At 65.3% G+C, this 57,402-nt stretch carries 47 protein-coding genes and 1 pseudogene (1 of these 48 only partly in view); 24 read left to right on the top strand and 24 right to left on the bottom strand.

Annotated elements, in window-relative coordinates; all coding sequences use genetic code 11:
- On the bottom strand, window positions 1–218 hold the beginning of the coding sequence (locus tag HYH07_RS31995) for a hypothetical protein (protein ID WP_220006205.1). 313 nt of this gene lie to the left of the window's left edge; only the first 218 of its 531 coding nucleotides appear in the window; it begins with the start codon at window positions 216–218; the stop codon falls past the left edge of the window.
- A gap of 211 nt (window positions 219–429) precedes the next feature.
- On the bottom strand, window positions 430–1,977 hold the full coding sequence (locus HYH07_RS31990; protein ID WP_220006204.1) for an acetolactate synthase large subunit: 1,548 nt from the start codon (window positions 1,975–1,977) through the stop codon (window positions 430–432).
- 329 nt (window positions 1,978–2,306) lie between these two features.
- Between HYH07_RS31990 and HYH07_RS31985 the strand changes: the two genes are divergently transcribed.
- Window positions 2,307–2,810 (top strand): L,D-transpeptidase, encoded by a 504-nt coding sequence (locus HYH07_RS31985; protein WP_409363925.1) that lies wholly within the window; start codon window positions 2,307–2,309, stop codon window positions 2,808–2,810.
- Window positions 2,811–3,005: 195 nt separating this feature from the next.
- Complete coding sequence (locus HYH07_RS31980; protein WP_220006202.1) at window positions 3,006–3,815, top strand: DUF2927 domain-containing protein; 810 nt, start codon at window positions 3,006–3,008, stop codon at window positions 3,813–3,815.
- A gap of 165 nt (window positions 3,816–3,980) precedes the next feature.
- On the opposite strand, the gene HYH07_RS31975 is transcribed toward HYH07_RS31980, so the two are convergent.
- Window positions 3,981–5,108, bottom strand: coding sequence for a threonine synthase (locus HYH07_RS31975; protein ID WP_220006201.1), 1,128 nt, complete (start codon window positions 5,106–5,108; stop codon window positions 3,981–3,983).
- A 285-nt stretch (window positions 5,109–5,393) separates the two neighbouring features.
- Here HYH07_RS31975 and HYH07_RS31970 point away from each other — a divergent pair, with 285 nt between their 5' ends.
- The 3 genes from HYH07_RS31970 (at window position 5,394) to upp (ending at window position 8,660) form a co-directional block, all read left to right on the top strand.
- On the top strand, window positions 5,394–6,650 hold the full coding sequence (locus HYH07_RS31970; protein ID WP_057744712.1) for a GTP cyclohydrolase II: 1,257 nt from the start codon (window positions 5,394–5,396) through the stop codon (window positions 6,648–6,650).
- Window positions 6,651–6,657: 7 nt separating this feature from the next.
- A complete protein-coding gene (locus HYH07_RS31965) occupies window positions 6,658–7,896 on the top strand; it encodes a URC4/urg3 family protein (protein ID WP_220006200.1) in 1,239 nt (412 codons plus the stop codon).
- A 134-nt stretch (window positions 7,897–8,030) separates the two neighbouring features.
- Entirely contained in the window at window positions 8,031–8,660 is a 630-nt protein-coding gene (gene upp / locus HYH07_RS31960) for a uracil phosphoribosyltransferase (RefSeq protein WP_057744709.1), read from the top strand.
- A 90-nt stretch (window positions 8,661–8,750) separates the two neighbouring features.
- Here the strand turns inward: upp and HYH07_RS31955 are convergent, their stop codons facing one another.
- On the bottom strand, window positions 8,751–9,884 hold the full coding sequence (locus tag HYH07_RS31955; protein WP_220006199.1) for a M48 family metallopeptidase: 1,134 nt from the start codon (window positions 9,882–9,884) through the stop codon (window positions 8,751–8,753).
- Between the two features lie 3 nt (window positions 9,885–9,887).
- Entirely contained in the window at window positions 9,888–11,036 is a 1,149-nt protein-coding gene (locus HYH07_RS31950; protein ID WP_220006216.1) for a YjgN family protein, read from the bottom strand.
- Window positions 11,037–11,419: 383 nt separating this feature from the next.
- Here HYH07_RS31950 and HYH07_RS31945 point away from each other — a divergent pair, with 383 nt between their 5' ends.
- Window positions 11,420–12,685 (top strand): cytochrome P450, encoded by a 1,266-nt coding sequence (locus HYH07_RS31945; RefSeq protein ID WP_220006198.1) that lies wholly within the window; start codon window positions 11,420–11,422, stop codon window positions 12,683–12,685.
- A gap of 69 nt (window positions 12,686–12,754) precedes the next feature.
- Complete coding sequence (locus HYH07_RS31940) at window positions 12,755–14,029, top strand: cytochrome P450 (RefSeq protein WP_220006197.1); 1,275 nt, start codon at window positions 12,755–12,757, stop codon at window positions 14,027–14,029.
- 291 nt (window positions 14,030–14,320) lie between these two features.
- Here HYH07_RS31940 and HYH07_RS31935 read toward each other — a convergent pair whose 3' ends face one another.
- Complete coding sequence (locus HYH07_RS31935) at window positions 14,321–15,241, bottom strand: LysR substrate-binding domain-containing protein (RefSeq protein ID WP_220006196.1); 921 nt, start codon at window positions 15,239–15,241, stop codon at window positions 14,321–14,323.
- 125 nt (window positions 15,242–15,366) lie between these two features.
- On the opposite strand from HYH07_RS31935, the gene HYH07_RS31930 reads away from it, so the two are divergent.
- From HYH07_RS31930 to mdlC, 4 genes are all read left to right on the top strand, one after another.
- The gene (locus HYH07_RS31930) at window positions 15,367–16,536 is read left to right on the top strand and encodes an acyl-CoA dehydrogenase family protein (protein WP_220006195.1); all 1,170 of its coding nucleotides are present in this window, start codon (window positions 15,367–15,369) and stop codon (window positions 16,534–16,536) included.
- A gap of 9 nt (window positions 16,537–16,545) precedes the next feature.
- Window positions 16,546–17,643, top strand: coding sequence for a CaiB/BaiF CoA-transferase family protein (locus tag HYH07_RS31925; protein WP_220006194.1), 1,098 nt, complete (start codon window positions 16,546–16,548; stop codon window positions 17,641–17,643).
- A gap of 15 nt (window positions 17,644–17,658) precedes the next feature.
- Window positions 17,659–18,510: a MaoC family dehydratase N-terminal domain-containing protein gene (locus HYH07_RS31920; protein WP_220006193.1), complete on the top strand. Its 852-nt coding sequence runs from the start codon at window positions 17,659–17,661 to the stop codon at window positions 18,508–18,510.
- Between the two features lie 139 nt (window positions 18,511–18,649).
- Window positions 18,650–20,272: a benzoylformate decarboxylase gene (gene mdlC, locus HYH07_RS31915; RefSeq protein ID WP_220006192.1), complete on the top strand. Its 1,623-nt coding sequence runs from the start codon at window positions 18,650–18,652 to the stop codon at window positions 20,270–20,272.
- 148 nt (window positions 20,273–20,420) lie between these two features.
- Here the strand turns inward: mdlC and HYH07_RS31910 are convergent, their stop codons facing one another.
- Both HYH07_RS31910 and trhA read right to left on the bottom strand, forming a co-directional pair.
- Window positions 20,421–21,218: an SDR family oxidoreductase gene (locus tag HYH07_RS31910; protein ID WP_220006191.1), complete on the bottom strand. Its 798-nt coding sequence runs from the start codon at window positions 21,216–21,218 to the stop codon at window positions 20,421–20,423.
- Between the two features lie 51 nt (window positions 21,219–21,269).
- The gene (gene trhA, locus HYH07_RS31905; protein ID WP_220006190.1) at window positions 21,270–21,965 is read right to left on the bottom strand and encodes a PAQR family membrane homeostasis protein TrhA; all 696 of its coding nucleotides are present in this window, start codon (window positions 21,963–21,965) and stop codon (window positions 21,270–21,272) included.
- A gap of 197 nt (window positions 21,966–22,162) precedes the next feature.
- On the opposite strand from trhA, the gene HYH07_RS31900 reads away from it, so the two are divergent.
- The gene (locus HYH07_RS31900; RefSeq protein WP_220006189.1) at window positions 22,163–23,632 is read left to right on the top strand and encodes a YcjX family protein; all 1,470 of its coding nucleotides are present in this window, start codon (window positions 22,163–22,165) and stop codon (window positions 23,630–23,632) included.
- On the top strand, window positions 23,629–24,657 hold the full coding sequence (locus HYH07_RS31895; RefSeq protein WP_220006188.1) for a YcjF family protein: 1,029 nt from the start codon (window positions 23,629–23,631) through the stop codon (window positions 24,655–24,657). Before HYH07_RS31900 ends, HYH07_RS31895 begins: the two co-directional genes overlap by 4 nt.
- On the opposite strand, the gene HYH07_RS31890 is transcribed toward HYH07_RS31895, so the two are convergent.
- Window positions 24,566–26,140, bottom strand: a complete 1,575-nt coding sequence (locus HYH07_RS31890; protein WP_228749889.1) for a glycosyltransferase family 39 protein — start codon at window positions 26,138–26,140, stop codon at window positions 24,566–24,568. The two genes, HYH07_RS31895 and HYH07_RS31890, sit on opposite strands and share 92 nt — an antisense overlap.
- A 434-nt stretch (window positions 26,141–26,574) precedes the next feature.
- Here HYH07_RS31890 and HYH07_RS31885 point away from each other — a divergent pair, with 434 nt between their 5' ends.
- From HYH07_RS31885 to HYH07_RS31870, 4 genes are all read left to right on the top strand, one after another.
- Window positions 26,575–28,311, top strand: a complete 1,737-nt coding sequence (locus HYH07_RS31885; RefSeq protein WP_220006186.1) for an adenylate/guanylate cyclase domain-containing protein — start codon at window positions 26,575–26,577, stop codon at window positions 28,309–28,311.
- A 280-nt stretch (window positions 28,312–28,591) separates the two neighbouring features.
- Complete coding sequence (locus tag HYH07_RS31880) at window positions 28,592–29,791, top strand: molybdopterin-dependent oxidoreductase (RefSeq protein ID WP_220006185.1); 1,200 nt, start codon at window positions 28,592–28,594, stop codon at window positions 29,789–29,791.
- A 12-nt stretch (window positions 29,792–29,803) separates the two neighbouring features.
- Window positions 29,804–30,103, top strand: coding sequence for a cytochrome c (locus HYH07_RS31875; protein WP_220006184.1), 300 nt, complete (start codon window positions 29,804–29,806; stop codon window positions 30,101–30,103).
- Window positions 30,104–30,298: 195 nt separating this feature from the next.
- Window positions 30,299–30,499 (top strand): cold-shock protein, encoded by a 201-nt coding sequence (locus HYH07_RS31870; RefSeq protein WP_008134691.1) that lies wholly within the window; start codon window positions 30,299–30,301, stop codon window positions 30,497–30,499.
- Window positions 30,500–30,667: 168 nt separating this feature from the next.
- On the opposite strand, the gene HYH07_RS31865 is transcribed toward HYH07_RS31870, so the two are convergent.
- Complete coding sequence (locus HYH07_RS31865) at window positions 30,668–31,129, bottom strand: Lrp/AsnC ligand binding domain-containing protein (protein WP_057744667.1); 462 nt, start codon at window positions 31,127–31,129, stop codon at window positions 30,668–30,670.
- 113 nt (window positions 31,130–31,242) lie between these two features.
- Here HYH07_RS31865 and putA point away from each other — a divergent pair, with 113 nt between their 5' ends.
- On the top strand, window positions 31,243–34,242 hold the full coding sequence (gene putA / locus HYH07_RS31860; RefSeq protein WP_220006183.1) for a bifunctional proline dehydrogenase/L-glutamate gamma-semialdehyde dehydrogenase PutA: 3,000 nt from the start codon (window positions 31,243–31,245) through the stop codon (window positions 34,240–34,242).
- Between the two features lie 330 nt (window positions 34,243–34,572).
- The gene (locus HYH07_RS31855) at window positions 34,573–35,778 is read left to right on the top strand and encodes a CaiB/BaiF CoA-transferase family protein (protein WP_220006182.1); all 1,206 of its coding nucleotides are present in this window, start codon (window positions 34,573–34,575) and stop codon (window positions 35,776–35,778) included.
- 210 nt (window positions 35,779–35,988) lie between these two features.
- Here the strand turns inward: HYH07_RS31855 and HYH07_RS31850 are convergent, their stop codons facing one another.
- The 6 genes from HYH07_RS31850 to HYH07_RS31825 all read right to left on the bottom strand — a co-directional run bounded on the left by HYH07_RS31850 (window position 35,989) and on the right by HYH07_RS31825 (window position 41,381).
- Complete coding sequence (locus tag HYH07_RS31850) at window positions 35,989–36,147, bottom strand: hypothetical protein (protein WP_220006181.1); 159 nt, start codon at window positions 36,145–36,147, stop codon at window positions 35,989–35,991.
- A gap of 25 nt (window positions 36,148–36,172) precedes the next feature.
- Entirely contained in the window at window positions 36,173–37,711 is a 1,539-nt protein-coding gene (locus HYH07_RS31845) for a hypothetical protein (protein WP_220006180.1), read from the bottom strand.
- A 93-nt stretch (window positions 37,712–37,804) separates the two neighbouring features.
- Entirely contained in the window at window positions 37,805–38,842 is a 1,038-nt protein-coding gene (locus tag HYH07_RS31840) for a hypothetical protein (RefSeq protein ID WP_220006215.1), read from the bottom strand.
- A gap of 410 nt (window positions 38,843–39,252) precedes the next feature.
- Complete coding sequence (locus HYH07_RS31835) at window positions 39,253–39,750, bottom strand: TPM domain-containing protein (RefSeq protein WP_220006179.1); 498 nt, start codon at window positions 39,748–39,750, stop codon at window positions 39,253–39,255.
- 2 nt (window positions 39,751–39,752) lie between these two features.
- The gene (locus HYH07_RS31830) at window positions 39,753–40,640 is read right to left on the bottom strand and encodes a YgcG family protein (RefSeq protein ID WP_220006178.1); all 888 of its coding nucleotides are present in this window, start codon (window positions 40,638–40,640) and stop codon (window positions 39,753–39,755) included.
- A 132-nt stretch (window positions 40,641–40,772) separates the two neighbouring features.
- Window positions 40,773–41,381 (bottom strand): LemA family protein, encoded by a 609-nt coding sequence (locus HYH07_RS31825; protein WP_220006177.1) that lies wholly within the window; start codon window positions 41,379–41,381, stop codon window positions 40,773–40,775.
- A 173-nt stretch (window positions 41,382–41,554) separates the two neighbouring features.
- Between HYH07_RS31825 and HYH07_RS31820 the strand changes: the two genes are divergently transcribed.
- The 3 genes and pseudogenes from HYH07_RS31820 to HYH07_RS31810 all read left to right on the top strand — a co-directional run bounded on the left by HYH07_RS31820 (window position 41,555) and on the right by HYH07_RS31810 (window position 44,769).
- Window positions 41,555–42,406: an enoyl-CoA hydratase gene (locus tag HYH07_RS31820; RefSeq protein ID WP_220006176.1), complete on the top strand. Its 852-nt coding sequence runs from the start codon at window positions 41,555–41,557 to the stop codon at window positions 42,404–42,406.
- A gap of 5 nt (window positions 42,407–42,411) precedes the next feature.
- Window positions 42,412–43,560, top strand: coding sequence for an acyl-CoA dehydrogenase family protein (locus HYH07_RS31815; RefSeq protein ID WP_220006175.1), 1,149 nt, complete (start codon window positions 42,412–42,414; stop codon window positions 43,558–43,560).
- 13 nt (window positions 43,561–43,573) lie between these two features.
- Window positions 43,574–44,769 (top strand): annotated as a pseudogene (locus tag HYH07_RS31810) (acyl-CoA dehydrogenase family protein).
- Window positions 44,770–44,880: 111 nt separating this feature from the next.
- Here HYH07_RS31810 and HYH07_RS31805 read toward each other — a convergent pair.
- The 3 genes from HYH07_RS31805 to HYH07_RS31795 all read right to left on the bottom strand — a co-directional run bounded on the left by HYH07_RS31805 (window position 44,881) and on the right by HYH07_RS31795 (window position 49,391).
- Entirely contained in the window at window positions 44,881–47,211 is a 2,331-nt protein-coding gene (locus tag HYH07_RS31805) for a xanthine dehydrogenase family protein molybdopterin-binding subunit (RefSeq protein ID WP_220006174.1), read from the bottom strand.
- Between the two features lie 240 nt (window positions 47,212–47,451).
- Window positions 47,452–48,327, bottom strand: a complete 876-nt coding sequence (locus tag HYH07_RS31800) for a dihydrodipicolinate synthase family protein (RefSeq protein ID WP_220006173.1) — start codon at window positions 48,325–48,327, stop codon at window positions 47,452–47,454.
- Window positions 48,328–48,425: 98 nt separating this feature from the next.
- Complete coding sequence (locus HYH07_RS31795; protein ID WP_220006172.1) at window positions 48,426–49,391, bottom strand: VOC family protein; 966 nt, start codon at window positions 49,389–49,391, stop codon at window positions 48,426–48,428.
- A 180-nt stretch (window positions 49,392–49,571) separates the two neighbouring features.
- Between HYH07_RS31795 and HYH07_RS31790 the strand changes: the two genes are divergently transcribed.
- Window positions 49,572–50,438 (top strand): S1C family serine protease, encoded by an 867-nt coding sequence (locus HYH07_RS31790; RefSeq protein WP_220006171.1) that lies wholly within the window; start codon window positions 49,572–49,574, stop codon window positions 50,436–50,438.
- Window positions 50,435–50,806: a response regulator transcription factor gene (locus HYH07_RS31785; RefSeq protein ID WP_220006170.1), complete on the top strand. Its 372-nt coding sequence runs from the start codon at window positions 50,435–50,437 to the stop codon at window positions 50,804–50,806. Before HYH07_RS31790 ends, HYH07_RS31785 begins: the two co-directional genes overlap by 4 nt.
- Window positions 50,807–50,816: 10 nt before the next feature.
- Here the strand turns inward: HYH07_RS31785 and HYH07_RS31780 are convergent, their stop codons facing one another.
- From HYH07_RS31780 to HYH07_RS31760, 5 genes are all read right to left on the bottom strand, one after another.
- A complete protein-coding gene (locus HYH07_RS31780; protein ID WP_228749886.1) occupies window positions 50,817–52,058 on the bottom strand; it encodes an amidohydrolase family protein in 1,242 nt (413 codons plus the stop codon).
- Window positions 52,059–52,087: 29 nt separating this feature from the next.
- The gene (locus HYH07_RS31775; protein WP_220006168.1) at window positions 52,088–53,176 is read right to left on the bottom strand and encodes a HAMP domain-containing sensor histidine kinase; all 1,089 of its coding nucleotides are present in this window, start codon (window positions 53,174–53,176) and stop codon (window positions 52,088–52,090) included.
- On the bottom strand, window positions 53,163–53,855 hold the full coding sequence (locus HYH07_RS31770; protein ID WP_220006167.1) for a response regulator transcription factor: 693 nt from the start codon (window positions 53,853–53,855) through the stop codon (window positions 53,163–53,165). Before HYH07_RS31770 ends, HYH07_RS31775 begins: the two co-directional genes overlap by 14 nt.
- Before the next feature lie 97 nt (window positions 53,856–53,952).
- Window positions 53,953–54,453, bottom strand: a complete 501-nt coding sequence (locus HYH07_RS31765) for a hypothetical protein (RefSeq protein WP_220006166.1) — start codon at window positions 54,451–54,453, stop codon at window positions 53,953–53,955.
- Window positions 54,454–54,726: 273 nt separating this feature from the next.
- Window positions 54,727–57,060: a Tex family protein gene (locus HYH07_RS31760; protein WP_220006165.1), complete on the bottom strand. Its 2,334-nt coding sequence runs from the start codon at window positions 57,058–57,060 to the stop codon at window positions 54,727–54,729.
- Between the last annotated feature and the right edge of the window lie 342 nt (window positions 57,061–57,402).

The following is a 57,402-nucleotide window of genomic DNA, read 5'->3' as shown; positions in this document are numbered from 1 at the left end:
TCGTCGGTCGAGATGATGCTGCCGCGCGGCAGATGCAGCGTGCGCTCGCCGAGGCGGTCGTAGTTGCAGTCGACGGCCCAGCCCGAAAATTGCTGCTCGAGATAGACGGCAAAGCGGTGCGTGATGGCGCGTTCGCCGACGTCCTTCTCGAACAGGAATGATTCGTGGACATAGAGCTCCCTGAGCGCCGCGATCACCTTGTTCAGCTCGGTCTGCATCGTGCCTCCGGGCCCATTATGGTGAGGAGCGCGCCACACCATCAGTGTCGTCCCGGCGAAAGCCGGGACCCATACCGCGAGGTCCATCGAACGCGCGCGGTGCGCGTACCGGACCCCTAGTCTTCGCCAAATTTCTCCCTGGGGTTATGGGTCCCGGCTCCCCGTGCGCAATTGCGCACTAGGCCGGGACGACGTGGGGAGAGACCTTGGCCTACATCTGCACCTCAATCAGCCGCGGGCCCGGCTCGGCGACGGCTTCGGCCAGCGCCTTGTTGAACTCGTCGGCATTTGTCACCGCGCGGCCGGGCACGCCCATGCCCTTGGCCAGCGCGACGAAATCGAGCGTCGGGCGGTCGAGACGGAGCATGTCGTTGGCGCGCTGGCCGGGCTCGCCGGCGCCGACATTGTCGAACTCGCCGCGCAGGATCTGGTAGATGCGGTTGGCGAACACGATGGTGACGATGTTGAGGTTCTCGCGGGCCTGCGTCCACAGCGACTGGATCGTGTACATCGCGCTGCCGTCGCCGACCATGGTGATGACCTTGCGATCCGGACAGGCGATCGCCGCGCCGATCGACAGCGGCGTCGAGAAGCCGATCGAGCCGCCCATGTTCTGCAGCCAGTCATGCGGTGCGGCAGCGGCCGTCGGCGGGAAGAAGCCGCGGCCGGTGGTGAGGGACTCGTCGACCATGATGGCGTTCTCGGGGATCGCACAGGCGATCGCCTGCGCGATCGAGGCGAAGCTGAGCGCACCGGTCGGCTTGACCAACTCCTGCAAAGCCTGCGGCTTGACGTCCCTGGCGCTGGCCTTCACGGCGCCGGCGAGCGCTTCCAGCGCCGCCACCGAATTCTCGCCCCACGAGGTCATGCGATGGACCTCGCAGCCCTCGGGCTTGAGCATGCTCGGCTTGTTCGGATAGGCGAAGAACGCCACGGGATCATCGGACTCGACCAGCACGATGTGACGAAATTTTGCCAGCATCGGCAGTGCGTTCTCGATCACATAATGGATACGGTCGATCGAGTAACGGCCACGGCCGCGCGCCATCTTCGGGCGGAAGGTCGGGCCCATCACGGTGCAGCCGGTCTTGCCGGCGATGCGCTCGGCCAGCGCCAGGCCGTGCTCGCTCAAGGCGCTGCCGGTCATCAGCAACAATGTCCCCTCGCCGTTCCCGTGCAGGATCCTTGCGGCCTTCTCGACCGCCTGTGGCGAATAGCTGGCGCGCTGCTGCTCGGCCGGGACCTCGGCGATGCCGTCGGCCTCGTTCCAGGCGGTGTCTGCGGGGAGGATCAGGGTCGCGATCTGCGGCGGGGCGCTTTTGGCGGCGGCGATCGCGGCGGCGCCGTCGGCGGCGACCGCCTTGGAATTCGGCGAGGTGCGGACCCAGGACGACATCGGCCGGGCCAGGCCCTCGATGTCGGAGGTCAGCGGCGCGTTGTAGTCGATGTGGTAGACGGCATGCTGGCCGACGATGTTAACGATGCCGGAATTGGCCTTCTTGGCGTTGTGCAGATTGGCAAGGCCGTTGGCGAGGCCGGGGCCGAGATGCAGCAGGGTGGAGGCAGGCGTGCCTTTCATGCGGAAATAGCCGTCGGCCGCGCCCGTCACCACGCCTTCGAACAGGCCGAGCACGCAGCGCATGCCGGGCACGCGGTCGAGCGCCGCGACAAAATGCATCTCTGATGTGCCCGGGTTGGTGAAGCAGACGTCCACCCCGCCCTTGACCATCGTCCGCACCAGGCTTTCCGCACCGTTCATCCCAACACTCCCGCAAGGCCGTTTCCGACGTTCCATCGGATCAATCATTGTTCGCGCGGCCCGTCAAAGCAAGTGCGGGCATTGCGGCCCTGTCCCGCGCCGCGATGCGCTTGTTTGGCTAATAGTGTTTTGAGGCGGTTTCCGATTTGGTAACGGCAACCACCACGCCTCACGCGGCCGTGGCTTGCGAAACGCCGGCAAATATGGCCTGTGTTTTGCCATTGCATCGATTTTTTTGCTGGGGGGAATGAATGATCCGGTTTCTTGCCGCAACTGTCGCCGCCATGGTGGCTGTGACCATCGGAGCGAGCAGCGCATCTGCCGCCGGGATGGGGATGATCGACTTCACGGGCACCAGTTCCACCGGCTATCTCGGTGGCGGCGCGAGCCCGATCCCGCGCGCCACCGTCATGTATAACGGCAATTATGCCCCCGGCACGGTCGTGGTGAACACCGCCGAGCGCCGGCTCTATCTGGTGCTCGGGAACGGCCAGGCTTTGCGCTACGGCATCGGCGTCGGCCGCGACGGCTTCCGCTGGGGCGGGGTGCACAAGATCACCGCCAAGAAGGAATGGCCGGAATGGACACCGCCGTCGCAAATGCTGGCGCGCCGGCCGGACCTGCCGCGCCACATGAAGGGCGGCATCGAGAATCCGCTCGGCGCGCGCGCCATGTATCTGGGCTCGACACTCTATCGTATCCACGGCTCCAACGAGCCGGAGACGATCGGCCAGGCGGTCTCCTCGGGCTGCTTCCGCATGACCAATGATGACGTCACCGACCTCTACAGCCGCGTCAACGTCGGCACGACGGTGGTGGTGCTGAACAACTAGCCAAACGCGAGCTGCCGTAGGGTGGGCAAAGGCGCATTTGCGCCGTGCCCACCATCTCTCTCGATCGCGAAAAATGCGTGGGCACGCTTCGCTTTGCCCACCCTACGGCACCGTGCCTGAAGCAGCGGCCGAACCCTCGCAGCATGCATTTGCGGACTTGTGTGCGCGCAGCGAATACGGCAGCGTTGCACGACGATGAGCGCATTGGTCCCACCTGCCCTACGCTTCGCCCTGCTGGCATTTGCAGCGCTCATATCTGTGCCTGATACCGCTACCACGGCCGCCGCCGGCGAATTGCCCGCGATCGCCTCGCGCCAGCGCACCGAGAAGAAGAGCTTTACCGACGCCGAGATCGTCGACGGCTTTTTCAAGACCGCGTTCGGCGCCGAATACCATCTCGCCGGCCGCGTCGATCGCATCCGCAAGTTCGACGCCCCGGTGCGCGTGTTCGCCGAGACCGACCGCGCCGACCGCAAGGCGCAGCTCGGGAAAGTCGTGGCCGACATTGCCGCGCGCGTGCAGCATCTCGACATCGCCATGACCGACGCGAGCGAAGCGGCCAATGTGCGGGTGAAGCTGGTGCGCGACCGCGACCTCTACCGCACCATCACAAGCTTCTACGGCGCGGAGAAGGCGCGCGAGATCCGCACCTCGCTCGATCCGCAGTGCCTTTCAGGATTCCGCAAGAACGAGCAATTCGAGATCGAGCATTCCGACGTCATCCTCACCGTCGACGTCAGCGACTTCACCTTCCTCGACTGCGCCTATGAAGAAGTGCTGCAATCGCTCGGGCCGATCAACGACACCGCGAGCGTGCCGTGGACCATGTTCAACGACAACGTCTCGATGGGCTATTTCGACGTCTACGACCAGTACATCCTCAACCTGCTCTACGATCCCCGCATCAAGGCCGGCATGACCGTGCCGGAGGTGAGAGCGGTGCTGCCCGAGGTGCTCGTGGATGTACGCGCCTGGGTGAGGCAGGTGAATGATTTGAAGGAGTGAGGTCGTAGGGTGGGTTAGACTCGTGGATTGCGCAAAGCGCAATTCACGAGGCGTAACCCACCTCTTCTGTCTCCGCGTCAACAGAAGTGGTGGGTTACGCCAAGCAGATGCGCTTCGCGCATCTACTTAGCTAACCCACCCTACGAACTCCCCCCACCCTACGAACTACCCCACCAACTCCGCGACCGTGGTTGCCGCCTTCAGCCCGGTGCCGGTGAGGATCGCGACGGTGGTCTCGTTCGGCTTGATGAGGCCGGAAGCAGACAGCTTCTCCAGCGCCGCGGCCGCGCTGGCGCTGGTGGGCTCGGCGAACAGGCCCTGCCGCGAAAGGCGGCGCAGGGCGGCGACGATCTCGTCCTCGGTGAGCGCCACCGTGCCGCCGCCGCTCTCGCGCAAGGCGCCTATGATCTCGCGCAGGCGCAGCGGATGCTTGATCGCGGTGCCTTCGGCGATGGTCTTGCTCACCTCGCGCGCGACGGGCGTATCGACGCCGGCCTTGAAGCTGGCGTCGATCGGCGAGCAGTTGAGCGGCTGGGCCGCGAACAGGCGCGGCAGCTTTGCAATCTGCCCCGCCTTCTTGAGCTCGCGGAAGCCGAAGGCGCAGCCGAGCAGGCTTGAGCCGGCGCCGACCGGGACGATGACATTGTCGGGCGCGCGAAAGCCGAGATCTTCCCAGATCTCATAGGCGAGCGATTTGGTGCCCTCGAGAAAGAACGGCTGCCAGTTATGGCTGGCGTAAAAGGTCTGGTGCGATTGCCTGATGGCTTCGGCCTCCGATTCCTCGCGCGGGCCTTCGACGAGCTGCACTTCGGCGCCATAGGCGCGCACCTGCGCGATTTTTGCGGGCGAGGTCGAGGCCGGCGCCAAAATCTTCACGCGGATGCCGCCGGCGGCGCCAAGGCCTGCCATCGACGAGCCGCCATTGCCGGAGGAATCTTCCAGAATGGCTTTGACGCCGATCTGCCGGAGGAAGGACAGCATCACCGCGGAGCCGCGGTCCTTGAAGCTGCCGGTCGGGTTGAACCATTCGAGCTTGAAGAACGGCCGCAGCTCGCCCCAATCCTGCGCGACCAGTGGCGTGCAGCCGGTGCCGAGCGAGATCGGATCGTTGATCTCCACCGGCAGCGCCGCGCGGTAGCGCCACAGCGAGCGCGTGCTGATGTCGATGTCGTCGCGCGAGATTCCCCGCCCCGGCGTCACCAGCAGCGGCGTGCGCTCGTCGGAGCACCAGCGCGGCTCAAGCAGGGAATAGAGCTTTCCATTGCGGGGATCGATGTAGCTGGCGGTGGACATGGCGCACTCCGGGGCAATCCGCCCGGTATGTCCGAATATGCCGGCTTTATCCAGTCGGCCGACGCGCCTCTTCAAAAATTTGAACAATTACATAGATATAGGGCGCATTCCGCCGCCTTCCCCGATCCGGACCGGCCGGCGCGGCGGGCCGCCCCGCACGATTAACTTGTCTGTCGCCAAGGGCCGTTACAATATGATGGATTGCGTCGCCGGGCTCCGCTCCGGCAACGCTGATAAGCCAGGCCCGTCCGAGCGGCGGGCCGTTGGCTTTTTGGGAGTTTGGCCATGAGCCGCGCGAACCGTACTGAGCATATCCGCCTCACCTCTCATCCGGAGCCGGGCAAGAAAGCCGCCTACCCGATTCATTGGGGCGCCGCCGACGCGCGCGCCCGCGGACCGATCATCGGCACGGTGTCGCGCACCGGGGATCGCAATGTCATCGGCAGCCATGGCGGCTCCTATGCGATGTATCGCGCGCTCGCGGTCTCCGCCGGCGCGCTCGATCCGATCCGGCGCCCCGATCTCACCAACACCTTCCCGGCCGCGACCATCGGGCCGTTCGAGCAATGGCGCGATCCCGCCAAGATCGTCGCGCTCGATCCCTGGGGGCATCTGGTCGCCGAGAATTTCGGCAAGGACATCGCCGAGGGCGTCGATATCCGCCCGAGCATCGCGGTGACGCGAGCGCGGCTCGACCTGCCCGAGATCCGCGAAGCGCTGGCGGCCAAGCGCCTGCGCGCCGATGGCGAGGTCGTGCATGCCAATGGCAGCGTCTCGGTGGTGAAGATCGCGATCGATCCGGTCTGGTACCTGCCCGGCCTTGCCGAGCGCTTCAAGACCAACGAGACCGAGCTGCGCCGCACGCTGTTCGAGCAGACCGCCGGCATGTTCCCCGAGCTGGTGACGCGCCCCGACCTGAAAGTGTTCCTGCCGCCGATCGGCGGCACCACGGTCTACATGTTCGGCGATGTGACCAAGCTGCCGGACCATCGCACCAAGATCACTTGCCGCGTGCACGATGAGTGCAACGGCTCCGACGTGTTCGGCTCCGACATCTGCACCTGCCGGCCGTATTTGATCCACGGCATCGAGGAATCCGCGCGCGGCGCGCAGGAGGGCGGGCTCGGGCTCGTCGTCTACAACCGCAAGGAAGGCCGCGCGCTTGGCGAAGTGACGAAGTTCCTGGTCTACAATGCGCGCAAGCGCCAGGAAGACGGCGATGCGGCTGCCGCCTATTTCGAGCGCACCGAATGCGTCGCGGGTGTCCAGGACGCGCGCTTCCAGCAGCTGATGCCGGATACGATCCATTGGCTCGGCCTGAAGCGCATCGACCGCTTCCTGTCGATGAGCGACATGAAATACGACGCTCTGACATCGCAGGGCATCGACATCGTCGAGCGCGTGCCGATCCCGCCGGAGTTGATCCCGGCCGACGCCTATGTCGAGATCGCCGCAAAGAAGGCGGCCGGCTATTACTCCACCGACATCGCGCCGGAGAAGGACGTGGGTGGCGTGGTCGGGCGTTCGCTGGAAAAATACTGATCTGGTAATGGCGGACGCTTCAGAACAAGAGGCACGCGCGCTGCTGTCCGCGAAGGCGGTTCGCGCGCGTGCCGAGCGGATGCTCGAGATCGGCCTGAAGGGCGGGCTCACGCATTTCACCATCGATCTCGATCGCATGGATGGCGTTGCGGAGGCCGTGCTCGCGGTGACGCGAAAAGCCTATCCGACGCTCGACATTCCCTTCCACGCGCGCTGGCGGCACTTTGTGTCCGGCGGTGTCGATCGCTGGGTGCAATTGGCCGATGCTGCCTCGTGGCCGGATCGCGCCGCACGGGCGCGCGCGGAGTTCGACCTCGCCATCGTCAGCGTGCTGCTCGACGCCGGCGCGGGTGCGACATGGCGCTATCGTGATGCGGTGACGGGACAAGGCATCGGCCGCTCCGAGGGGCTTGCGCTCGCGAGCCTCGACATGTTTGCCGGCGGGCTGTTTTCGCGCGATGCGCGCGCGCCGTTCAGGGTCGATGCCGATGTGCTTGCAAAGCTGCCGCTTTCAGCTTTGACGTCGGCCTTCCAGGCAAGCGAAGCCAATCCGCTGCTTGGCCTGGAGGGACGCACCGATCTGCTGCAACGTCTGGGCCGGCTGGTAGCCGCGCGCGCCGACATTTTCGGCCTGCAGGACACGCCGCGGCCAGGCGGGCTGTTCGATCACATCGCGGTACAAGCCACTGATGGCGCCATTCCCGCGCCCGTGATCCTGTCCGCGGTGCTGAACCAGCTCGGACCGATCTGGCCGTCGCGGCTCGAGCTTGCCGGCGTCCCGCTCGGCGATTGCTGGCGCCATCCCGCGATCAAGACTGATGATGCGACCGCCGGCCTCGTGCCGCTGCACAAGCTGTCGCAATGGCTGAGCTATTCGCTGATCGAGCCGCTGCAGCGCGCCGGCTTCGACGTCACCGACATCGATGGCCTCACTGGCCTTGCCGAATACCGCAATGGCGGACTGTTCGTCGATCACGAGGTGCTGCGCCTGCGCGATGCCACCGAGGCCGATCGCGCGCATGGGGTGGATTCGCTGCTCGTGGTCGAGTGGCGCGCGCTCACTGTCGCGCTGCTGGATCGTGTTGCGGAACTTGTTCGCACCAAGCTCGGCCGCACGCCGCAGTCGCTGCCGCTCGCCAGCATCCTGGAAGGCGGCACCTGGGCCGCGGGCCGCGCCATTGCCTTTGCGCGCCGTCCCGACGGCTCGCCGCCGCTCAAGGTGATCAGCGACGGTACTGTGTTTTAGAGCATGGAAAAAGATTGCGACCACGCGCGTCATTGCGAGCGCAGCGAAGCAATCCAGAATCTGTCCGCGGCGGGACTCTGGATTGCTTCGCTGCGCTCGCAATGACGGCTCGATAATTTCAGGAGCATCCGATCATGGAAGGCGTCACGATCGTCGATCATCCGCTGGTACAGCACAAGCTGACCCTTGTGCGGGACAAATCGATCTCGACAAAATCGTTCCGCGAGCTGATCAAGGAGATCGGCATGCTCTTGTGCTACGAGGTGACGCGCGACCTGCCGCTCACTGATACCGTGATCGAGACGCCGCTGGCGACGATGCATTCGGCCAAGATCGCCGGCAAGAAGCTGGTATTCGTGCCGATGCTGCGCGCCGGCACCACCTTCGTCGACGGCATGATGGATCTGGTGCCGACCGCGCGCGTCGCCCATATCGGGCTCTATCGCGAACCCGAGAGCTTTGCCGCGGTCGAGTATTTCTTCAAATCGCCGTCCGATCTCAGCGAGCGCCTCGCCATCGTGGTGACGCCTGTGGTCGCGACCGCCAACACCGCGGTGGCCGCGGTGGACCGGCTGAAGGAGCGCGGCGCCAAGGACATCCGCCTCGCCTGCCTGATCGCCGCGCCGGAAGGGTTAGAGCGCCTGCGCGGCCTGCATCCCGACGTGCATATCTGGACCGCGGCGGTGGATGAAGGCCTCGACGAGAACGGCTTTATCCTGCCGGGCCTCGGCGATGCCGGCGACCGCGCCTACGGGACGCGGTAGTCGCGAAGAATGGCGCGCGCCCTCTCCCGCTTGCGGGAGAGGGTAGACCGAGCCCGCGGCCGACAGCTTCGACTCACAGCTCATCCGACTTCAAATCTTCCCGTTGCCGCAGATGCCCTTCAGCGCCTGCCATTCCGTGTCCGTCAGCAGCGGCGGGCCGCTGGCGGGGCGGTCTTCCCTGGTCATGCGGGCGAGGCGGTCCTCGGTGAGCGGATGGCTCGCCAGGATATTCGCAAGGCCCGAGCCGCCCTCCTTGCCGGTGATGCGGAACATCAGCTCGGCCGCGGGCTTCGGCGAGCGGCCGAGCTTGTGCATGATCTCGATCGCGAAGGTATCGGCGCCGGTCTCGGCCTCGCGCGAATAGGAGGCCTCGACCACGCTGCGCGAGGCGAAGATCACGGCGGAGGAGCCGGTGACATCGCCGAACAACAGGCCGATCAGGAACGAGGTGCCGCCGTTGTAGATCAGGCCGCGCATGTTGTCGTGATGCTTGAGATGGCCGAGCTCATGGGCGAGGATGCCGGCGAGCTCGTCGGGAGTTTCGGCCTTGTCGAGCAAGGCACTCAGCACGTAGACCTTGCCGCCCGGCAGCGCGAACGCATTCGGCACCGAGGTTCGCAGCACACCTGCCGTCATGGCATCGTCGTCGAGGCCGGCGGCATCGCGCAGGCGGTTGACGAGCTTGCGGAACGCCGCCTGACCGGCTGCGTCACCGCAAGCCTCGCCGCGGAAGATCGTTTTCACCTGCACCTCGGAGGCATCGCCGATGCGCCGCTCGAGCGGTTTCGGCACCAGCGGCGCGAGGCGGTCCGCGGCCAGCGGCACGCCGAACAGCACGACGCAGACGATGGAAACGGCAGCGGCAACCGACCAGCCCACGATTTTTGCAACACCGCGACCGGTGGTCTGGTGCTCGTCGATGCGAGGGCAGCGTGCGATGAGATCGGCACCGAGCGCCGCGTCGCGAATCTCGAGCCGCGCCAGCGGCGGCGCTGATGTCGAGGTCAGGCGCAGAATGCCGGCCGGGCTGTCGGCGCGGCGGATCTCGTCATAACCCCAACGCGTGACGGCCGGGCCCGCCTGGACGTCGCCGGGCTCGGCGATCTCGAGCGCGTCACCGAGCGTCAGCACGACCTGGCGCCGGCGGCTCGACAGGCCGTCGAAGAAGATCGCCTTCTGTCCAGGCCTGGACTCGGCGCCGGGCCCAGCGGTCACATCGCTCACGATCTAGAATCCCGCGACATCGAGACCATCGGCAAACCCCTCGCCGAGCGCGCTGGCGAGCTCGCCGCTGGCGCTGACGTCGGCCGCGACTCCGATATCATGCACCTCGACGGTCTCCAGCACCATGGCCCAGAGATCGCGCTGGAGATAGACCCGCATGATGATGTTCATGGCAAGCGCGAGCGCGAAATAGCCGATCACCATGATCACCAGCATCGGAATGCTCTTGGCGGCATGGCCCGGCCCGAACAACTGCTCGGCCGGCACGCCGGTCAGCTTGACGGTGAGCACGGTGGCTGCGCCGAGATAGGCGCCGAACAGGATCGAGAGCAGCACCCACCAGCCGACCATCTTCCAGTAGAGGCCGTAGAACGCATTGTGCGGCAGCTCCGAGGACACGCTGACACCGCCAATGCGAATGCCGTTCAGCCACCAGCGCCATTCGCGGGCCTTGAACTCGGCATAGAGGAACGGCGCAAGCGGAAAGATCAATACCGCGATCGGAGTGAGCAGCCAGATCCACCAGCCGCGCTTGAAGAACTCCCAGCCGCTGCCTTCGAAGTCGCCTTGCAGATCGCCGAAATGCGTATGTTGCATCTTGTAGCGCTCCAGCGACGCCTCGCGCCATGGCAGCGCCAGGCCGAGCGTCAGGAACACCAAGACGCCCCACAGCATCGCGCGGAACGAATAGGCCCAGCCGGAGCCGTCCATCCAGAACCGCACCCCGCGCCAGACCGTGCGTGTCAGCCGGTAACGACGTGCGCGAAAGATCGCGAACTGGCCGAAGGCGTAGAAGGAGATGAACAGCGGCGTCGAGGCAAAGCCCTGCCAGCGCTCGAATTCGATGCCGACGAGGAAATAGGCGAGATAGATCGGCATCAGGATCGCGAGAGCGAACAGGAAGCCGACCAGCAGCTCCTTGGCGCGGCCGGTGTATTCGGCAGCGTCGCCGTCGATGGACGTGTTCGACCATAAATGGCGGCGGATGTCGGTGACGAGCCAGAACCGGTAGAAGCCGAAGGTCACGAGCTCCAGCATGGCACCCTTGGTCACCATCTTGCGGAACTCGGTGCGATTGCCGGTGAAATCGACCCGTGTGGGCGGCAACGGCGGCGGGACCGGTTCGGAAGGGCCGATGGGGGTCCATTGCATGTCGTTCACGGCGGCAACCTCGGGATGCGGATCGTTTGCGCTCAATCTATAGATCAGGGATTAGTCGATCCCCAAGATGGGCGGGTTCGATTTACCCCGGTTTCGAGCGATTTCTGGCAGGATTTCACGGGCTGAGCGTGCTGGAGATCACGTTCGTGAATGTCCCGTAGCCCGGATGGAGTGAAACGCAATCCGGGACAGCATCAATGGCGGGCCGAGTCCCGGATTACGCTTGCGCTCCATCCGGGCTACGGCACCTACGCACCTCATCTTGCGGCAAAACTGTCCCTTGCTCCGACGCACGTAACGCGTTGTAATTGTGGTTCAAATACCGCAGAGCAGAATTCACAAAAATCGCGCGGTCGACGTCAGGGAGAACGGTCATGCACGGGACCATGGAAAGCGCGGCAAAGCTCGACGCGTTGCGCGAGCGCGCATCATCGCTTCCGCTGGAGCAATTCGATCCCGGTGACCCCGAGCTGTTCAGGACCGATACGTTCTGGCCCTATTTCGACCGGCTGCGCCGCGAAGATCCCGTGCACTATTGCAAGGACTCTATGTTCGGACCGTACTGGTCGGTGACGCGCTACAACGACATCATGGAGATCGAGACCAATCATGCGGTGTTCTCCTCGGCGTCCGCGCTGGGCGGCATCACCATCCGCGACATCGATCCCGACCTGCGGCGCGAAAGCTTCATCTCGATGGACCCCCCGCGCCACGCCGCGCAGCGCAAGACAGTGGCGCCGATGTTCACGCCGACGCATCTGGACAATCTCGCGATCAACATCCGCCAGCGCTCGGCCGAGTGCCTGGACAATCTGCCTGTGGGCGAAGTGTTCGACTGGGTCGACCAGGTCTCGATCGAGCTGACCACCCAGATGCTCGCCGTGTTGTTCGATTTTCCCTGGGAGGACCGCCGCAAGCTGACGCGCTGGTCCGACATCGCCACCACGATCCCCGGTCCTGACGGACTGGTCGCGACCGAGGACGAACGGCAGGTCGAGCTGACGGAATGCGCGCAGTATTTCGCGCGGCTGTGGAAAGAGCGCATCGAGCAGCCGCCGAAGAGCGACCTGCTGTCGATGATGGCGCACAGCGACGCGACGCGCCATATGGACGCGAAGAACTTCCTCGGCAATCTCATCCTCTTGATCGTCGGCGGCAACGACACCACGCGAAACACCATGTCGGGCTCGCTTCTCGCGCTGAGCCAGCATCCGGAGCAATACCGCAAGCTGCGCGAAAACCCTGATCTGCTCGACAGCTTCGTGCCCGAGGTGATCCGCTGGCAGACGCCGCTCGCGCATATGCGCCGCACCGCGCTCACCGATTTTGAATTCCGCGGCAAGCAGATCAAGAAAGGCGACAAGGTCGTGATGTGGTACGTCTCGGGCAACCGTGACGAAGAGGTGATCGAGAAGCCCTACGACTTCATCATCGACCGCGCCCGCCCGCGCACGCATCTGTCCTTCGGCTTCGGCATCCACCGCTGCGTCGGCCTGCGGCTTGCCGAGCTCCAGCTCAAGATTATCTGGGAGGAGATCCTGAAGCGGTTCGACCATATCGACGTGGTCGGCGAGCCGAAGCGGGTGTATTCGAGCTTCGTGAAGGGTTTGGAAACGCTGCCGGTCAAGATTGCGGCGTGAACGAAGAAGTCTCCCTTTCCCCGTTCTTACGGGGGAAAGGCGAAGAAGGAACCAACCTGGAGCACCACAATGAACATCCAAGCGCCGGTTAAAGTGGACAAAGCCGAACGCATGCGGCGCGCGCGCGAGGAGGCCTATACGACGCCGCTGTCGCAATTCCACCCCGGTGCTCCCAGGCTGTTCCAGGACGACACGCTGTGGCCGTGGTTCGAGCGGCTGCGCAAGGAAGAGCCGGTGCATTACTGCACCAACGCGCCGATCGAGCCGTACTGGTCGGTGGTGAAATACAACGACATCATGCATGTCGACACCAATCACGGCATCTTCTCCTCGGACTCGACGCTCGGCGGCATCGCGATCCGCGACGTGCCTGAGGGCTACGACTATCCGAGCTTCATCGCGATGGACCAGCCGAAGCACTCGGCGCAGCGCAAGACCGTGTCGCCGATGTTCACCCCTCAGCATCTGGACGAGCTGGCCAAGCTGATCCGCCAGCGTTCGCAGACCGTGCTGGACAATCTGCCGCGCAACGAGACCTTCAATTTCGTCGAACGCGTCTCGATCGAGCTGACGACGCAGATGCTGGCGACCCTGTTCGACTTCCCCTGGGAGGAGCGGCGCAAGCTGACGCGCTGGTCCGACGTCTCGACCGCGCTGCCCAAGAGCGGCATCGTCGCCTCGGCCGAGGAGCGCCGCCGGGAGATGGACGAGTGCTACGACTACATGTCCAAGCTGTGGAACGAGCGCGTCAATTCCGAGCCGCGCAACGATTTGCTGTCGCTGATGGCGCACAACCCGGCGACGCGCTACATGGACCCCGACAATCTGATGGGCAACATCATCCTGCTCATCGTCGGCGGCAATGACACCACGCGCAACACCATGACCGGCTCGGTGCTGGCGCTGAACGAAAATCCCGAACAGTACGACAAGCTGCGGGCCAACCCCGCGCTGATCGACACCATGGTGCCCGAGGTGATCCGCTGGCAGACGCCGCTGTCCCATATGCGCCGCACGGCGCTGCAGGACACCGAGATCGGCGGCAAGCAGATCAGGAAGGGCGACCGCGTCGTGATGTGGTACGTCTCGGGCAACCGCGACGAGGAGATGATCGAGCGGCCGAACGATTTCATCATCGACCGCGCCCGACCGCGCACCCATCTCTCCTTCGGCTTCGGCATCCACCGCTGCGTCGGCATGCGGCTGGCCGAGCTGCAGCTGCGCATCGTGTGGGAGGAGATGCTGAAGCGGTTCGACCGCATCGAGGTGGTCGGTGAGCCGAAGCGGATCTATTCCAGCTTCATCAAGGGATATGAGACGCTGCCGGTGAGGATTCCGGGGTAGGCCCGCTGTTCGGCACCACCTTACGACAAGCCGCTTCCCCAACCTCCGCTGTCATGCCCCGCGAAAGCGGGGCATCCAGTACGCCGCAGCCTCTCGATTCTAGCCGCGCCGTCTCTGGAATACTGGATTGCCCGCCTTCGCGGGCAATGACACCGAGGGTGAGGCGAAGAGCGCATCGTCCCCGACGCTCGGCTATCACACCTCTCCCAGCTATAAAATTCCGGCATGACAGCTCGCACAACATGCGATGGCCCCGCTACGCCCGTCTGTCCTAAACCGCTCTGAAAGCATCTAACTCAGCTTGATGTCCCACACGCCATCCTTGCGGCAGGCCGCGACTTCGTCGCGCAGGAGTGCGGTGATGGCGAGGGACGCTGTCGAAGGTGGGCGCTCGATCGGAGAGGCGAAAATGAGCTCGCGTGTCATTGGCCTGGAGACGACGGCGGTTTCCAGCCGCCCGTCGGCGACCTCGCCATGGACCGACGAGGGCGGCAGCAGCGCGAAGCCGAGGCCTTCCGCGACGAGGCTCGTCAGCACGCGGAACGAATCCGCCTCGAGCTGGACGTTGAGCTTGATCTTGCGCTGCGCAGCGGCGTGCTCGATCAGCGCGCGGAGGCCGTGGGAGTGACTGGGCAGCACCAGGCGCTGCCGCAGCACCCAGCCGATATCGACGCTCTTCTTGCGCGCAAGGCCGCAGCCGCGCGGGCCGACCGCGACGATGTTGTCGCGTCCCAGGCTCTGCACGTTGAGATGCAGATCGGCGGAGCGGCCGTACAGGATGGCGAGATCCATCTCGCCGCGATGCAGCCATTCGACCAGATGGCCGCTGTAGCTCTCGACGATGCGCAGCGAGATGCCGGGAAAGGTCTCGACGCAGCGCCGCGCAAAGCGCGCCGACAGCACGCAACTCACGGTCGGAACCAGCCCGAGCACGACCTGTCCCGAGGGCGGGCCCTTGGCCGACTGGATGTCGTCGCGGATCTGGTCGATCTGCCGCACGATGCCGGAGGTGCGCGCCAGCAGAAGCCTGCCGGCCTCGGTCAGCACCATGCCGCGGCCGTTGCGGGTGAACAGTTCCGTGCGCAGCTCGTGCTCGAGCAGCTTGATTTGCCTCGACAGCGCCGGCTGCGCCACGCGCAAGGTGTCGGAGGCCTTGGAAAGGCTGCCGAGCTCCGCAACGCAACTGAAGGTCCTGAGCTGCCGGAAATCCATACTTGCCAATCCTGGAAGGCTGCTCCATACGCTATAGCAAATGAGCATAGGGGGCTGGCGATGTTTTCACAACGCCAGAGGATCGGCCGGCGTTATCTTGACTGCCGCACCAAACAGGAAACGCCATGAGCGAACAGCACCACAGCGAAGATTACGCCGACATCCGCGAAGCCGTCGCAAAGCTCTGCGCGCAGTTTCCCGGCGAATACTGGCGCAAGCTCGATCGCGAGATGGCCTACCCGAAGGCCTTCGTCGATGCGCTGACCGAGGCCGGCTATCTCTCGGTGCTGATCCCGGAAGAATATGGCGGTGCGGGCCTGAAGCTGTCCGCGGCGGCGGCGATCCTCGAAGAGATCCAGCGCGCGGGCTGCAACGGCGGCGGCTGTCATGCCCAGATGTACACGATGGGCACCGTGCTCCGGCACGGCAATGCCGAGCAGAAGGCAAAATACCTGCCGAAGATCGCGAGCGGCGAACTGCGCCTGCAGGCCTTCGGCGTCACCGAGCCGACCAGCGGCACGGACACCTCCTCGCTGAAAACCTTTGCGCGCAAGGAAGGCAACGACAGCTACATCGTCAACGGCCAGAAGATCTGGACCAGCCGCGCCGAGCATTCCGACCTGATGGTGCTGCTGGCGCGCACCACGCCGAAGGAGCAGGCCAAGAAGCGCACCGATGGTCTGTCCGTGTTCATCGTCGACATGCGCGAGGCCAAGAACAATGGCCTCGAGATCCGCCCGATCCGCACCATGATGAACCACGCCACCACCGAGGTGTTCTTTACCGACATGAAGGTGCCGGCGGAGAATCTGATCGGCGAGGAAGGCAAGGGCTTTCGCTACATCCTCTCCGGCATGAATGCCGAGCGCATCCTGATCGCCGCCGAATGCGTCGGTGATGCCAAGTGGTTCATTGCCAAGGCCACCAATTACGCCAAGGAGCGCGCGGTGTTCGGCCGTCCTATTGGCCAAAACCAGGGCATCCAGTTTCCGATCGCCAAGGCCTACGCCTCCATGCGCGCGGCCGAACTGATGGTGAAGGAAGCGACGCGCAAATACGAGGCCGGGCTCGATTGCGGCGCGGAGGCCAACATGGCCAAGATGCTGGCGGCCGATGCGTCCTGGGAAGCGGCCAATGCCTGCATCCAGACCCATGGCGGTTTCGGTTTTGCCGAGGAATATGACGTCGAGCGCAAATTCCGCGAGACGCGGCTTTATCAGGTCGCTCCGATCTCGACCAATCTCGTGCTGTCCTATGTCGCCGAGCATGTGCTCGGCATGCCCCGCTCGTACTGAGGTCGCACCATGGGAGCATTGGACGGGATCAGGGTGATTGCAGTCGAGCAGGCGGTGGCGGCGCCGTTCTGTTCGTCGCGCCTTGCGGATGCGGGCGCGGAGGTGATCAAGATCGAACGGCCGGAGGGCGATTTCGCCCGCGGCTACGATGCGGCGGCCAAGGGCCAGAGCAGCTATTTCGTCTGGCTCAACCGCGGCAAGCAATCGGTCGTGGTCGATCTCGCCACCAAGGAGGGCCGCACTGAACTGGAGAAGCTGATCGCCAGCGCCGACGTGCTGGTGCAGAACCTCAAGCCGGGCTCGATGGACAAGCTCGGCTTCTCGCGCGAGCGGCTGCTGAAGGACTATCCGAAGCTGATCTCGTGCACCATCACCGGCTATGGCGACGAGGGGCCCTACGCCCATCGCAAGGCCTATGACCTGCTGATCCAGGCCGAGAGCGGCCTCGCCTCGATCACAGGCAATCCTGACGGCGCCTCGCGCGTCGGAATGTCCATCGTCGACGTCGCGACCGGGGCAACCGCGCACGCCGCGATCCTGGAGGCACTGATCGCGCGCGGGCGCACCGGCAAGGGTGCCGACATCCGCATCTCCATGTTCGACGTGATGGCGGACTGGTGCACGGTGCCGCTGCTCAATGCCGAGGCCGGCAATCCGCCGAAGCGCATGGGGCTGCGTCATCCCTCGATCGCGCCTTATGGTGTGTTCACGTCGAAGGACGGCAAGGACATCTTGATCTCGATCCAGAGCGAGCGCGAGTGGAAGACGCTCTGCGCCGAGGTGCTGGACCGGCCTGATCTCCCTGCGGATCCCCGCGTCGCCAACATGGTGGAGCGCGTGCGCAACCGCGATTTCACCGACGCGACAGTTGCGGAGATTTTCGGCAGGATGACGCGCGACGAGCTGTTGAAGCGATTGTCGGACGCCGACATCGCCTTCGCCGAGGTCAACACCATGGCCGACCTCACCAACCACCCGCATCTGCGCCGCATCGAGGTGGAGACGCCGAACGGCCGCGTCAGCTATCCCGCGCCGGCGCCTGTTATCGTCGGCGAGACGCGCCGCTATGGCCCGGTGCCCGCGATCGGTGAAAATCCCAGGAAGTAACAAGAGCGAGGCGTCATGACCGAGAAGCTCGACATCGATCACCTCAGGCAATGGATCGGACGCAGTTCCGAAGCCACAGACATCGTCACCGCGCAGCTCGTCAAAGGGCTGCGCGCGACGCTGTTCCAGGAGGTCGGCGAGCCAAAGGCGGGGGATGCGGCGCCGTTCACGGTGCATTGGTGCCTGGCGCAGCCGGTCTTTCCAATGTCGATGCTCGGGCCCGACGGCCACCCGACCCGCGGCGGCTTTCTGCCGCCGGTGCCGTTGCCGCGCCGGATGTGGGCCGGCGGCGAGATCGAGTTCCTGCAGCCGCTGCGCGTCGGCGATGAATCGACCCGGGCCTCACGTATTGCCGACGTGCAGGTGAAGACAGGATCAACCGGCACGCTCTGCTTCGTCTCGGTCGAGCATATCGTCACGTCCCCGCGCGGCATTGCCATTCGCGAGCGGCAGGACATCGTCTATCGCGAGGTGACGGGCAGCGCGCCTCCGGCTGCGAAGGCGCCGCCTCCGCCGCCAAAGGCGCAGCATCGGAAGACGCACGTTTCCGATCCCGTGCTGCTGTTTCGCTATTCGGCGCTGACCTTCAACGGCCATCGCATCCATTACGACCGCGACTACGTCACCAAGGTCGAGGGCTATCCGGGCCTGATCTTCCACGGACCGTTGCAGGCGGCGCTGATCATCGAGATGGCGGCGAAACTTCGAGGCGGCACGGCGCCGAAGAAATTCACCTATCGCGGGGTGCAGCCGCTGTTCGAGGGCACCGAGTTTTCGGTCAATGCCAACGAGACCGCCGACGGCATGGAGCTGTGGACCGCCAATGCGGAGGGACAGCCGACGATGAAGGGGACGGCGGTGTGGTGAGCCACCACTCTCGCCTCGTCATTGCGAGCGCAGCGAAGCAATCCAGAATCTTTGCGCGGAGACAGCCTGGATTGCTTCGCTGCGCTGGCAATGACGGGTTGGGTTGCTGGCGTCGACAATAGTCAGGGGACGGAAACCAATGGCCAAAAACGGCAAGACCGGCAGCAAGTCCGTCACCGTCAAGCAGGCGACGCTCGACCTGCTGCGCGCCTTCGGCATCACAAAAGTGTTCGGCAATCCCGGCTCGACCGAGCTGCCGTTCCTCTCCGACTGGCCCGACGACATCGACTATGTGCTGGCGTTGCAGGAAGCCTCCGCCGTGGGTATGGCCGACGGCTATGCGCAGGCAACCCGCAATGCTGGCTTCGTCAATCTGCATTCGGCCGCCGGTGTCGGCAACGCGCTCGGCAACATCTACACCGCGCATCGCAACCAGACGCCGCTGGTGATCACCGCCGGCCAGCAGGCGCGTTCGATCCTGCCGCTGCAGGCCTTTCTCTATGCCGAGCGCGCCTCGGAGTTTCCGCGGCCCTATGTGAAGTACAGTGTCGAACCGGCGCGGCCCGAGGACGTGCCGGCCGCGATCGCGCGGGCCTATTACACCGCGATGCAGCCGCCCTGCGGGCCGACCTTCGTGTCGATCCCGATTGATGACTGGACGCACGCAACCGCCCCGGTCGAGGCCCGCAAGGTCAGTCGCGAGATTGGTCCGGAGCTAGATGCGATGAAGGCGCTGGTCGCCGCGCTCGCTATCGCAAAGCACCCTGCCCTCGTCGTCGGCCCTGGCATCGATCGCGCCGGCGCGGTCGATCTGATGGTGCGCGTCGCCGAGAAGGCCAAGGCCAGCGTCTGGGTCAGCCCGTTCTCGGCGCGCTGCTCGTTCCCCGAGCGGCATCCGCAATTCGCGGGCTTCCTGCACGCCTCGCCGGCGCAGCTCTCCGATGCGCTGCGCGAGCACGACCTCGTCGTCGTGATCGGCGCGCCCGTTTTCACCTTTCACGTCGAGGGCCATGCCGCGATCTTCGATGGCGGCGCCACCATCTTCCAGATCACCGATGATCCGGATGCGGCCGCGGTGACGCCATCAGGTACCAGCATCATCGCCACGATGAAGCCGGCCCTCACCGCGCTGCTCGACCTGCTGCCCGAAAGCCAACGCGCGGCGCCAAAGGGACGCACACTGCCGCCGGCGCCACAGGCCGCCGATCCGCTGCCGGTCGAGTTCCTGCTGCACGCGCTGTCCCGGGCGATGCCGGAGGGCGCGTCACTGGTCGAGGAAGTGCCCTCACACCGCCCGGCGATGCAAAAGTTTCTGCCGATGCCGGGCCAGGATAGTTTTTACACGATGTCGAGCGGCGGCCTCGGCTATTCGCTGCCCGCCGCCGTCGGCATGGCGCTCGGCAAGCCGAAGCAGCGCACCGTTTGCCTGATCGGCGATGGCTCGGCGATGTATTCGATCCAGGCGCTGTGGACCGCCGCTCAGCGCAAGCTGCCGCTGACCATCGTCGTCATCAACAATTCCGGCTACGGCGCGATGCGCTCGTTCAGCCAGGTGATGCAGGTGCGCAACGTGCCGGGGCTGGAGCTGCCGGGCATCGACTTCGTGCGGCTCGCGGAGGGGATGGGCTGCCATGCGGTGCGGGTGAGCAAGGCCGCGGAGCTCGGCGCGGCGCTGAAGCGCGGGATGACGTTCGAGGGCACGAGCCTTGTGGAGGTCGTCGTGGATTCGGCGGTGCCCGTGCTGTACGGGCAGAAGCATTGAGGGGTGAACCGCCGCCACTGTCATCGCCCGCGAAGGCGGGCGATCCAGTATTCCGCGGCGCCAGTTGTGCAAACCAATAACCGCCGCGGCGTACTGGATGCCCCGCCTGCGCGGGGCATGACAGGGTCAAATGCGGCGACGGGAGAGCCTACTTAGTCCCGAACTCCTCCCGCATCTTGGCCTGGATCTTGGCCATGCCGCCGATCCAGCGGTCGTAGTTCTCGGTCTTCTTGCGCATGTAGCCGAGCACTTGCGGGTGCGGCAGGATCAGGAAGGTCTCCTGCTCGAGGCCGGCGAGCACGTCCTTCGCCACCTGCTCGGGCGTGAGGTCGCCGTCGCCGGATTGCGGGCCCTTCGGGATCGAGCGCAGCATGTTGGTATCGACGCCCTGGGGGCAGAGGATCGAGACCTTGATGTTGTCGGACTTGTGCGAGATCGCGAGATTCTCGGCAAAGCCCACCGCGGCGTGCTTGGTCGTCGAGTAAGCCGGACTGCCGACCTGCGACAGCAGGCCGGCGGCCGAGATGGTGTTGAGGAAATAGCCGCCGCCGCGCGCCTTCATGCGGGGGATCAGATGCCGCGCCGCGTAGACATGCGCCATGACGTGGATCGCCCAGCTGCGCTGCCACGGCTCGTCGGAGGCGCCGCCGGCGTTGACCGACATCGGATCGAAGCCGCCGCCGATGCCGGCGTTGGAGCAGAACAGATCAATGGGCCCGAACTGCCGCTCGGTCTCCTCGATGACGTGGGCGATCTCCTTTTCCTGCGCGACGTCGCATCTGAACGCCGCGCCGTCGACCGTGGCGGCGACGGCGCGCGCGTTGGCGGCATCCATGTCCGCAACCACGACCTTGGCAGCACCCGCCTTGTGAAAGGCCTCGCACAGCGCCTTGCCGATGCCGTTGGCGCCGCCCGTGACGACCACGACCTTGCCGGTCACCTGCATGCGACGTCTCCTCTTGTCTTTATTGGTATTATCCCGCCTCGCGGGACGTGCTCAGTTCAGCACGAGGTCGAGCACCGCCGTATAATGGCATGCCGCGCCGGCCAAGACAAAGCCATGCCAGATCGCGTTCTGGAAACGTAACCGCCGCCAGGCGTGGAAGATCACGCCAAGACTGTAGAGCAGGCCGCCGGCAAGGATGAAGCCCAGCGCGAGTGCGGGCAGCGCCTGGACAACGGGCACGTAGAGCATCACGCCGCTCCAGCCCATGACGAGATAGATGCCGACCGAGACACGATCGAACCGGCCGGGGCAGAATAGTTTCAGCACGATGCCGAGGATTGCGACGCACCAGACGCCCGCGAGCAGCACCAGCGCGAACGCGCTGTCCCTCACCTCCAGAATGAACGGCGTGTAGGTCGCGGCGATCAGAAGATAGATCGCGGAATGATCGAAGCGGCGCAGCAGCCATTTGGCGGGTGAGACCGGCCAGAGATTATAGGTCGCGGACAGCACCAGCATCGAGAGCAGACCCGCGACATAGATCGAGACGCCGACGATGTCGGCGGTATCGGCATAGACCGCCGCCAGCACCACCAGCACGGTCGCAGCGATGATGCCGGCGAACAGGCCGATTCCATGGATGATGCCGTCGGCGATCAGCTCGGCGCGGTCATAATTCCAGCCGATCACGTCGGCCGCGGCGTGGACGGAGCTGGATGCGAGCTGTTTCAATCTGAACACGGTCATGGCAATCCGCAACGTGAAGTCGTGTCCTCTGCTATGGGTCTTTCGGAACCCGCGCGTCGTTCAACCGGCTGATCGCCGACAAAGGCGGTGGAAGTATGAAGCTTGATTTTCCCCACTTAATTGCCACTTTTGTGAACAGCTTCGCTGTTCTGCCCGCCCGAGATCGCTCACCTCCAATATCCCTGCGTTAAGTCAAGATGGCATTCAGTTTCCAGGATATGGTCGAGGAGGCGCGCCTGTCGGCCCGGGCGCTGATCGACTATGGCGAGCACTTCTTCAATCCGACGGTGCGCCTTGGTGTCACCGGCCTGTCGCGCGCCGGTAAGACCGTATTCATCACCGCGCTGATCCACGGGCTGACGCGCGGCGGAAGGTTTCCGGTGTTCGAGGCGTATTCGTCGGGCCGGATCGCGCGGGCGCATCTGGCGCCGCAGCCTGATGACGCCGTGCCGCGCTTTTCCTACGAGAGCCATCTGCGCGCACTGATCGAGGAGCGGCGCTGGCCGAGCTCGACCGTCGACATCAGCGAGCTACGTCTCGTCATCGACTACCAGCGCCAGAACGGCGCCGACCGCACGCTGACGCTCGACATTGTCGATTATCCCGGTGAATGGCTGCTCGATCTGCCGCTGCTCCAGAAGAGCTACGAGCAATGGTCGTCGGAGAGCCTGGCGCTGTCGCGCGAGACGCCGCGCGCGCATCTCGCCGCCGACTGGCACGTGCATCTGGCGACGCTGAAACCCGAAGCCCGCGAGGACGAGCAGGCAACGCTCACGGCTGCAAAGCTCTTCACAAAATATCTGCGTGCCTGTCGCGACGAGCGGTTCGCCATGAGCCTGTTGCCGCCCGGCCGCTTTTTGATGCCCGGCAGTCTCGCCGACACGCCGGCGCTGACCTTCGCGCCGCTCGACGTGCCCGCAGCCGGACAAGCGCCCGAGGGATCGCTGTGGGCGATGATGGTGCGCCGCTTTGAAGCCTACAAGGACATCGTGGTGCGGCCGTTCTTTCGCGATCATTTTGCCCGGCTGGACCGCCAGATCGTGCTGGCCGATGCACTCGCCGCGTTCAACGCGGGGCCCGAAGCGCTGCACGACCTTGAAGCGGCGCTAGCAGGCATTCTCGATTGCTTCAACATCGGCCGCAGCACCTTCCTCTCCAGCCTGTTCAGGCCGCGCATCGACCGCATCCTGTTCGCGGCGACGAAAGCGGACCATCTGCATCATTCCAGCCACGACCGGCTCGAGGCCGTGCTGCGCCGCGCGGTCACCCGCGCCGTCGCGCGCGCCGAAGACACCGGCGCTGCGATCGATGTGGTGGCACTCGCCGCCGTCCGCGCCACGCGTGAGGCACAGGTTGCACGTGGCCGCGATGTCTTGCCCTCGATCCTGGGCACGCCGGCCGCTGGCGAGAGCGCCAACGGCGAGTTCTTCGACGGCAACACCGAGGTCGCGACCTTTCCCGGCGATCTGCCTGATGATCCCGAACCACTGTTCAACGGCACCGATGCGTTCCGCGGCCTCGCCACCGAAGCCGCCGAGAAGAGCGATTTCCGCTTCCTGCGCTTCCGCCCGCCCAAGCTCGACCACGAGGGGACGGACGAGCCGGCGCTGCCGCACATCCGCCTCGACCGTGCCTTGCAGTTCCTGATCGGAGACAAGCTCGCATGAACGACCGCTCGAAGCCACGGCGGCCGGCGACGTTCCGGCTCGACGATCCCGATGTCATCGTCACCGAAGCCGACGAGACCAGCCGGCTCGGCCGCACCACCATCCAGATCACGCCGGAGCACGATCCCCAGGCCCTGCCGGTGCCGATCGAAACCGCGCTTCCGGCGCGGCGCGGCTTCCGCTGGGGCGCGCTGTTCTGGTCCGGGGTCGCAGGGCTGACGCTGCTCGGCACCGGGCTCGGCGTGGTGCGTCTGATCGAGGATCTGTTTGCGCGCAATGAGAGCCTCGGCTTTGTCGGGCTTGCGCTCGCGCTCGTCACCACGCTGGCACTCGCTGTTGTCATCGGGCGCGAGGCGTTTGGGCTGGTGCGCCTTGCGACGATCGAAAAACTGCACGCACGCGCCGCAGGAGTGCTGATAAGCGACGATCGCAACGAGAGCCGCGCCATCGTCAAGGATCTGATCGCGATCGCGCACCAGAATCCGCAGCTCGCGCGCGCCCGTGCCGCGCTGGAAAGCCACAGCGGCGAGATCATCGACGGGGCCGACATGATCCGGCTCGCCGAGCGCGAATTGATGTCGCCGCTCGATGCGGAGGCGCGGCGGCTGGTCTCGTCGGCCGCACAGCGCGTGTCGATCGTCACGGCGGTGTCGCCGCGCGCTTTGTTCGACGTGCTGTTCGTGTTCGTGGCCTCGCTGCGCCTTATCCGCCAGCTTGCCCGGCTCTATGGCGGAAGGCCCGGCGCGCTCGGCATGATCCGCCTGCTCCGCCACGTCATCGCCCATCTCGCCATCACCGGCGGCCTCGCCGCCAGCGACAGCCTGGTGCAGCAGATGCTCGGCCACGGGATCGCGGCAAAGCTGTCGCAGCGGCTCGGTGAAGGCATGCTCAACGGCCTGCTGACGGCGCGGCTGGGCCTGGCTGCGATCGACGTTACCAGGCCGCTGCCGTTCGCCGCGCTGCCGCCGCCGAAACTGTCGGATCTGGCCACGGATTTGTTGCGAAAGAAAGAGGACGAGGACTAGCTCTTAGAGCCAGCACGCGCCACTGAAACAGCGGCGAGTCCCTTGGCGGGGTGAGCTCCGGGGTCCATCCGGTGAGCTTGTCGAGCGTATAGGTGTCGGTCAGGACGCCGCGCCAGCGGCGCTCGACCTGGCCAATCGGCTCGCGCCTGGCGGGGATCGTCGCCCACAGCGATGAACGATCATCGGGCTGGCGGCCGACATAGAGTCCCGCATGGCCCTCGATCCTGTCCATGCCGGGATCGCGAAAATCCTGGAAGCGGCCGCGCTCGTTGATTTCCACCACGGGCACGCGCCCCCTGAACAGCCAGCGCATCATGGCGTAGGTGCGGTAATCCGTGGTCGCGATCCAGGTCGCGCCGGTCTCATCGAGCGCGGCCTGCGCACGCGCAGCGACCTGCTCAAAGCCGGCCTCGGCGCCGATCGGATCCATCCTGCCGAGGAAATTCCAGGGCGCGGCGACGTAATAGAGGAACACGATCACGACGAAGGCGATCCCAGACACGAGCGCGGTGTTCACCCAGAAGATGCCCACGCGGATCGCTCGCGCCGACCAGCCTTCTGCCGGCATCATCGCAAGGTTCACGGCGGCAGCCGCGAAGCCGACCGGCCACATGAACATCGGCCAGGTGTCGCCGACCCTGAGCGTCAGCGACTTGAAGAAGAAATAGACGAACGGCACCAGCACCGCCGTCGACAGCAGGATCGCAACCGGCTCGCGCGAGCGATAGCCGCGCCACGCCGTCATCACCAGACCGGACAGCACCACCGGCAGCATGACGAAACCGACGAGGCCGAATTGCAGGCCGATATAATCGCCGAGGGTGCGGAGCGAGATGCCGTAATTGGCGGTGGCGCGCACGCCCTGGAAACGGAACGAGGCCCAGTCGTGCCGCGCGTTCCAGATCAGGACCGGCGAGAACACGGCCAATGCGATCAGCAGCGCAAGGTAAGGGTACGGGCTGCGCAGCCAGCGCCAGCGCCACTCCGGCACCAGCAGAAAGGCGGCGACCGCAGGCGCGAACATGACGACGGTGAATTTCGACAGCAGCGCCAGGCCGGCGAACAGGCCGGCCGCGAGCCACCAGCGGCCGTCGCCGCTTTGTGCAAGTCGCACCAGCGACCACATCATCGCCACCGCGAACGGAATCATGGCGACGTCGGGCGCGACCTTGGCCATCAACAGGCCGTAATAGAGCGCGGCCTCCGGCATCAGCACCGCAATCGCGATCGCGCGCGCATCATGGGTGAGGCGGCGGACGATGTCGGCAAGCAGGCACTGGGTCACCAGCATCGCGACGATGCCACCGAAGCGGACGCCGAGCGCGGTGTCACCGAAAATGAGGGTCCCGAAGCGGATAAGCCAGGCGATGCCGGGCGGATGATCGAGGAAGCTCAGCGCTCCCTCCTTCGACCAGGTCCAGTAATAGGCCTCGTCGGTGCGCAGCTCGATGGCGGAGGCATAGACCATACGCAGCACGGTCATCGCAGCGATCACCAGCGCGGCCACGATGAGCGGCCGGCGCGATGCGCCATCGGGCTTTGCGGTGATGTCGAGAGCAAGCGTCACGGCCGCGCTTTTCCCCGACTTGGAAGGGGGAGTCAATGTGGCCACCGGTGCGGTGTGTGCCGTCTCGCAACAACCGTAGAACCCGTAGGGTGGGCAAAGGCGCTCGTGCGCCGTGTCCACCATTTTCCCTTACCTCCAATGGTGGGCACGCTTCCGCCTTCGCTCTTCGAGCTGCGGCTGAAGCTTTGCCCACCCTACAATACTTGTCCGGGACGACAGAGCGCCTTTGCCCACCCTACGAGACTTACCGTTACGCAACCTTGTCGGTTATGTGATCCTACAAGCCGTGTAGCAGCCGGAATTTAACTCTCCGCTGGCTGTTCTCCTCGGTGAACTGGTACAACCGAATCATGGCCACGACCGCGCTTTCACGATTGCCCGAACTCGTCCGCTCGACCAGCGCGCGGCAGGTGCGGCTGGTCTGCGGCGTCATCCTGTTCGCTTATGTGGTCAGCCATTTCCTCAACCATGCACTCGGCAACATCTCGGTTGATGCCATGCAGGTCGGGGTCCACTACCACACCGCGTTCTGGCAGTTCCTCCCTGTGACGATCGTGTTCTATGGCGCGGCGCTCACCCATATGGGTCTCGGCGTCTATGCGCTGTACCAGCGCCGCCAGTTCCGCTGGCGGACGATCGAGCCGCTGCAGCTGGTGCTGGGACTGAGCATCCCTGCGCTGGTGATGGCGCATGTGATCGGCATCCGGCTGGGCCAGGCGCTGTACGGCCACGAGAAGCTCTATCCGCAGGAGCTCTATCTGTTCTTCGTCGCGGCGCCCGGTCGGCTCTGGACGATGACGATCCTGCTGATCGTCGCCTGGGTCCACGGCTGTATCGGCATCTATTTCTGGCTGCGGCTGAAGCCGTTCTTCGCTCGTGTGGCGCCGTACCTGTTGGCGGCTGCCGTGCTGATCCCGACGCTGGCGCTGCTCGGCATCTACCAGGGTGGCCGCAGTGTCGCCGCCGACAGCGAGGACCGCGATTGGCGCCGGCAAAATTACACGCAGCGCGAGGTCGGCACCTTCGCACAGGCCGATACGCTCGACCGCATCACCGGTGGACTGACGATCGGTTATTTCGGCCTGCTCGGGCTGGTGATGCTCGCACGCGGGGTGCGCGGCTGGCGCGAGCGGCGCGGCGGCATGATCTCGCTGTCCTACGGCAACGGCAAGACGGTGCGAATCCCCAAGGGCCTCTCCGTGCTGGAAGCGAGCCTGCGCCACAACGTGCCGCATGCCAGCGTCTGCGGCGGCCGGGCTCGCTGCTCGACCTGCCGCATCCGCATCATCGGCGACCACGGCGCCTTGCCCGAGCCTTCGCAGCGCGAAGCCTTCGTGCTGGCCCGCGTCGGCACCGCCGATCCCTCGATCCGGCTTGCCTGCCAGCTGCGGCCGAACTGCGACCTCTCCTTCTTCCAGCTGTTCATGCCGCACACGCTGGCGGCGAATGCGCAGGCGTCCTCGCCCGCGCGAATTGGCCAGGAGCGCTATCTCGTCAGCCTGTTCGTCGATATGCGCGGCTCGACGCAGCTGGCCGAGAAGCGGCTGCCATTCGACACCGTCTTCATCGTCAATCGTTTCCTGGGCGCGGTATCGCAGGCCGTGATCGAGAATGGCGGCCAGCCGAACCAGTTCGTCGGCGACGGCATGCTGGCGCTGTTCGGCTTGACCTGTGACCCGCAAACCGCCTGCCGGCAGGCGCTCAAGGCCGTTGCCGGCATTGCGACCCATGTGGACGAGCTGAATGAGCTCCTGAGCCACGATCTGCGCCAGCCGATCCGCTTCGGCATCGGCGTCCATGGCGGCGAGGTCATCATCGGCGACATCGGCTACCGCGACCACATCGTCTTCACCGCGCTCGGCGATGCCGTGAACGTTGCCGCCCGGCTCCAGGACATGACGAAGACGCTTCAGTGCGAGGCGGTCGTCTCGGACGAGGTCCGCCGTACCGCCGGTCTTCACGAGAATGCGCTGCCGAACCAGGAGGTCGCGATCCGCGGTCGCGACGAGCCGATGATGGTGCGTGTGGTCGTGGACACCAGAACATTGTCGGCGGTCATCGCCGGCGGCGAACGCGTCGCGGCCTGATGCAGCGCCCACGCGCAAGGTGCGCTCCCTCTCCCGCTTGCGGGAGAGGGCTGGGGAGAGGGTGTCTCCTCATTGGGACAATCCCCCAGAGGAGAAGGCCTCTCCCGCAAGCGGGAGAGGTGAAGGAAGAAGCATCTCCTGCAACACCACCCTGCTGCAACGCAGCGGCATGGGCTTGCTGCGAAAGCACGAATTGACTTCGCCTGAGTTGTTGCGACAGATGAGCGCGGGTGTTGCGGTGATGACCGCAAGCCAACGAAAGCTCCGGGAGGAGACCTGAATGTTCGACCGACGCGACCTGCTCAAAGGAGCGGGCCTTGCCGCCATGGCGGCCACACTGAATTCCACCAAGGCGCTGGCCCTCGACACCGTCACCCTGCCCTTCGCCAATGGCGAGCGGCCGCTGGTGAAATATCCGCAGAAGCGGCCGATGATCGGCCTCACCAGCCGCCCGCCGCAGCTCGAGACGCCGTTTGCGATCTTCAATGACGGCCCGATCACGCCGAACAACGCGTTCTTCGTGCGTTATCACCTGGCTGATCTCCCCTACAATCTCGACCCTGACAAGTTCACGCTCGAGGTCAAGGGCAAGGTCGACAAGCCGCTGAAGCTGTCGCTGAAGGACATCAGGACGATGAAGGCGACCGAGATCGTCGCCGTCAACCAGTGCTCCGGCAACAGCCGCGGCTTCTCCGAGCCGCGCGTCGCCGGCGGCCAGCTCGCCAATGGCGCGATGGGCAATGCGCGCTGGCGCGGTGTGTCGCTGAAGACCGTGCTCGACATGGCCGGCGTGCAGGCCGGTGCCAAGCAGGTCGTGTTCGGCGGCATGGACGGCCCGGTCAGCGACAAGACGCCTGATTTCGTCAAGGCGCTCGATCTCGCGCACGCCGCCGATGGCGAGGTGATGCTGGCCTATGGCATGAATGGCGAGGATCTGCCGTTCCTCAATGGCTTCCCGCTGCGCCTGGTGGTGCCCGGCTATTACGGCACCTACTGGGTCAAGCACCTCAACGAGATCACCGTCATCGACAGCGTCTATGACGGCTTCTGGATGAAGTCGGCCTACCGGATTCCGGACACTCCGGACAATTCGGTCGAGCCCGGCACGACACCGAAGGCGACGATCCCGATCAACCGCTTCACCATCCGCTCCTTCATCACCAGCGTGACCGATGGCGCCAGGCTGAAGGCGGGACGCACGACGCTGCGCGGCATCGCCTTCGACGGCGGCAAGGGCATCAAGGACGTCCAGGTCTCCACCGATGGGGGCAAGACATGGACCTCCGCCAAGCTCGGCAAGGATCTCGGCAATTACTCGTTCCGCGAATGGAAGCTGCCGGTGAAGCTCGCGGCTGGCCAGCTTGAGCTCAAGGTGCGCGCCACCAGCAATTCCGGCGAGACGCAGCCGGACACACCGCGCTGGAACCCCGCGGGTTATTTGCGCAACGTCGTCGAAACCACCCGCGTCACCGTCGCCTGAGGGAGAATGATCATGCAGCGCACCGTTCTCCTCGCCACCACGCTTGCATTCGTGGGCTCGGCCCTCGCCGCGCCGGTCAATTACAAGACGCCGGATGAGGTCGCGACCTTCAAGCCGGGGCCCAATCTCGAGGTGGTTCAGGGCAATTGCGCCGCCTGCCACTCGTCCGACTACATCGCCACGCAGCCGCCGATGAAGGACAAAAAGGCGTTCTGGCAGGCCGAGGTGACCAAGATGATCAAGGTCTATGGCGCGCCGATCGACGATGCCGACGTCGGCAAGATCGTGGACTATCTGGCCGCGACTTATTGACGGCCGCAGGCTCAATTGACCGCGAAACGGGCAAATCAGCCAAAAACGCCGCGAAGTTGAGCGAATTTGGCGAAATGCGGATGTGGTTTGATCTACCAAGCCCGCCACATTCCGCGTATCCTGTAGGACCGAACCGGCCGGTTGGCGGGGACTGGCGGTTCGTGATCTCGGAGGAAGACCCGCGGAGAAGTCGTGATGGCTAAAGGTACGGTCAAGTGGTTCAACCCGACCAAGGGTTATGGATTTATCCAGCCTGCGTCGGGCGGCAAAGATGTGTTCGTGCATATCTCGGCAGTGCAGAAAGCCGGTCTGTCGTCCCTGAACGAAGGACAGACGGTGGAATACGAAGAGATCGCAAACCGGGGCAAGACCTCCGCAGAGAACCTCAAAGTATAAGCCGCCAGCTTTTGCTGCCTCCCGGATCTGTCCGGGAGTGAGGCCAAGAATATTTCAGAAGACGATCCGTGCATTCGACGACAGGCGTTGCGATTGCGCGCAGAGGGCTATTGGCCTCGAGAGATCGCCGATCAACGCCACAGCAACGACAATCGCGACCGCATGTGGTCAGCCCACCGGCAACGGTGCGTCGCGCTTGATCTCCTCCATCACCGCGTAAGTGCGCGTCTCGCGCACGCCCGGCATCGACAGCAAGGTCTCGCCGAGAAAGCGCCGATACGCTGTCATATCGGCGAGCCGCGCCTTCACCAGATAGTCGAAGCCCCCTGCAACCATGTGACACTCCAGCACTTCGGGCGCGAGTTTGACCGCGCGCGCAAAGCGCTCGAAATTCTCCGGTGTGGTCTTGTCGAGCAGCACCTCGACGAACACGAGCAGGCCAAGGCCAAGCCGGTGCGGATTGAGCCGCGCCCCATAGCCTTCGACAAACCCCTCGCGCTGCAGGCGCTTCAACCGCTCGCCGATCGAGGTCGGCGACAGGCCGATGCGCTCGGCGAGCTCGACATTGGCGATTCGCCCATCTTCCTGCAAAATCGAGAGGATTCTCCGGTCGATGCGATCGAGTTCCATATTTTATCTGGCCAGAGAGCCTGCAATCTTCATTTCCTAAGGCAAAATGGCTATCTTGTCTATCGAACTACGGACACGCGGGTCTTATCCTGGATTTCAGCCAAGGACACGCCATGCCGAACATCCCGCCGCCCTTCTCCGCGCCCTACGCCCCTGATGATGCCGACATCGCGGCGCGCCTGTTTCCGTCGGCGCATCTCAGCCCGCCGCAGGAAGCGCGGGTCGACCGCACGGCGAGGGGGCTGATCGAGGCGATCCGCAAGCGCGACGACCGGCTCGGCGGTGTCGAGGACATGCTGCGCGAGTTCGCGCTCTCGACCAAGGAAGGCCTCGCTTTGATGGTGCTGGCGGAAGCGCTGCTGCGCGTGCCGGATGCCCGCACCGCCGATCAGTTCATCGAGGACAAGCTCGGCGAGGGTGACTTCATCCATCACGAGACCAAGTCCACCGCGTTCCTGGTCAACGCCTCGGCCTGGGCGCTCGGCCTGTCGGCGCGGGTGATCCAGCCCGGCGAGACGCCCGACGGCACCATCGGCCGCTTGGTGAAGCGGCTCGGCGCGCCGGCGGTGCGCACCGCGACGCGCCAGGCCATGCGGCTGATGGGCAATCATTTCGTGCTGGGGGAAACCATCGAACAGGCGCTGGAGCGGGGCAAGCCGCGCTCCGGCCAGAAGCCGCGCTACTCCTTCGACATGCTTGGCGAAGGCGCGCGCACGGCTGAAGACGCCAAGCGCTATTTCGACGCTTATGCCAGCGCGATTTTGACCATCGGCAAGGCCGCCGGCAACCATGCCCTGCCCGACCGGCCCGGCATCTCCGTGAAACTCTCGGCGCTGCATCCGCGCTTCGAGGCAATCAGCCGCGATCGTGTGATGGCTGAGCTCGTGCCGCAACTGCTGGATCTCGCCCGGCTCGCCAAGACGTACGATCTCAACTTCACCGTCGATGCCGAGGAAGCCGACCGGCTGGAGCTGTCGCTCGACGTGATCGCGGCCACGCTCGCCGATCCCTCGCTGGCGGGCTGGGACGGCTTTGGGCTCGCGATCCAGGCCTATCAGAAGCGCGCCGACGCGGTGATCGAGTACATTCACGAACTGGCGCGGGCGCATGACCGCAAGCTGATGGTGCGGCTGGTCAAGGGTGCCTATTGGGACACCGAGATCAAGCGCGCGCAGGAACGCGGGCTCGACGGCTATCCGGTGTTTACGCGCAAGGCGATGACGGATCTGAACTACGTCGCCTGCGCCACCAAGCTGCTCGGCTTGCGGCCGCGCATCTTTCCGCAATTTGCGACCCACAACGCGCTCACCGTCGCAACGGTGCTGGAGCTCGCCGGCGCTGGCGGCGGCTTCGAATTCCAGCGCCTGCACGGCATGGGCGAAGCGCTCTACGAGCAGCTCGCCAAGGATCACCCCGAGATCGCCTACCGCACCTATGCGCCGGTCGGAAGCCACCGCGATTTGCTCGCCTATCTGGTGCGGCGTCTTTTGGAGAACGGCGCCAATTCGTCCTTCGTGGCGCAGGCGGCCGATTATCGCGTGCCTGTTACGGCGCTGTTGAAGCGTCCGGTCGATCTCATCGTGCGGCCCGATCACGCGCATCACGCCAAAATCCCGCTGCCGGGCGACCTGTTCGCGCCGGAGCGGCATAATTCTGCCGGCATCGAATTCGGCGAACGCGCAGCGCTCGATCGGCTGCGCGCGGACGTCAAGGCGGCGAAGCTTGATCTCAAGCCTATCGCTGACGCAACGCCCGAGCAGGCGGGCGCGGCGATCGCCGCGGCCAGCGCGGGCTTTGCCGGATGGAGCCGGACGCCGGCAGGGACCCGCGCGGCGACGCTGGAGCAAGCCGCGCATCTGCTTGAGAGCCGCGGCGCGCATTTCATCGCGCTGCTGCAAGCCGAAGGCGGCAAGACGCTCGACGACGCGCTCTCGGAGCTGCGCGAAGCCGCCGATTTCTGCCGCTATTACGCCGCGCAGGGGCGAAAACTGTTCGGCGGCGAAACGGCGATGCCGGGCCCGACCGGCGAGAGCAATGCGCTCGCCATGCGCGGCCGCGGCGTGTTCGTCGCGATCTCGCCGTGGAATTTTCCGCTGGCGATTTTTCTTGGACAGGTTACGGCGGCGCTGATGGCCGGCAACAGCGTGGTGGCAAAACCCGCCGAGCAGACACCGCGCATCGCGCGCGAGGCTGTCGCGCTGCTGCATGAGGCCGGCATTCCCAAAACCGCGCTGCATCTCGTCACCGGCGACGGCCGCATCGGCGCGGCGCTGACTGCAAACCCCGATATCGCCGGCGTCGTCTTCACCGGCTCGACCGAGGTTGCGCGCCACATCAACCGGACGCTCGCCGCCAAGGACGGACCGATCGTGCCGCTGATCGCCGAGACCGGCGGCATCAATGCCATGATCGCCGATGCGACCGCGCTGCCCGAGCAGGTCGCCGACGATGTCGTCACTTCGGCGTTCCGGTCCGCCGGCCAGCGCTGCTCGGCGCTGCGGCTGCTGTTCGTACAGGAGGACGTCGCCGACCGCATGATCGAGATGATCGCAGGCGCGGCGCGTGAACTCAGGATCGGCGATCCCACGGAGGTCGCGACCCATGTCGGTCCTGTCATCGATGCCGAAGCCAAGCAACGCCTCGATGCCCACATTGCGCGGATGAAGACGGAGGCGCGGCTGCACTTTGCGGGCATCGCGCCCGAAGGCTGCTTCGTCGCGCCGCACATCTTCGAGCTCCGCGATGCCAGCCAGCTCACCGAGGAGGTGTTCGGCCCCATCCTGCATGTGGTGCGCTACCGGGCCGAAACCCTCGCACTAGTCCTGCAGGCGATTGAGCGCACCGGCTACGGGCTGACGCTCGGCATCCATTCGCGCATCGACGACACGGTCGAGGCCATCGTCGACCGCGTCCAAATCGGCAACATCTACGTCAACCGCAACATGATCGGCGCCGTGGTCGGGGTGCAGCCGTTCGGCGGCAATGGCCTGTCCGGAACCGGCCCCAAGGCCGGCGGCCCGCATTATCTGACGCGCTTCGCCACCGAGCAGACCGTGACCATCAACACGGCCGCGGCCGGCGGCAACGCCGCCCTGCTCGCAGGCGAGGAGTGAGGCTGCCCTCGAATTGATTCACAACATGCGCAACACGTGCCCCGTCATCCTGAGGTGCGAGCCATCGGGCGCGAAGCGCGCCATGGAGAGCCTCGAAGGATGAACGGCCGAGATGCAGCCGGGCCCTCGCCCTTCGAGGCTCGTCCTGCGGTACACCGCAGGACGAGCACCTCAGGGTGACGGGAGATGGTTTGGCGCGCTCACATCCGCAGCGAAGCCCTGCGCCTGGTGCCGTTGCATCCTCCCGAAACATCGGTCTAATGCCTCCGCGAGCGACCCGCAGAAATTCCAGCCGGCGGGAAACAACAAGAGCGAGGGAGCAACGCCGCGATGGAAAAAGGCATTTTTGCAGGGCTCAAGGTTCTGGACTGCGCGAGCTTCATCGCGGCGCCCGCGGCGGCCACCGTGCTGTCCGATTTCGGCGCCGATGTCATCAAGATCGAGCCGCCCGGCGCTGGCGATCCCTACCGCAATCTGCCCAATCTGCCCGGCTATCCCACCGGCGAGCACAATTTCGCCTGGCTGCTCGAGGCCCGCAACAAGAAGAGCATCGCGCTCGACCTCTCCAAGCCGGAGGCGCAGGCCGTGCTCTACAAACTCGTGGAAGAGGCCGACGTCTTCATCACCAACATGCCGCCGCCGGTGCGGACCAGGCTCGGCATCACCTATGACCATCTCGCCCATCTCAACGACCGGCTGATCTATGCCTCCTTCACCGGCTATGGCGAGAAGGGCGAGGAAGCCAACAAGCCCGGTTTCGACAGCAACGCCTATTGGGCGCGTTCCGGCCTGATGGACCTCGTCCGCGCCGATCCCAACACGACGCCGGCCCGCTCGGTCGCCGGCATGGGCGATCATCCCTGCGCCATGGCACTGTACGGCGCGATCGTCACCGCACTTTATCAGCGCGAGAAGACCGGCAAGGGCTCGCATGTCGCCTCCAACCTGATGGCCAACGGCGTGTGGGCCGCGAGCGTGCTGGCGCAGGCAAAGCTCTGCGGCGCCAAGTTCGGCGAGCGACGCCCGCGCGAACGCGCGCTCAATGCCGTCGCCAACCATTACCAGTGCAAGGACGGCCGCTGGCTGATCCTGTCGCTGCTCAGCGAGGAGAGGCAGTGGCCGACGCTCGCCAAATGCCTCGGACGCGAGGACCTGATCAACGATCCGCGCTTTGCCACCAAGCCCGACCGTCACGCCCGCTCGGTCGAGCTGATCAAGATCTTTGACGAAACCTTTGCGACCAGGGATCTCGCCGAATGGCGCAAGATCCTCGACGGCAACGGCCTGGTGTTCGGCATCGTCGCCATCCTGGACGACATCGCTGATGACAAGCAGATGCTCGACAACGAGGTGCTGGTGCCGTTCGAGAACGACACCATGCTCACCATCAACTCCCCGATCTGGATCGACGGCAGCAAAAAGGTGCAGCCGCGCAAGCCGCCCGGCGTCGGCGAGCACAGTGACGAAATCTTGCGTGGCGCGGGATACGACGAGGCCGAGATCAAGCAGCTGCGGGCGAAGGGGGCCGTGGGGTAAGGGGGCGGGCCTCTCTAACCCCGTCATTGCGAGCGTAGCGAAGCAATCCGGACTGTATCCGCGGATGCATTCCTGGATTGCTTCGCTACGCTCGCAATGACGACGTGGAAATAGCGCGGTATGAGCATCGACAAAATCCGATGCCGCATGAGGTCCCAAGCGGAGCGCGGCGAACGTGCGGCTCGGTCCGGGATTCAGTCGAAAGAGCTCTTAACGCAGCGACAGCCAGCCGAGCGTGAACAGGATGCCGCCGATGATGACGGCGACCGCGATCGCCCAGGCGCTGACGCGGACGCTGCCGGTCACCTGCTTGGCTTCTTCATTGCGCGCGATGTCGCGATTGCGCTGCTTGTTGGCGGTGTCCGTCATGGATCATCCAATCGGTCGGGGCGGCCTAACGCGTCTTGATGAAGCACATGCCAATGCGGTTTGAAGCCGCCGCAGCCTGACAGGTGAGACCTTGAGCACAGGTCCATGACGTAAAACTCTTGTCGGCCGTTCCCGATCCCGCATTTTGCAGGGAACAATGCGCGCCCCAGCCGTCCTGATATTCGGTACCGGCAAGCTCCCGGCTGCCGCGTGTCTGCGGACGACTGGCAAAACCGCGTGAAAAATCAGGATGTTTGCCGGTCGCAAAGGCGGTGAGGATGTCGCGGCGGCGGAGCTGGTCGCCGACAAAATGCGGCGAGGCCGGCACAATGGTGGCGGTCGACGCCCCCTCCGTCAGCCAATCCACGCCCGGAAAGTGAAACCCGCCGATGCCGCGGGTCTGGTGGCAGCCCGAGCAGGTGACATCGTTGAGACGGCGCTGGAAGCCCGCGACCGAGCGGATGTTCTCCATGCTGATGCCGCGCGCGGCCGCCTGTTTCAGCGCGCCGACGATGTCATCATCGGTGAAGACAGGATCGCTGTTGCCCTCGCCTTCAACCAAGCCGAACTCCGGCTGCAACGCTGAGCCATCGAGCCCGGCAGGCGTCGGCGCCACGGCCGCCTTGGCGAGATATTGCTCCGGGATCTGCACCGTGCCGCGATCGAACGCGCGCAGATTCGCGGGCTCAAGCAGCCAGGCCTTGAAGTCGTGGCGGAGCGCGTCATCGGCCAGGATACGGTCGCGGTCGATCTGGTTCTCCAGCGTCGATTCCACGAAGGTCTTGGTGGCGGCGTCGTATTTGAACACCTTGAGCAGATAGTCGGAGCGGAAATCGTGCAGCGCCGATTTTGGCGCGATCGAGATCTGGACATTGGTCTCGATGCGGTCGATCATCGCATCGTACGGCGCAAAGCGGCTGCCGATCAGGCTCTGCCAGTCGCCATTCTCGAGCCAGCGCCGCGCCAGCTCGGCGCAGGTGATGGGTTTGCCGCTTCCATCGGTCTGGCGCGCATCGCGCGCCTTCACCACCAGGTTGAACGTCATCGGCAGGCGCGTCGCGGTGCTGCCACCATCCGGCCCGGGCCCGAACCGCGCCAGGCGATAGATCAGCCGGATCTCGCCGCAGGACTCCTGAGACACGTAGGCGCGGTCCATGCGATTGACGATGCCGGCCAGCACGAAGCGTGTGTCGGCGGATTTCAGACTGAAACGATCGAACAGCTGGACATCGAAGCCGTCGCCGGCGCCGATGGTCTCGCTCGGCGAAACCGCCTTTTGCCGCGCAATGTAGCGGTCGAACTCGGCATCGATGGCCGGCGGAATGTCCCTGAGCTGCGGCAGCCAGGCGAACAGCTGATCGTTCGTCAGCGGAAAATTCGCATTGCGTTCCGGCCAGAGCAGGCGCGAGATCGTCAGCACGTCGTCCTGATCGAGCCTCTTCAGCACATCAGGATCGGTGATCGCGGTGCCGCGGACGAGCGGCGCGTTCTCCGCTGCCATCGACGACACGCGGCCGCCGAGCAACACGATGGCAGCCAGGAGAATTTGCAGCGCGCGGCTCATGCCTCCACTAACACCGCGCCTGACAGCCTATTCAAGCAAAAAGGCGCCTCACACGGTGGTGAAGCGCCTCTTCGAAAGTCGTATATCGGACGTTTAGCGCGCGACGATCAGACCTCGGGGCGTGACCACCACCCAGTGGCCGTCCTGGCGCCGGATCGCATCGACGCGGCCGAGACCGGGGATGGGATCGCCGGCATAAACCTCGTACAGGCCGCCCCGGCCTTCGATCAGCGCACCGCCATTGGCGACGTCGCGGAGCCTCCAGCCGTCGATCGTCGGCAGGCGACCGACTTCCGTCTTGACCTCAGTCTTGGGCGCGGCAGGCGCAGGCGGCACGGGAGCCGGCGCAGCTGCGGCCGTCGCGACCTGGGTCGGCGCGGGCGCAATCGTGCCAGTGGTCTCCTTCGCGGGCGCGGCCGCTGCGGCCGGCGCGGCGGCGGCAGCCGGCGGCGCGGCGCGGAGCTTGTCGACGGTCTCGGACAGTTTCGCCAGCTTGGCCAACGGTTCGGCCTGCGCCTTCTCGAGCTTGTCGAGACGGTCATTGGCTCGGTTGAACTGGCTGAGGCCGGTCTTCGAGGTGTGCTCGACATTGGCCTTGAGCGCCACGATATCGGCATCGATGCGGGCAACGGAGGCATCCAGCGCACTGGTATCGGCGACCTGGACCGGCGCCGGGCTGGCTGCGAAATGCATCATGCCCACGGTCGCAAGCGCGCCACTAGCGGCGCCGACACAGGCTGCGATCGCGACGACCGCGGCCATCGCCGACAGGCGGCGCTTGCTGCCGGTGTCGCTGATCTCCTCGGCCTTGACATGCGGGGCGTACTCTTCGCGGTCCCAGGACCGCGCCGCCGGCGCCATCACGATCAGCCTGCCGGGATCTGACTCTGCTTTGGTCTCAGTTCTGGTCTCGGGCTTGGGTTCGGCTTGAGCTTCGAACTTCGGGACCTCGATCCTTGGCGGCTCGACCTTCGGGGCATCCGCCTTGACCGGATCAGGCTTGACCGGATCAGGCTTGGGCAGCGTCTCATGGTCGGGGGCGATCGAGGGGGCCTCGATGCCGGCGGCGTCAACGGCGCCAGTCCGGTCGTTCGCCCGGTCATTGGTCCCTTGGCCGGCCAGGTCGGACATAGGTTCGCTCACGGCTCAAATACTCCAGTCTGGGTTGACCTTTTGGTAACTTTCATTGCTTGCGAATTCCTTACCTCGGGACCCGCTTACCGAAATTTTAGGAACTCGTCCGAGGCCGAATTGGGTCGGGAAAATGGAACCGGCGTGGCGGCGTGCAACAAATCGTCAGACGATGCTGCCCCGCGGCAGACGGTCCGGGATTTGAACAAGCTGGATGATTGAGGCGGAACACCGAGCGCAACCGCCAACCCGTCATCCTGAGGTGCGAGGCCTGCAATGCGAAGCATTGCGGGGCGAGCCTCGAAGGATGAACGGCCAGGATACAGCCGGGCTGTCGCCCTTCGAGGGCCGCCAAGGGGCGGCCACCTCAGGGTGACGGTGAAGGGTTAGTGCTCGCGTTCGATAGGAGCTCACATCACCACCGGCTTATCCGGCAGCTCGTTCGGATGCACCCCTCCCGGCGGGAAATGCTTCGCCAGCTCGCGCGACACCGCCGCGATGCCGGCGATCACGCCACGCTCGAACTGGCCCGCGGCGAACTCGGCCTCCATCGCGCGGCAGATCGCTTCCCAGCCGGCCGCGCCCACCTTCGCATCGATGCCGCGGTCGGCGATGATCTCGACGTCGCGGTCGGCGAGCAGCAGGTAGATCAGCACGCCGTTGTTATGCGCGGTGTCCCAGACGCGCAAATGCGAGAACACATCGAGCGCGCGCTCGCGCGCGTGCTGATTGCGGAATAGCGGCCGGCCGTCGAGCGCGCCTTCGACGACGAAGCGAACCTGGCCGGAATGCGTGGTTTCGCTTTGCTTGATCGCCTGCTCGATGCGGTCGAGCACATCTTGCGGAAACACTCGCTTCGCGCGCCAATGGTGCTGGAGCAGATGCCTGGTGATACGCCCGATGCCCATGACTACCAGCTCCCCGAGGCGCCGCCGCCACCGAAGCTGCCGCCGCCCCCGCTGAAGCTGCCGCTGTCGCTGGACGACGACCCGCTGCTCCAGCCGCCGGAGGAGGAGCCGCTCGACCACGACCCGCCGCGTGACGGTCCTGTCGATGCCGGAAACAGATCGGCGATGAAGGACAGCACAAAGGCGATGATCCCGGCAAGCAGGGCCAGCGCACCGGATCCCAGAATGAGCAGTGCCAGGAGGCCGATCACGCTGCCGGTTGCGACCGAGCCCAGCAGCCGTCCCAGCAGCGAGCGCAGGATGCCGCCGACGATGAGTGAAGCAAACAGGGCGAATGGAGCAAGCGGCCCGATGTCGTCCAGATTGGCAAAATTCACGCTGCGCGAGGGAGCCGGCAGCGGCTCACCGTCGACGACACGCATCATCCGGTCGACGCCGGCCGAGATGCCGCCGGCGAAATCGCCCTCCCGGAATTTCGGCGTGATGACCTCGTCGATGATCCGCCGCGACGTCACGTCGGTGAGCGCGCCTTCGAGGCCGTAGCCGACCTCGATGCGCAAGTGCCGGTCGTTCTTGGCGACCACCAGGATCGCGCCGTCGTCGACCTTCTTGCGGCCGATCTTCCAGGCTTCCGCGACGCGGATCGAGAACTGCTCGATCGTCTCCGGGTCCGTCGTCGGCACGATCAGCACCGCGATCTGGCTGCCCTTGCGCGTCTCGAAATCGCGCAGCTTCTGCGACAGCGCGGCGATGTCGCTGCTCGATAGCGTGCCGGTCCGGTCGACCACGCGGCCGGTGAGCTGGGGGACAGCGACGTCGGCAAAGGCAAGTGAGGCGAAAGCTATGAGGAGCGTTGCGACGATCGCCGCACACCACACACGCAATGTCATCGCCCGGCTTGACCGGGCGATCCAGTATCCCAGATCCGCCAGCGAGATACGGAGAAGCCGCGGCGTACTGGATTCCCCGCCTTCGCGGGGAATGACGGCGGTGCGTGGAGCGCGCATCGGAACCAGACGCGCCTACTTAGACGGCGCGGGCGCGGTGTTGAAATCGACCTTCGGCGCGGTCGAGATTTCCTTCTCGTTCTCGACCGTGAAGTTCGGCTTTTCCTTGTAGCCGAACATCATCGCCGTGAGGTTGCTCGGGAATGAACGAATGGTGACGTTATAGTCCTGCACCGACTTGATGTAGCGGTTGCGCGCAACCGTGATGCGGTTTTCGGTGCCCTCGAGCTGCGACATCAGATCCTTGAACAGCGCATCCGACTTCAGCTGCGGATAGTTTTCCGTGACCACGAGGAGGCGCGACAGCGCGCTGGACAACTCGCCCTGGGCGGCCTGGAATTTCTGCAAGGCGGCGGGATCGTTCAGCACCTCGGGCGTCGCCTGGATGCTGCCGACCTTGGCGCGGGCATTGGTAACGCCGAGCAGCACATCCTTCTCCTGCTGCGCAAAGCCCTTCACCGAGTTGACCAGGTTGGGCACGAGATCGGCGCGGCGCTGATACTGGTTCACCACCTCGGACCAGTTGGCCTTGATCTGCTCATCCTGGCTCTGGATCGCGTTGTAGCCGCAATTGGTGAGGCTGAGCGAGGCCAGCGCCGCCAGCACGGTCAGGATCTTGCGCATCAAATTTCTCCCGGTGGAATCGGCCCGTAAACTACCAGATCGAGCGCATACAACGCCAGATGTCCCGCGCGGACGCGCGCGACACGTAGCCGGCTGACGCAAGCCCCTTGCCTATCATCACGCGACATAGTCAACTCACGACAAACAAGACGAAAACACTAGGGGAGCGCGCCATGTCCTCGTTCGAGACCATCCTCGTGGAGCGGCCGGAGCCGGCGATCGCCCGGGTCGTGATGAACCGCCCCGACGCGCGCAACGCGCAGAATCTGCAAATGACCTACGATCTCAACGCCGCCTTCGACGAAGCGGTTCAGGACGACACGGTCAAGGTCATCATTCTCGCCGGCAACGGGCCGCACTTCTCCTCCGGTCATGACCTGCGCCCCGGGGCCAAGAATGTCGCGGGCACAGATTTTCCGCCGATAGGACATTGGGGCGGCTTTGCCGAGGCGAACGCCCACGGCCGCTTTGCGCGCGAGCAGGAAATATATCTCCAGATCACGCGGCGCTGGCGCAATCTGGCGAAGCCGACCATCGCGGAAGTGCACGGCAAATGCATTGCGGGCGGCCTGATGCTGGCCTGGGCCTGCGACCTCATCGTCGCCAGCGATGATGCGCAGTTTTGCGACCCCGTCGTCACCATGGGCGTATGCGGGGTCGAATGGTTCGTGCATCCCTGGGAGCTCGGCCCGCGCAAGGCCAAGGAATTCCTGTTCACGGCCGACAGCTGGAGCGCGCAGGAGGCGCACCAGCTCGGCATGGTGAACCAGGTGGTGCCGCGCGCGGAGCTGTCGTCGCGCGTGCTGGAGCTGGCGCGGCGGATCGCGTCAAAGCCGTCCTTTGCGCTGAAGCTGACCAAGGAAGCGGTGAACCGCTCCGTCGACGTGATGGGGCAGCCCGCCGCAATCGATCAGGCCTTTGCCCTGCATCAGCTCTGTCACGCCCATAATCTTCAGGAGTTCGGCATGGTGGTCGATCCATCCGGATTGCATCCCTCGGTGCGCAAGCCGGCCGCCGCGGAATAAGCGCCATGGATCTCAATCTCAGTGACGAGCAAAGGCTGCTGCGCGAGAGCGCGGAGCGCTTCGTGGCCGAGAGCTACGATGCCGACCACCGCCGCAAGATGGCGAACGATCCGCTCGGCTTCAGCCCTCATGTGTGGAAACAATTCGCCGAGCTCGGCTGGCTGGCGCTGCCGATCGCGGAAGAGTTTGGCGGGCTCGGTGGCGGTCCGATCGAGATCGGGATCTTGATGGAAGCCTTTGGCCGCGGGCTGGTGTGCGAGCCCTATGTCGCGACGGTGGTGCTTGGCGCCGCGTTGATCGAGCGATGCGGCAGCACGGCGCAGAAGCAGGCGAGCCTGCCCAAGATCGCGGACGGCTCAATGAAGCTCGCCTTTGCGCATTCCGAGCGCGCCGCGCGGTTCGATCTCGCCAAGGTCGTGACATCAGCGACCAAGTCAGCCAACGGCTGGCGCCTGACCGGAAACAAGATCGCCGTGCTCGACGGCCATGCCGCCGACGAGATCATCGTCTCCGCGCATCTGCACGATCATCACGGACCTTCGGGACGGATCGGCCTGTTCCTGGTGCCGGCGACCGCCTCCGGCCTTGCGATCTCCGACTATCCGCGCCTCGGCGGCGGGCGCGCCTGCAACATCGAGCTGTCCGACCTGCATCTGCCGGACGATGCACTGCTCGGTGACGGCAACGACGCGCTGCCAGCGATCGAATGGGCCATCGATCGCGCGATGGCTGCGCTTGGTGCCGAGGCCGTCGGCATCATGCAGACGCTGCTCGACACCACGCTCGAGTACACCAAGATACGCAAGCAGTTCGGCCGGCCGCTGTCCGCCAACCAGGTGGTCCGCCATCGCCTCGCCGACATGGCGATCCAGCTCGACGAGGCACGCTCGATGGCGTTGCGCGCCGCGCTGAAGGCCGATAGCGCGCCGGTTGAGCGGGCTCGCGCAGCTTCGGCCGCCAAGGCGAAGATCGGCAAATGCGCCCGCTTCGTCGGCGAGCAGTCGATCCAGCTTCACGGCGGCATGGGCGTCACCGAGGAGCTCGAGGTCGGCGCCTATTTCAAGCGCCTTGTCGCCTTCGACACGCTGTTCGGCGGCAGCGCACACCATTATGCCCGCCACGCGCAGCTTGGTCGCACCACGGCTTCAGCCTGAAGGAGCGCGCATTATGGACCTGTCGTTCAATGCCGAAGAGCGCGCCTTCCAGAGCGAGGTGCGCAGCTTCATTGCGAAGAATCTCACCGAGGAGATGAAGCGCGCCACCGCACTGACGCCGTCGGTGTTCTCCGATCCCGACATCGGGATGGCCTGGCAGCGCGCGCTGCACGGCCGCGGCTGGGGCGCACCGGGCTGGCCGGTCGAATATGGCGGTCCCGATTGGACCCCGGCGCAGCGATGGATCTTCGAGAGCGAATGCGCGCGGGCCGGCGTGCCGAATGTGAATGTGATGGGCGTGAAGATGGTCGGCCCGGTCATCATCGGCTTCGGCAGCCCTGAGCAGAAGAATTTCTACCTGCCACGGATCTCTCCGGCGAGGATTATTGGTGCCAGGGCTATTCCGAGCCGGGCTCGGGCTCCGATCTCTCCTCGCTGAAGACGCGCGCGGTGCGTCACGGCGACGACTACATCATCAACGGCACCAAGATCTGGACCACGCATGCCCACCACGCCAACCGCATGTTCGCGCTGGTGCGCACCAGCGACGGCGAGCGGCAGCAGGACGGCATCAGCTTCATCCTGATCGACATGAAGACACCGGGCATCACGACGCGCCCGATCCTCACCATCGGCGGCGACCACGAGGTCAACCAGGTGTTCTTCGACGACGTGCGCGTGCCCGTCGCCAACCGCGTCGGCGATGAAGGCAAGGGCTGGACCTATGGCAAATACCTGCTCGAGTTCGAGCGCGGCGCCGGCATTGCGTCCGCCAAGCTGCGCGAGGGGCTGCGCGCGATCACCGAGCTCGCCAAGTCCGATCTGACGGGGCGCGCCATCGACAGCCCCGATATCGCGACGCGCATCTCCGAGGTCGAGATCGACATCGACGCGCTTGAAATGACCGAACTGCGCGTGCTCTCCGCGCTGCAGACCGGACAAAATCCCGGCGCGGTCTCGTCGATCCTGAAGCTGCGCAACAGCGAGATCCGGCAGGCCGTGACGCGGTTAGGGGTCGACGTGATCGGCCACGATGCGCTCGCCGTCGAGCCGATGCGCCCGCTCTACAAGCTCAACCACGAGCCCGCGCTGCCCGAGGAGATGTTGACGGTGGTGCCGGAATATCTCAACGGCCGCGCTTATACGATCTTCGGCGGCACCTCGGAGATCCAGCGCGATATTATCGCGAAGATGATGCTGGGGATTTGACTCTTGTAGTCCTGTGTTTGGCGTGTACGAGCGCCACATACTCCGCTGTCGTCCCGGACAAGCGTAAGCGCAGATCCGGGACGACAATTGTGTTTGCCGCGACGGTTCGGCCTAAGCCGACTGAGCACCCGTCTTCGCGTCCCTGATCGCCTTCCAGACCTTCTGCGGCGTCAGTGGCGTGTTGAGCTGGGTGATGCCGAGTTCGGCGAGTGCGTCCATCACGCCGTTGGTCACGCAAGGCGGACCGCCGATGGCGCCGGATTCGCCGCAGCCCTTGGCGCCGAGCGGATTGGTGCGGCAGGGCGCGGAATCATCCAGCGTCACCACGATCGGCGGCACGTCGTCGGCGCGCGGGATGCAATAGTCCTGGTAGCTGGCGGTGAGGAGCTGGCCGTCGGCATCGTAGGAGACGCCCTCATAGAGCGCCTGGCCGATGCCCTGCGCGACGCCGCCATGGATCTGCCCCGTCACCAGCATCGGGTTCACGGCAACGCCGACATCGTCGACGGTGGTGTAGCGCACGACCTTGGAGACGCCGGTCTCGGGATCGATCTCGACCTCGCAGATATGCGCGCCATTCGGCCAGCTCGGCCCGTCAACTTCACCTTCGGAATCGACGCTGAGCCTGGCGCCGGTCTCCTTCTCCGCGAGATCGAACAGGCTGATGCGGCGGTCGGTGCCGACCACGGTGAGCATGCCGCCCTGATATTCGATGTCCTCGACCGAGGTCTCGAGCACGTTGGCCGCCTTCTCGCGCGCCTTCTGAATCAGATCATTGGAGGAGACCGCAACGGCCGTGCCCCCGACGAACAGCGAACGCGAGCCGACGCTGCCAAAGCCCATCGCAAGATCCGTGTCACCCTGCACGACGTCGATCTTGTCCATGGCGATCCCGAGCGTGTCGGAGATCATCTGGGTGTAGGTGGTCTGCAGCCCCTGCCCCATTGCCATGGTGCCGGAATGCAGGACGACGCGGCCCTGCGCGGTCGCGTGCAGGCTGACCTTTTCAGTATGGGCGCGGCCGCCGGTCCATTCGATGTAGGAGGTGAGACCGCGGCCGTAGAGCAGGCCCTTCTTCTTCGCGGCCTTCTTGCGTGCGGCAAAGCCGTCCCAATCCGCAAGCTTCACGGCGCGATCGAGCATGTGCGCGAAGGCGCCGGAATCGTAAACCTGACCGGCGGCGTTGGTGTAGGGCAGCTGCGCCGGCTTGATGTAGTTCACCTTCCGGATCGCGCGCGGATCCATGCCGATTTTTCGCGCGGCCGCGTCAAACAGGCGCTCGACGATGAAGACGGCCTCGGGGCGGCCAGCGCCACGATAGGCACCCACCGGCGCGGTATGGGTCATCACCGACTTGACCTCGAAATGCACCAGCGGCAGATCGTAGACGCCGGTCTGTACGAACGGCCCGAGCACCAGCGGGATGATGTTGGCGGCGCCCGACGAGTACGCGCCGGTGCAACCGATCGACTTGACGCGATAGGCCAGCACCTTGCCTTTCTCGTCCAGTGCGAAGGACGCCGTCGAAGTGAGATCGCGGCCATGGGTGCCACCGACGAACTCGTCGGTGCGGTCGCCGCGCCAGCGGATCTTCTTGTTCAGCTTGGTCGCGACATAGGCGACGATGCCGTCTTCCGGATAGAGGTTGGTCTTCTGGCCAAAGCCGCCGCCGATATCGCCGACCAGCACGCGCACGCTGTCCTTGGGACGCTTCAGCACGGCTTCGGCGAGCACGTCGCGGGTCGAGGCCGGGGTCTGCGACTGCACATGCAGCAGCAGGCGGCCGGTCTTGTCGATCTCGGCGATGGTCGAGCGCGGCTCCATGGCGGAGGGCACCAGACGCTGGCTGACGAGATCGAGCTCGACGGTGTGCGCGGCCTTGGCGAAGGCTTCGTCCACCTTGGCGGCGTCGCCATAGCTCATCGCGCCGACAATGTTGTCGGGCGCTTCAGGCCACACCACCGGCGCACCGGGCTTGACGGCCTCGACGGGATCGACCACGGCGGGCTGCACGTCGTATTCGACCACAATCGCCTCGGCCGCGCTCTGGGCCTCCGCACGCGACGACGCCACCACCGCCGCCACCGCCTCGCCGGTGTAACGCACGATTTCATGGGCGAGCAGCCGCCGCGGCGGCACCGTCATCGGTTTGCCGTCGGGCCGCTTGAAGATGCTGAGCGTCGGAATGGTGCCGACGTCATCCTTGATCAGATCGGCGCCCGTGTAGATCGCGGTGACGCCAGGCATCGACGCGGCAGCGCTGGTGTCGATCGAGATGATCTTCGCATGCGCATGTGGCGAGCGCAGCAGGTGCAACCACAGCGCGCCATCTTCCGGCTTGTCGTCGATGAATTGCCCCTTCCCGGTGAGCAGCCGCTGGTCTTCCAAACGCTTGACGGGCTGGCCCGCTCCGAAACGCAAATTGCCGGGAAGAATGTTCATTCCGTGGGGTCCTCTAAGCCTCAAAGTGCGGCCGCCTTTTAGCGGATCAAGACAGGCGAGACCAGCCGCGGTTTTGGGCGGGATATCTACGATTTCGGCATGTCGTCCCGATCTGCGATTCCGTAGGGTGGGCAAAGGCGCGCTCTTCGCGCGCCGTGTCCACCACTCGCGCCAACAGGCAAAGGGTGGGCACGCTACGCTTTGCCCACCCTACGGCACCGATCATGGGATGACTGCGCGCTAATCAAGCTCTCGCAACGCCGCTTCCACCACCTTGCGTGCGTCGGCCGTGAGCGGCGCCTGCGGCGGGATGGGATCGCCGACGTCGTAACCCTGGATCGCAAGGCCGGCCTTGATGCAGGCGGCAAGGTTGAAGCGTGCGAAGGCCTCGTTGATCCGCCACAGCCGGCGCTGCAGTGCCATGGCCTCGTCCCAGCGGCCCGCCTGGCAAAGGTCGTAGAGCGCAACGCTCTGGCGCGGGATGATGCAGGCCGGCCCCGCCATCCAGCCGAGGCCGCCGATGAGCATCACTGCAGCCGGGATATGGGCGGAGGCCGAGAACACGCGCAAGGAATCGCCGCAGCGGTTCATGATCGAGAGCAGCCGCCCGGTGTTGGTGGAGGCGTCCTTGATGTAGCCGATACGCGGATGCTCGGCGAGGCGTGCGATGACATCGAGAGTGAGGTCGGAGCGCTGGAATTGCGGATTGGTGTAGATGACGACGGGAATGTCCACGGCATCGGCGATGCTGCGGAAATAGGATTCGACCTGGGCGTCAGGAAGCGGAAAATAGGCTTCGAGGATTGCCAGGATGCCGTCGGCGCCAAGCTTTTGATAGGCTTGCGCCTGCGCCACCGCATCGGCTGTCGAGGTTGAGGCGACGCCCGCCACAACTGGCACGCGCCGCTGCGCAGCCTCGATCGTGGTCTGCACAATCGCCATCCGCTGCGCGGCGTTGAGATAAGCGAACTCGCCGGTGGAGCCGAGCGGCGTCAGCCCGTGCACACCGGCGCCGATCAGATCGTCGCAGAGCCTTGCGAGCATATCGGTCCGCACGGTGCCATCAGCACTGACGGGCGAGACGAGATAGGGGAAGACGCCGCGAAATTCGGTCATGTCGGGAATAAGTCCGGGGAAGCTGAGTCCAGTCTGGCAGGCGCGCGGTCCATCGCGTGCTACCATGGGGTCCTATTGCCAGCAAGCACGCGGGCCGCTCACACCTTCAGCAATCGCACCCGCGTGCCCCAGGGATCGACGGCCTCGACGCCGTCAGGCAGTTGCACGACGCGCGCGCCGCCCTTGCGCAGGCGTTCTTCCTGCGCGGCGAGGATGTCCTGCTTTTCCGTCACCAGCGAGAACCAGGCGAGTCCGGTCATCGCGTCGTCGCGCTGGCCGGCGCCCTCACTCTGCCAGACGTTCATGCCGAGATGGTGATGATAGCGCCCCGACGACAGGAACGCGGCGCCGCCCCGACTGCGGGTCGGGTCGAGGCCGACAGCGCCGTGGTAAAAACTCTGCGCCTGCGCGAGATCGCCGACGCGCAAATGCATGTGGCCGACGCGCAGGCCGTCCGGCGCCCTGGCATAGTCGCTGACGCGCGTGTTGGTCAGCGACAGCAGGTCGGGAATGTTGAGCTCGTCGGTCGCCATCTTCACGCTGCCCTCGCTCCACTGCCATTGCGAGGGATCGCGGTCGGCATAGACCTCGATGCCGTTGCCTTCGGGGTCGTCGAGGTAGACGGACTCGCTGACGAGATGATCGGCAAAGCCCGACAGTGGCACCCGATGAGAGGCGGCATGGACCAGCCAGCGCGCGAGGTCTTTTCGTGTCGGCATCAGGAAGGCGGTGTGGTAGAGGCCAGCGGCGTTGCGCGGCTCGATCGCGGCGTCGGGACGGGCTTCCAGCACCAGCAGCGTGATACCTGATGTGCCGAGCTTCGCGGCGCCGCCTGAGCGCTCCATCACGGTAAGCCCGATCACGTCGCGGTAGTAATCTGCCACCCTATCGAGATTTTTCACCCGCAGCGTCACCATGCCGATCCGCATCGGCGTGCGACTGGCGTAGGTTGGCCCACCGCTTTGCGGATTGCCCTCGGCGCGCACCGCGCCGGCCGCAGCCATCGCGAGCGAGCTGGCGCCGGCCAGTTGAAGCAGGGTACGGCGGGTGAGGTCGATGGTCATCGGTCGGGGCTCGCTGAAAATGGTTTGGGCCCGTTAGGCGCAATTGGGAGATTGCTACAATTTGCCGTGAGGAGTTCCAAATCACATGTTCGTCGGCTACGGCCCTGAGGGACTGACCACCCGGCCAGTTTCACAATTGGCCGCGAGGTACCAGATTGAGGACAGCTTAGGGAGCCCTCCATGACCGACCTCACCCCCCTCACCTCGCTGTCATCGGCGCTGGCGGATGTCGTGGCGCGGATCGCGCCGTCCGTTGTGTCAGTCCATTCGCATCGATCCGGCTCGACCGGCTTCGTCTGGAAGCCCGGCTTGATCGTCACCGCCGACGAGGCGCTGGCCGACGAGGGCGATGTCCAGATCGTGCTCGCCGATGGCAGCACGGTTGCCGCCACGATCGTCGGCCGCGACCACATGACCGATATCGCGCTGCTACGCGCGGAAAGCAATATTGCCCCGGTCAAGCTGTCCGCGACTGTGCCCGCTCTCGGTGCGCTCTCCGTCGTGGTCGCCACCAACAGGGATGCGCCGAGTGCGGCGCTGGGGATGGTATCCGTCTCAGGCCAGGGCTGGCGCTCCTTGCGCGGCGGCGAGATCGATGCGCGGATCGAGCTCGATGTTCGCCTCCGTTCGAGCCAGGAGGGCGGCCTTGCCCTCGATGCTTCTGGCGAGGCCTTTGGCATGGCCGTGCTCGGACCGCGGCGCGTGCTGGTGATTCCGACGGCCACGATCGAGCGGGTCGCAGCCCAGCTGGAGACGCGCGGCCGCATTGCGCGGGGATATCTCGGGCTCGGACTGCAGCCGCTGCGGCTCGATGACGGCATCGGCGCGATGGTGATGAATGTCGACAAGGCCGGTCCAGCGGCCAGCGCCGGCATCCGCCAGGGCGACGTGATCGTGGCGGTCAACGACCAGAAGCTATCAGGCGTGCGCGCATTGTTGCGGACGCTGGGACCCGCCAGCGTCGGCCGGGTGGTCGATGTTGCGGTCCGCCGTGGCGGCGAACCTGCGAGCTTCAGGGTCACGATCGGCGAGAGGCCCGAAGCGTGAGCGCGGACATCTCGCCTGATATCGTGCTGTCGCTCGAGATCGACGATCCAGCGCTCGCCGACCGCCTCGCGACACTGCTCGGCAGTGTCGCGGGGCTTCGCCTTGCCGCGCCCGGCGAGGCCGCCAATGCGACGATCGTCGCCCGCGACCCGCGTGTCATGCCCGAGGACATCGCGCTGACGCAGCGCGAGCTCGACGTGCTGGCGCTGATGGCCGAAGGCGCCTCCAACAAGATGATCGCGCGTCAGCTCAACATCTCCGTGCATACCGTGAAATTCCACGTCGGCTCGCTGCTCGACAAGCTGGATGCGACCGGCCGCACCGATGCGGTGGCGCACGCGGCGCGCCGCGGCGTGATCGAGCTCTGAGCCGCGCGCCTCATGGGACAATTGCAGCCTCCGCGAGCGCGCGCATGCGGTCTGTATCGACAACGCGGCCATGGCTGATGACGACACGCGGCGGCGCATGAAAGCGCAATGCCTCGGTGACGTCGCCCTGGTCGAGGATGACGAGATTGGCGGCGCAGCCGAGGCCGAGGCCGTAGCGCTCGAGGCCGAGCGCTAAGGCGGCGCGCGTGGTGATCATGTCGTAGAGCGTCTCGAGCTCGCTCTTCTTCGTCATCCACAGCAGGTGCGAGGCCAGAAACGCCACCTCCAGCATGTTGTTGCGGCCCAGCGGATAATAGGCGTCGGAAATATCGTCCTGGCCGAGACAGACATTGATCCCGACGCCCAGCAGCTCCTTGACCCGCGCATGCAGCGGGCCGGTGTGGGGGTCGCTGACGACGCTGATACGGGCCTCCCCGAGCAGGACCATCAGCTCGCGAAGATAGTTCTCGGGATAGAGCGCCATGGCGCGGCAATGATGAGCCAGCGCCCGGCCCTCCATGCCACGCGCGATCACCGCGCGCGCCATCATGTCGAGCGTGCGCATATTGGCATCGCCGACGTCGTCGAGCAGCATCGAGATATCGGCGCCGTGCTCGGCGGCAAGCTCGAAGCAGAAATCGATGTGGCGGCGCATGTCCTGCTCGTTGGCCTCGATCCAGGGGATGCCGCCGACGATATCGGCCCCTGATGCCATCGCCTCGCGCATCAGGCCGTCGGCGCCAGGCTCGCGCAACAGGCCATCCTGCGGGAACGCGACCACCTGGATCTCGACGATGCCGCGAAACTCCTCGCGGATGGCGAGCAGCGCCTTGACGCCCTCGAGCCTCGCCTTGGTGTCGACATCGGCGAAGGCACGGATATGGAGATTGCCGTGGAGCGCCGCAAGCGCCACCGCGCGCCGCGCGTTCGGAATGATCCAGGAGGCGTCGTACCTGCTCTTGACCACCGCTGCGAGCTCGATTGCCTTCGCCGCCTCGCTCATGTCGGCGCCCTGATAGGCCTCCAGCGCCGCCTCCGACATCATCGGCAGGGTCCAGACCTTGCAAAGATGCAGATGCGGATTGACGAACGCCGGCATCACCAGGCCGCCTCCAGCATCGATGACGGATTGCGCGGCGTGATCGAGCCGGTCGCCGATCGCCGTGATCACGCCGTCGGTAATCGCGATGTCGACGAGCTCGCGGCTGCGCATGCGCGCGTTGGTGATGACGAGATCAGGCGGGCTTGGCATGGCAGGACTCTCACGCGATACATTTGCGATCATGCAAGTTGGGTGCCGGGCCGGTGCGGCGGAAAATCGAGCCGGACCTTCAAGCCCGGACCATTGTCATGCAACATGATCTCGGCGCCATGGAGGCGGGCCACGGCCGCGACCAGGCTCAGCCCCAGACCGTTGCCCGGGGTGTAGCGGCTCTGCTCGAGCCGATAGAAGCGCTTGAATACGTGGTCGCGCTGGTCGGCCGGAATGCCCTCGCCGTCGTCGGCGATGGTAATCGAGGCGCCGCTCTCGGTGCCTTGGCAGATCACCGTCACCTTTCCACCTGAGCGGCCATGCTTGATGGCGTTGTCGACCAGATTGGCGATCGCGTCGAACAGCAGGTCGCGGTCGCCCGTGACGGCGACCTCGCGCTCGCCAGAGAGGCTCAGGCGCGTTGCGACCTGCTCGGCGGCGGCGTCGTAGAGTTCAACCACCTCGCCGGCGATCTCGGCCAGATTGAGCGGGCGAAACGCGCTGCGGCGGGCGCGGGTCTCGATCTCCGAGATCCGGGTGATCGAAGCGAACATCCCGAGCACGGCATCGAGATCGGCGATGGTGTCGCCGATCAGGGCGGCATCGGCCGCAGCGTTGCGCGGAGCGTGATAGGCCTTTTCCAGCCGGCCCCGCATCCGCGTCAGCGGCGTGCGCAGATCGTGGGCGACATTATCGCTGACCTGCTTGACCTCGCCCATCAGCGTCTCGATGCGATCGAGCATCTGGTTGAGGTTTTCGGCGACGCGGTCCCATTCGTCATGGCTGCCGCGCAAGGGAATGCGCCGGTCGAGGCCCGAGAGCATGATGGCGCGGCTGGTGGCATTGATCTCCTCGATCCGTCCGACCGTGCGCCGCGTCACCAGCACGGCCGCGACGCCCGACAGCACGACCAGCAGCACGGCGACGGCGATCATCGCCAGCTCGAGCATCGCGACGAAGCCGGAGTGGTCGCCGACATCGCCGACGCGGCTGCGCACATAAGCGAGCGTGCCGACATAGACGTAGGCCATGATCGCCGCGACGATCAGGCCGAAGATCGCAATCGCGATCAGTGCCAGGCGGAAGGTCGAGGACCGGAGCGTGTTAGCCAGGAGCACGGAGGCAATATCCGATGCCGCGGATGGTGTGGATCAATGGATAGGCCTGGGCATCGTCGACCTTGCGGCGGACGCGTCCGACATAGACGTCGATGATGTTGGTGGAGGGATCGAAATGCAGGTCCCAGACGTGCTGCAGCAGCATCGCGCGGGAGACGACGCGACCTTCATTGCGGACCAGATATTCGAGCAATTGGAATTCGCGCGGCAACAGCGGGATCTTGCGGCCGCGCCGGCTGGCATTGCGCGCGATCAAATCGACGGCGAGGTCGCCGACGCGCAGGATCGTTTCCTTGGCGATGGTCTCGCTGCGGCGGCCGAGCGCCTCGAGGCGCGCGAGCAGCTCGACGAAGGAAAACGGCTTGACGAGGTAATCGTCGCCACCGGCACGCAAGCCGCGCACGCGCTCGTCGACCTCGCCGAGTGCGGAGATGATCAGGAACGGCGAGGCAATGCCGTCGTCGCGCATCTGCCGCATCACGGTGATGCCATCGATGTCGGGCAGCATGCGGTCGATGGTGATGACGGCATAGTCGCGCGCGGCGCCGTGGCTGAGGGCTTCGCGCCCCGTGGCGGCGAGATCGACCTCATAGCCTGATGTCGTCAGTTCCTCGACGAGCTGGCCCGCGGTTTCCGGATCGTCCTCGACGACAAGAATGCGGCGATGGCCTCCGGTCATGACGAACTCCGCGCGACGATCGCCACCAGATTATCCCGTTCCGGGGCTGAGCGGAACCACCCGGTGGCGATCGCGACAATGGTGCGGACCGGCGATGCTAGTACCAACTGTCCCCGCACACATTGACCCATTGCCAGCCATAGGGCGTCCAGCTCCTGCGCCAACAGCCGTCGTCGTAATAGTTGGCGTAGTAGAAGGGCGCGCCGAACACGGCAAACCGGTGGAAGCGATGATGCCGGAAGAAGAAGGCGTGGCGGCCGATGAAGGGCCGGCCATGCCAGCCGCCGCCGACGAAACGCGGCCCGATCGCCGCATGGGCGAAACGCACGCCACCGAAGCCAGGTCCGCCGACATGCGCGAAGCGCGCCCCGCCGAAGCCCGGTCCACCGACGTGGGCGAAGTGTGCACCGCCCATGCCGCCGACATGCATGCCACCGAAGCCGCCGGCGCGCATGCCGCCGCCACCGAAGTGGCCACCACCGCCGAAGCCGCCGTGACCGCCGCCTCCGCCGCCACCTCGGGCCAGCACCGGTGAGCCCAGCGCCATCGCTGCAGCGATCGCTGCCGCAGCGAGGCCCTTGAGAAGCCTGTTGTCCATCGAAGCATCCTCCGTGCTGCGCGGCGATATCGCTGCCGCACCGGAGGGATCAGAGAGGAACGGACGGGCAGCTTCAACTTACAAGCGCGCCAGATTCTGACGCGGATGTTAGGATGCATGCTCTCCCCACGTCATTGCGAGGAGCTCGCGACAAAATTGCGCAGCAATTTTGCGCTGATGCGACGAAGCAATCCAGACCGCTTCCGCGGAGACAGTCTGGATTGCTTCGCTACGCTCGCAATGGAGCGCGTCCTACGTCGGGCTACTCACTTCTCACGCCCGCTTGCCGTTGTTCTTCTCCGCGGCCCGGCGCATCGCCTCGGCGAGCGCACCGCCGCCGCTGGAGGATTCCTGCTTGCGGGGGGCCGAGGACATCATGCGGCTGGTGTTGCGCGTGTTGTCGCGCTGCATGCCGGGAGCGTCCTTCTTAGGCCCAACCTCGTCGTCGAGGCGAAGCGTCAGCGAGATGCGCTTGCGGGCGACCTCGAAGTCCAGCACCTTGACCTTGACGATGTCGCCGGGCTTCACCACCTCGCGCGGATCCTTGATGAAGGTCTTGGACATCGCCGAGATGTGCACCAGGCCGTCCTGGTGCACGCCGATATCGACGAAGGCGCCGAAGGCGGCGACGTTGGTCACGGTACCCTCCAGGATCATGCCCTTCTGAAGGTCCTTGATCTCCTCGACGCCCTCCTTGAACACCGCGGCCTTGAACGCCGGACGCGGGTCGCGGCCGGGCTTTTCCAGTTCCTTCAAGATGTCGGTGACGGTCGGCAGACCAAAGGTCTCGTCGACGAAATCCTTCGGCTTGAGCGTGCGCACGATCTCGCTCGAGCCGATCAGCGCCTTGATGTCGCTCTTGCTCGCCGCGAGGATGCGGCGCACCACCGGATAGGCTTCCGGATGCACGCCGGAAGCATCGAGCGGGTCCTCGCCACCGAGGATGCGCAAAAAGCCCGCGCACTGCTCGAACGCCTTTGGACCGAGGCGCGGCACATCCTTCAGCGCCTTGCGCGACTTGAACGGGCCGTTGGCGTCGCGATGCGCCACGATGCTCTGGGCAAGGCCCGAGCCGACGCCCGACACGCGGGCGAGCAGCGGCGCAGAGGCGGTGTTGACGTCGACGCCGACCGCGTTCACGCAGTCTTCGACCACGGCATCGAGCGATTTGGCGAGCTTGGCCTGGCCGAGATCGTGCTGATACTGGCCGACGCCGATCGCCTTGGGCTCGATCTTGACGAGCTCGGCGAGCGGATCCTGCAAGCGGCGGGCGATCGAGACCGCGCCGCGCAGCGTGACGTCGAGGCCGGGCAATTCCTCCGATGCGAAGGCCGAGGCGGAATAGACCGACGCGCCCGCTTCCGACACCACGATCTTGCTCATCTTCAACTCGGGGAGACCCTTGACCAGCTCGGTCGCGAGCTTGTCGGTCTCGCGCGAGGCGGTGCCGTTGCCGATCGCGATCAGCTCGACGCGATGCTTGATCGCGAGCCGGCCGAGCGTTGCCAGCGACTCGTTCCACTGCCGCTGCGGCTCGTGCGGAAAGATCGCTGTGGTGTCGACCACCTTGCCGGTGGCATCGACGACAGCAACCTTGACGCCGGTGCGGTAGCCGGGATCGAGCCCCATGGTGACGCGGGTGCCGGCGGGCGCCGCCAGCAGCAGGTCGCGCAGGTTAGAGGCGAACACGCGCACGGCCTCGGTCTCGGCCGCGTTCCACAGCCGCATGCGCAGGTCGATATTGAGATGCACCTGGATCTTGGTGCGCCAGGCCCAGCGCACGGTGTCGATCAGCCAGCGGTCGCCGGCGCGCTTGAGGTCGGCGATGCCGAACCGCTTCATGATCTTCAGCTCGTAGGCGCCTGGCACGCCGGCGGGCGGCGCTTCCTCGGCCTGGATCTGGAGATCGAGGATCTCTTCCTTCTCGCCGCGGAACATCGCCAAAATTCTGTGCGAGGGAAGTTTCGTCAGCGGCTCGGAGAAGTCGAAATAGTCGGCGAATTTTTCGCCCTCGGTCTTCTTGCCGTCGCGCACCTTGGAGGCCATGCGCGCATTGCTCCACATGTCTTCGCGCAAGGCCCCGATCAAATCGGCGTCCTCGTCGAAGCGTTCGACCAGGATGGCGCGGGCGCCGTCGAGCGCGGCGGCGGCATCGGCAACGCCCTTCTCGGCGTTGATGAAGCTTTCTGCGACGATCTTGGGATCGTTGCCGGGCTCGGCGAGGAGCTGGTTGGCGAGCGGCTCGAGGCCGGCTTCCTTGGCGATCTCCGCCTTGGTGCGGCGCTTCGGCTTGAACGGCAGGTAGATGTCTTCGAGACGCGCCTTGCTGTCCGCGGCCATGATCGAGGCTTCCAGCGCGGCATCGAGCTTGCCCTGCTCGCGGACCGATTCGAGGATGGCCTTGCGGCGGTCCTCGAGCTCGCGCAGGTAGACCAGGCGCTCCTCCAGGGTGCGCAATTGCGCGTCGTCGAGCGCACCGGTCGCTTCCTTGCGGTAGCGCGCGATGAAGGGAACCGTGGCGCCGCCGTCGAGCAGCGTCACCGCCGCCTCGACCTGCTCCGCCCGTACCCCAAGCTCCTGCGCAATCTTCTGGTTGATATTGGCCACGCGAGATTTCCTCTCTATTCCCAAGCACGCGACGCAAACCGAAATCCGGCCGCGGGACGCCGCTTATGGACCAACCGAGGTTGATTCATCAAGGTGCGGGGCGCAACCGTCGACAGAGGATTTTTTTGCCAGACCGATGCGATCTCGCCACAATCGTGGGGATGGCGCGGGGCGTCCGGGGACGCAAGTGAGGTTCGGCCCAGCTCTTTCCACGTCGTCATTCGAGCGCAGCGAAACAATGCAGAATCCCTCCGCGGAAAGACTTTGGATTGCTTCGCTGCGCCCGCAATGACGGAGTATGAGGCAGCAGCCTCGCCCCCCAAATGACGTTGTCATTCCCCG

Source organism: Bradyrhizobium sp. BR 10261 (assembly GCF_019455395.1).
Lineage (GTDB): Bacteria > Pseudomonadota > Alphaproteobacteria > Rhizobiales > Xanthobacteraceae > Bradyrhizobium > Bradyrhizobium manausense.
The sequence above is the reverse complement of the archived record's forward strand: the minus strand, read 5'-3'. Positions and strand labels throughout refer to the sequence as shown.

What these genes read in the sequence shown, in the direction of transcription:
- HYH07_RS31990 (WP_220006204.1), bottom strand. Translation starts at nt 1,977, where the DNA reads ATGAACGGTGCGGAAAGCCTGGTGCGGACGATGGTCAAGGGCGGGGTG.
- HYH07_RS31985 (WP_409363925.1), top strand. Translation starts at nt 2,307, where the DNA reads ATGGGGATGATCGACTTCACGGGCACCAGTTCCACCGGCTATCTCGGT.
- HYH07_RS31980 (WP_220006202.1), top strand. Translation starts at nt 3,006, where the DNA reads ATGAGCGCATTGGTCCCACCTGCCCTACGCTTCGCCCTGCTGGCATTT.
- HYH07_RS31975 (WP_220006201.1), bottom strand. Translation starts at nt 5,108, where the DNA reads ATGTCCACCGCCAGCTACATCGATCCCCGCAATGGAAAGCTCTATTCC.
- HYH07_RS31970 (WP_057744712.1), top strand. Translation starts at nt 5,394, where the DNA reads ATGAGCCGCGCGAACCGTACTGAGCATATCCGCCTCACCTCTCATCCG.
- HYH07_RS31965 (WP_220006200.1), top strand. Translation starts at nt 6,658, where the DNA reads ATGGCGGACGCTTCAGAACAAGAGGCACGCGCGCTGCTGTCCGCGAAG.
- upp (WP_057744709.1), top strand. Translation starts at nt 8,031, where the DNA reads ATGGAAGGCGTCACGATCGTCGATCATCCGCTGGTACAGCACAAGCTG.
- HYH07_RS31950 (WP_220006216.1), bottom strand. Translation starts at nt 11,036, where the DNA reads ATGCAATGGACCCCCATCGGCCCTTCCGAACCGGTCCCGCCGCCGTTG.
- HYH07_RS31945 (WP_220006198.1), top strand. Translation starts at nt 11,420, where the DNA reads ATGCACGGGACCATGGAAAGCGCGGCAAAGCTCGACGCGTTGCGCGAG.
- HYH07_RS31940 (WP_220006197.1), top strand. Translation starts at nt 12,755, where the DNA reads ATGAACATCCAAGCGCCGGTTAAAGTGGACAAAGCCGAACGCATGCGG.
- HYH07_RS31935 (WP_220006196.1), bottom strand. Translation starts at nt 15,241, where the DNA reads ATGGATTTCCGGCAGCTCAGGACCTTCAGTTGCGTTGCGGAGCTCGGC.
- HYH07_RS31930 (WP_220006195.1), top strand. Translation starts at nt 15,367, where the DNA reads ATGAGCGAACAGCACCACAGCGAAGATTACGCCGACATCCGCGAAGCC.
- HYH07_RS31925 (WP_220006194.1), top strand. Translation starts at nt 16,546, where the DNA reads ATGGGAGCATTGGACGGGATCAGGGTGATTGCAGTCGAGCAGGCGGTG.
- HYH07_RS31920 (WP_220006193.1), top strand. Translation starts at nt 17,659, where the DNA reads ATGACCGAGAAGCTCGACATCGATCACCTCAGGCAATGGATCGGACGC.
- mdlC (WP_220006192.1), top strand. Translation starts at nt 18,650, where the DNA reads ATGGCCAAAAACGGCAAGACCGGCAGCAAGTCCGTCACCGTCAAGCAG.
- HYH07_RS31910 (WP_220006191.1), bottom strand. Translation starts at nt 21,218, where the DNA reads ATGCAGGTGACCGGCAAGGTCGTGGTCGTCACGGGCGGCGCCAACGGC.
- trhA (WP_220006190.1), bottom strand. Translation starts at nt 21,965, where the DNA reads ATGACCGTGTTCAGATTGAAACAGCTCGCATCCAGCTCCGTCCACGCC.
- HYH07_RS31900 (WP_220006189.1), top strand. Translation starts at nt 22,163, where the DNA reads ATGGCATTCAGTTTCCAGGATATGGTCGAGGAGGCGCGCCTGTCGGCC.
- HYH07_RS31895 (WP_220006188.1), top strand. Translation starts at nt 23,629, where the DNA reads ATGAACGACCGCTCGAAGCCACGGCGGCCGGCGACGTTCCGGCTCGAC.
- HYH07_RS31890 (WP_228749889.1), bottom strand. Translation starts at nt 26,140, where the DNA reads ATGACCGTGCTGCGTATGGTCTATGCCTCCGCCATCGAGCTGCGCACC.
- HYH07_RS31885 (WP_220006186.1), top strand. Translation starts at nt 26,575, where the DNA reads ATGGCCACGACCGCGCTTTCACGATTGCCCGAACTCGTCCGCTCGACC.
- HYH07_RS31880 (WP_220006185.1), top strand. Translation starts at nt 28,592, where the DNA reads ATGTTCGACCGACGCGACCTGCTCAAAGGAGCGGGCCTTGCCGCCATG.
- HYH07_RS31875 (WP_220006184.1), top strand. Translation starts at nt 29,804, where the DNA reads ATGCAGCGCACCGTTCTCCTCGCCACCACGCTTGCATTCGTGGGCTCG.
- HYH07_RS31870 (WP_008134691.1), top strand. Translation starts at nt 30,299, where the DNA reads ATGGCTAAAGGTACGGTCAAGTGGTTCAACCCGACCAAGGGTTATGGA.
- HYH07_RS31865 (WP_057744667.1), bottom strand. Translation starts at nt 31,129, where the DNA reads ATGGAACTCGATCGCATCGACCGGAGAATCCTCTCGATTTTGCAGGAA.
- putA (WP_220006183.1), top strand. Translation starts at nt 31,243, where the DNA reads ATGCCGAACATCCCGCCGCCCTTCTCCGCGCCCTACGCCCCTGATGAT.
- HYH07_RS31855 (WP_220006182.1), top strand. Translation starts at nt 34,573, where the DNA reads ATGGAAAAAGGCATTTTTGCAGGGCTCAAGGTTCTGGACTGCGCGAGC.
- HYH07_RS31850 (WP_220006181.1), bottom strand. Translation starts at nt 36,147, where the DNA reads ATGACGGACACCGCCAACAAGCAGCGCAATCGCGACATCGCGCGCAAT.
- HYH07_RS31845 (WP_220006180.1), bottom strand. Translation starts at nt 37,711, where the DNA reads ATGAGCCGCGCGCTGCAAATTCTCCTGGCTGCCATCGTGTTGCTCGGC.
- HYH07_RS31840 (WP_220006215.1), bottom strand. Translation starts at nt 38,842, where the DNA reads ATGTCCGACCTGGCCGGCCAAGGGACCAATGACCGGGCGAACGACCGG.
- HYH07_RS31835 (WP_220006179.1), bottom strand. Translation starts at nt 39,750, where the DNA reads ATGGGCATCGGGCGTATCACCAGGCATCTGCTCCAGCACCATTGGCGC.
- HYH07_RS31830 (WP_220006178.1), bottom strand. Translation starts at nt 40,640, where the DNA reads ATGACATTGCGTGTGTGGTGTGCGGCGATCGTCGCAACGCTCCTCATA.
- HYH07_RS31825 (WP_220006177.1), bottom strand. Translation starts at nt 41,381, where the DNA reads ATGCGCAAGATCCTGACCGTGCTGGCGGCGCTGGCCTCGCTCAGCCTC.
- HYH07_RS31820 (WP_220006176.1), top strand. Translation starts at nt 41,555, where the DNA reads ATGTCCTCGTTCGAGACCATCCTCGTGGAGCGGCCGGAGCCGGCGATC.
- HYH07_RS31815 (WP_220006175.1), top strand. Translation starts at nt 42,412, where the DNA reads ATGGATCTCAATCTCAGTGACGAGCAAAGGCTGCTGCGCGAGAGCGCG.
- HYH07_RS31805 (WP_220006174.1), bottom strand. Translation starts at nt 47,211, where the DNA reads ATGAACATTCTTCCCGGCAATTTGCGTTTCGGAGCGGGCCAGCCCGTC.
- HYH07_RS31800 (WP_220006173.1), bottom strand. Translation starts at nt 48,327, where the DNA reads ATGACCGAATTTCGCGGCGTCTTCCCCTATCTCGTCTCGCCCGTCAGT.
- HYH07_RS31795 (WP_220006172.1), bottom strand. Translation starts at nt 49,391, where the DNA reads ATGACCATCGACCTCACCCGCCGTACCCTGCTTCAACTGGCCGGCGCC.
- HYH07_RS31790 (WP_220006171.1), top strand. Translation starts at nt 49,572, where the DNA reads ATGACCGACCTCACCCCCCTCACCTCGCTGTCATCGGCGCTGGCGGAT.
- HYH07_RS31780 (WP_228749886.1), bottom strand. Translation starts at nt 52,058, where the DNA reads ATGCCAAGCCCGCCTGATCTCGTCATCACCAACGCGCGCATGCGCAGC.
- HYH07_RS31770 (WP_220006167.1), bottom strand. Translation starts at nt 53,855, where the DNA reads ATGACCGGAGGCCATCGCCGCATTCTTGTCGTCGAGGACGATCCGGAA.
- HYH07_RS31765 (WP_220006166.1), bottom strand. Translation starts at nt 54,453, where the DNA reads ATGGACAACAGGCTTCTCAAGGGCCTCGCTGCGGCAGCGATCGCTGCA.